This window comes from Xanthomonas cissicola (genome assembly GCF_008801575.1).
GTDB lineage: Bacteria > Pseudomonadota > Gammaproteobacteria > Xanthomonadales > Xanthomonadaceae > Xanthomonas > Xanthomonas cissicola.
On sequence record NZ_VZPL01000014.1, the window covers coordinates 1 to 56534 of the forward strand.

The window sequence follows — 56534 nt, forward strand, 5'->3', positions numbered from 1 at the left end:
CGGCCTGGCCAAAAACACCGCACACGTGCTGACCTTGTTTGCGCTCTCCAATCTGTGGATGAAGCGAAAGCAGTTGCTGCCGGCTATGGGGAGCGTGCGCCTGTAAACCAGGAAATTCCCACGGAAAGCGCCAGAAATGGCGAAATTCCAAAGATTCAAACGCCACTCTTCGGAACGACGCGACATCCCGCACTCTCAGGCCTCGTTATTCAGACCTTCCTGAGGTTGCTGGTGAGCTTGTGGGTAAAGCCGCCGGACAAATCCGAGGTGGTCGTGCTCTGCTGCGCGTAGCGGTTATTGGTGTAGAAGCGCACACCATCGTTGCCGGTGACGTTGCCGCGCCAGGAACTGGATGCCGGCGAGCCACTGACGAAGCGGCCGTCGGCATCGTAGGTAAACTGCGTCCCGGGCGCCGGGCCAATCGCGTTGGTGTCGTCGTTGAAGAACGCCGCACGCTCCTGCCAGTTCATGTCGTAACTGGAGCGCATGTATTGCACGTAGATCTCCGTGTCGTCGCTGGGCCGCCACTGGAACGCGCCGGCCACGCCGTTGCGCTTGCGCTCGAAATCGAGCTGCCGCCAATTGACGCCGCCGGGCACGTAGACCTTGTCGAAGTTGGTGCCTTCCAGCAGCGCCGCATCGGTGCGGCGCACGAACGGCTCGACCTGGATGCCATCGCTGCGCGTGGCCAGTTCCGAATGCGCCACATCCACCATCAAGCCCATCTCGCCGAGGCCGGTATTCCAGCGATCGCTGAAGAGAAACGAGCCCGATGGTTTGTAGGTCTTGCTGAAATCGCCGTAGTTCACGTCGGCGGTCGCACCGATGATCCGGCCCGGCTGGTCGAACGGCATGCGCGTGCGCAGGTTGACCGTGCCGCCCAGACCGCCTTCGATGATCTCGGCCGACGGGTTCTTGTAGACGTCCACGCCCGCCATCAGTTCGGCCGGCACATCTTCGAAGCTCAGGCCGCGTCCGCCGGCCGCGCTGAAGCTGTCGCGGCCATTGAGCTCGCCGCGCACCTGGGTCATGCCGCGAATCATCACGCCGCTGCCTTCGGCAGAGAAGTGATCCGGATCGTTACGCGCCATGAAGTGATCGATGGTCACGCCGCTCACCCGTTGCAGGGTTTCGGTAACGCTGCGATCCGGCAGGGCCCCGATATCCTCGGCGCTGACCGAATCGACGATCTGTTCGGCATCGTGCTTGATCGACTGCGACTTGATCAGGCTAGCGCGCACACCGCGCACTTCCACTGCATCCAGGTCGGTGGCCTTGCTCGCGGTGCTCGAGGAGGCATTCTGGGACGACTGCGCCTGCTGCGCATAGACCGGCGCAGCGAGCAAGAGCCCGATGCTGATGGCCATGGCGGAACGGCGCAACGAAGGCAAACGACGGGCGAGCACGCCCGTACCTGCCGAGGCATGGCTGGAACACTGGTACATCTGAATCCCTCCCAGGACGCAAGACGATTGAACAAGTTGTCGCAACGCAGACGCGCGGCGTGATCACGCAAAAAACGGGCGATGTCGCCCGTCAATTCCCTCCAGCAGGCGGTCTGGCCGCCGATCGCGTGCCCGACGTTACGTGCGCTTCAGCGTGCGATCTGGTTCACACGTATAGGCGCACCACGCAGCGCCAGCCAATGAAAATTTCACAGGCTGCTATTCCACTGCGGAATAGCGATGAGCGCACTGGTCAGGCAAGGGAGTCCGGCACGCGCAGCGCGGGATACAGACGTCGTGCAGTGGTGCGCAACGCCTGCAAAATGCGCTCGGCACCGGGCGGCAGGACGTAATCGCGTCGACGGATGATGCCGAACGATTCCATCCGCACGCCCAGTTCGATCGGCAGCACGGTAAGCAATTTCGCCTGGATCAACGGCGCCACCGATTCCACCGGCAGGGCGGTCAGCATGTCGGTGCCGCGCAGCAGGGTCGAGGTGACCGGCAGCGATGAGGTTTCGATGGCATTGGTCGGCGTCTGCACGCCGTGCTCCATGAACATCGAATCCAGGCGCGCGCGCAACACGCTGTCGGCCGGCGGCAGAATCCAGCCGTGCCGTACCAGATCGGCGTGCTGCAGGCCGGCGCGGCTGGCCAGCGGATGGCCGGCACGCGCGATCACCGAATGCGGCTCGTCGGCCAGCGGCTCGAACTCCAGCTCGCCCACCCCTTCCGGCCCGAGGATGCGCCCGATCACGATATCGAGCTGCCCGTCCAGCAACTTGGCCACCAGCGGACGGCTGTAGTCCATTTCCACACGCACCAGGATGTCCGGAAATTCGCGCTTGACCTCGGCGATGGCCTGCGGCACCAGGTTGGTGCCCGGATTGACCACCGTGCCGATCGAAGCCTGGCCCATGCGGCCGGCGCGCAGCGCGGCGATTTCTTCCTGCGCCCGCCCAATCTCCGACATCGCTGCGCGTGCGCGCCGGATCAGCACGTGGCCATACCAGGTGGGCTCCACGCCACGGGCATGCCGCTCGAATAATTTCACCCCCAGCATGTCTTCCATTTCCGCCAGCAACTTGGACGCGGCCGGTTGCGTCATGCTAGCGGCCTCAGCCGCGCGCAACACCGAGCGCTGTTCGTGCAAATGCAGCAGCAGCAGGAGCTGGCGCGTCTTGAGCCGGGCTGCGTTGAACCAGGGAGTACCGGAATTTGCCATAGCGTGCGGTTGCGACCGTGTATTCGTCGGAGGAATAGAATATGCCGAAAATTTCATTTGCAGCACATATCTCCCCGCGCGAGGCTATCGAACGCCGCAGCAGGAGCCCCTACCTCCCGGGCGCGGTCAGAACAGACGTGACCTGCCCGTCCTCGGGCGGCAACACGCACGCCCTATATGCGGAGGTGGACGACGATGACGGCATCATGCCCGCCGATTGCAGGCCGTAGGACGGCGCATGCGTGTCCAGGTGACGCTCCCTCAAGGTCGGAATCCATCGCCTTGTTCGCCACACGTCCTCCTCCCACGCTGCGCGTCGGCCGCCATGCCACGACACGCAGTCGCGCAGCCTCCCCCGACGTTGCCGGCCCTCCGGCCGCCAACCGCCGCTTTCCGCTCTACCACGAGTAACCGCATGACTTCAGATACCACCGCCAGCCCGTTCGTCCTGCCCCTGGTCGCCATCCTGCGCGGCATCACGCCGGAAGAGACGCTCGACCATGTCGGCGCACTGATCGACGCCGGTTTCGATGCGATCGAAATCCCGCTCAATTCGCCGCGCTGGGAGCAGAGCATCGCGCTGGCGCAGCAGACCTTCGGCGCGCGCGCCTGGATCGGTGCGGGCACGGTGTTGCGCAACGAAGATGTCGACACCCTGGCCGAGATCGGTGCGCGCTTCATCGTTACGCCGAACACGCGGCCATCGCTGATCCGTCATGCGGTGTCGCGCGGCCTGACCGTGGTGGCCGGTTTCGCCACCGCCAGCGAGGCGTTCGACGCCATCGACGCCGGCGCAACCATCCTCAAGCTATTTCCGGCAGCGACCTATGGCGCCGCGCATGTGCGCGCGCTGCGCTCGGTGCTGCCCACGCACATCCCGGTCTATGTGGTGGGCGGCGTCAGCCCGCAGACCCTGGCCGGCTTCGTTGCCCAGGGCGCCGCCGGCGCCGGCATCGGTGGCGAACTGTACAAACCCGGCCAATCGCTCGAAACAACCCAGACGCATGCACGCGCCTTTGTGCAGGCCTACCAGGAACTGCAAGGATGAAGATCACCCGCCTCACCACCTACCACGCTGCACCGCGCTGGCTGTTCCTCAAGGTCGAGACCGACGAGGGCATCACCGGCTGGGGAGAGCCGGTCATCGAAGGCCGCGCGCGTTCGGTGGAGGCCGCCGTGCACGAACTGGCCGGCTATGTCGTGGGCAAGGATCCGGCGCGCATCAACGACCTGTGGCAAACCCTGTACCGCGCCGGCTTTTATCGCGGCGGCGCCATCCTGATGAGCGCCATCGCCGGTATCGACCAGGCGCTGTGGGACATCAAAGGCAAGGCGCTGGGCGTGCCGGTGTACGAATTGCTGGGCGGGCTGGTGCGCGACCGCATGAAGACCTATCGCTGGGTCGGCGGCGACCGCCCGGGCGCGATCATCCAGCAGATCACCGACTACCGCGCGCTGGGTTTCGACACCTTCAAGTTCAACGGTACCGAAGAAATGAAGCTGATCGACAGCGCGCGCGCAGTCGATGCGGCGGTGGTCAAGGTGGCTGAAATTCGCGAAGCCTTCGGCAACACCATCGACTTCGGCATCGATTTCCATGGCCGCGTCGGCGCGCCGATGGCCAAGGCGTTGTTGCGCGAGCTCGAACCGTTCAAGCCCCTGTTCGTCGAGGAGCCGGTGCTGGCCGAACAGGCCGAGTATTACCCGCGTCTGGCCGCAAGCACTTCGATTCCGCTCGCCGCCGGCGAACGCATGTTCTCGCGCTTCGAATTCAAGAACGTGCTGTGCGCCGGTGGCATCGGCATGGTGCAACCGGACCTGTCGCATGCCGGCGGCATCACCGAATGCGTCAAGATCGCCGCGATGGCCGAAGCCTACGACGTCGGCTTCGCACCGCACTGCCCGCTCGGCCCGATCGCACTCGCCGCATGCCTGCACGTGGACTTCGTTTCGCACAATGCCGTGCTGCAGGAACAGAGCATCGGCATCCACTACAACGAAGGCGCGGATCTGCTCGATTACGTCGTCAACAAAGACGATTTTCACTGCGTGGATGGCAGCATTGCCGCACTGCCCAAACCCGGGCTCGGTGTGGAGATCGACGAAGAGATGCTCAAGCGCGCAAACGAAAACCCGCCCGACTGGCGCAACCCGGTATGGCGCCACAGCGATGGCAGCATCGCCGAATGGTAAGCACGCCCGAACACACCGCCGTGCTGGCGGTCGACAGCCGCTGCACACATGGCGAAGGCGTGCTGTGGTGCGAGCAGCGCCAGGCGCTGTACTGGGTCGACATCAGCGAAAAACGCCTGTGGCGGCACCATCCGGCCAGTGCGCACACGCGCCACTGGACATTGCCCGACCGTCCCGGCTGCATCGGCTTGATGGACGATGGCCGCGTGCTGATCGCGCTGGCCAAGGCGATCGGCATTGTCGATCCGGACACCATCGAAGAAGACGTGCTGCCCTTCGAAAAACTGGCGGACGTGGAAGCGGACAACCCGCTTACGCGCAGCAACGATGGCCGCGTCGACCGGCATGGCAATCTGGTGTTCGGCACCATGGACGAACACGACAGCAAGGCCGCGCGCGGTGCGTTCTACCAATTTTCGCTGAAGCACGGCTTGCGCGCCCTTCCGCTGCCGGGTGTGTCCATTCCCAATTCGATCTGCTTCAGCCTCGACGGCCGCACCATGTATTACTGCGATTCGGTGCGCCCGCAGATCCTGTGCTGCGATTACGACCCGGAGACTGCACAAACCAGCAACACGCGCGTGTTCACCAGCCTGGACCGCGATGACGCCGAGCCGGACGGCTCGATCATCGACAGCGAAGGTTACCTGTGGAATGCACAATGGCGTGCGTCGCGCGTGGTGCGTTATCGCCCCGATGGCAGCGCGGAGCGCGTCGTGCAGCTGCCGGTCAAGCACCCTACCTGCAGCGCCTTCGGCGGTGCAGCGCTGGATAGACTGCACGTGATCTCCTCGCGTCTGGACCACAGCGCCGATGAGCTGGCCCGCATGCCCGAGGCCGGCAGCCTGTTCGTCTGCGACCTCGCCATCGCCGGCCTGCCCGAAACTCGGGTGGCGAGCGCGTGATCGCCATCGATTGGGGCACCAGTAGCCTGCGCGGCTATCTGCTCGGTGCCGACGGCAAGGTCCGTGCGCAGCGCCGCGGTAGCGACGGCATCCTGGCCTGCCAGGGTCGCTTCGACGAAGTGCTGGCTGGCCTGATCGATGGCTGGGACGGCCCGCTGCTGCTCTCGGGCATGATCGGCAGCCGCAATGGCTGGGTCGAGCAACCCTACCTCCCCTGCCCGGCCGACACCGCCGCGCTCGCCCAGGCGATGCGCTGCTACGACGCGCTGTTGCCGGGCCGCGCGCTGTGGTTCGTGCCTGGCGTCAGTACCGGCGAACAGACCGGCGTGCCCGATGTGATGCGCGGCGAAGAAACCCAACTGGTCGGGCTGATCGCCGCGCTCGGCGACGGCGCGCATGTCGCCTGCCTGCCCGGCACGCACAGCAAGTGGGCGCGGATCGCCAACGGCCAGCTCACAGGTTTCGCCACGGTCATGACCGGCGAGTTGTACGCCGTGCTGCGTCGGCACAGCATCCTCGGCAAGCTGATGGATGACGACCACGCTGCGCTGGACGCTGACGCATTCCTCAAAGGTGTCGATCGCAGCAACGACCCTGGCGGCCTCAGCCACCACCTGTTCGGCACCCGCACGCTCGGCCTGTTCGAACGCCTGTCCTCGGCGGCGCTGCCGTCCTACCTCTCGGGCGTGCTGATCGGCCACGAACTTCGCGAGCACCGCGGCGGTCACGCCACTGTGCATCTGGTCGGCAGCCCCGCCCTGGCCCAGCGCTACGCACTGGCGCTGCAGCACCTGGGCGTCGAAAGCCGGCTGCATCCGGAAGATCTGGCTGCGGCAGGGTTGTTCGCGCTGGCCAGGCAGCGCGGGCTGGCCTGACAGGCCAGCAGCAAAAACGCCGACAACTCCACACCCATCACGCGACTGCTTTAGAATTGGAAGGCTAAACGCCGGATTCCGCCATGCCTTTTGTTGTCACCGAAAACTGCATCAAGTGCAAATACACCGACTGCGTCGAGGTTTGTCCGGTGGATTGCTTCCACGTCGGGCCGAACTTCCTGGTCATCGACCCGGACGAGTGCATCGACTGCACCCTGTGCGAGCCGGAATGCCCGGCCAACGCGATCTATCCCGAAGACGACGTGCCAGCGGGCCAGGAAGCCTTCGTGGCGCTCAACGCCGAGCTCGCCAAGGCCTGGCCGGTGCTGACCGTGCGTCAGGAGCCGGCACCGGATGCCGCCGAATGGGATGGCAAGCCCAACAAATTGCCGCTGCTGCAGCGCTGAGCTGCATGACCGGGCGCGGCCCGGAGCCGCACCGCTGCCGCACCTCACAATGCAGTTGCCATCAACTCCGCACTAACGCAAAACGGGCGCCCAAGGCGCCCGTTTTGCTATCCAGCAAACCGCACCGGCCTCAGCCGCCCAGCTTGCCCTTGAGCGCAGCGATCACCGCCACCGGCGCTGCCGCCGTCGCCGGCATGCCACGTGGGTCCACGGCCGACACGTAACTGCCGGCGTCGACCTTGACCACGCGCACCAGGAAGCTGGAACCCTCGTAGCTCACGTCATAGGAACCGAGCATCTGCGCCTTGCTGGCGATGGTCAGGCCGGGGATGTCGGCCAATGCCGCGCCCACCTTGCCGAACACCTCGTCGCGCTCGCCCGGCACGGTAAACCCGCTATTGGCGCTTGCCGACGGCGGCGTGTTGGTCTGCTGCTGGGTGGTCGAAGCCAGCGTCGGCACCTTCATCGCACCGGAGGTGTCGGGCAGGTTCAGATCCGGCGGCACTTCCAGTGGGCGGGCTTCCGGGGCCAGCGCATAGTCGCCGCGCGCGCCCTTGTGAAACCAGCTGCAACCGCTCGTGGCAGCGACGGTGGCGGTCGCCAGCAACGCGAGCGACAGCACGCGGACGGGGGAAACGGAATGACGCATCGATAGATCTCCTGGGTCAGGCCGCGAGCATTTCGCGGCTGGAAAGCGCTTCCAACGCAATGGCGTCGGCGGCAAGGCGGTCGGCGGCAGGCTGGTGCGCCGCAGAAAGAGGCAGCAGCGGCAAGCGCAGGCCGTGGCCGATCCCGGCGCGCTGCAGCAGCGCCTTGACCGGGATGGGATTGGATTCGATTCCGCAGAAGCTGTGGTATTCCCTCAGCCGCGCGTCCCAGGCAGCGGCAGCATCGCGCTGGCCATCGCGGGCCAGATCGCACAGGCGCCGGTACGCCGCCGGCAAGGCGTTGGAGGCGACCGAGATCAGCCCGGCAGCGCCGGACAGCATCGCGTGCGCCGCGCTGCCGTCGTCGCCGCTGAGCACCACAAAACTGTCGCTGCGCAAGGCCACCAACGCGGCGACGCGCTCGGGTTCGCTACGCGCTTCCTTGATACCGACGATGTTCGGATGGCCCACCAGCTCGGCCACCGTCTCCGGCAGCAGGTCGCAGCCGGTGCGGCCCGGCACGTTGTACAGCACCACCGGCAGGCCACCTTCATCGGCCACCGCTAGAAAGTGTGCCTTCAACCCGGCCTGGGTCGGACGCACGTAGGGCGGCGTCACCACCAGCGCGTACTGCGCGCCTAGCGCTGCAGCGCGACGGGTCTGCGCAATGGTCTTTGCCGTCCCGGACAAGCCGGTGCCGGCCAGCACCGGCACGCGACCGGCCACCTGCGCCGCGGCAGCGCGCAGTAGGGTGTCGTATTCGTCGTCGCTCAATGCCGCCGCTTCGCCGGTGGAGCCGGCAACCACGAGTCCCTGCACGCCACCGTGCAACTGCTGCTCCAGCAGCCGCCGCCAGGCATCCAGGTCGAGTGCGCCATCGGGACCGAAGGGGGTCGCCAGCGCGGTGATGATGCCGGAAAGGGACAAGATTCTGCTGCTCTTACGTGACAGGAAAAGGCCCGCGCACGCGCGGGTTGCGACCGCCTGCATGTTACTTGCGGCGCGAAACCACGGGCAAGTATGCTGGTCACCGCCAGGGCGCCTGCCCGGGCGGCCATTCAGCCTGATGCAATGCCGGAAGCCCCTTTGACCGACTCTACACCCCGGCCTTCGCCGACCGAAAATCACCTCCTGATCAACGCCTACACGACGCATCCGGAGTCCCCCCTGTTGCCCGTCACTCGCCGCATCGCCGACAGCGGTTGCAATCTCGTGGACGCCCGTCTGGCCACGGTGGGGCGCGACGTCTCGGTCACCGCACTGGCAACCGGCTCCTGGGATTCGGTCGCCAAGCTCGAAGCCATGCTGACCCGGCTCGAACGCGAGGAAGGTCTCAAGCTGGTGTGGTATCGCACCGGCCCCAAGCAGACCCAGTCCAACCTGCTGCCCTACATCGTCGAAGTGATCGCCGCCGACAAGCCGGGCATCCTGTTCCAGCTTGCCGATTTCTTCGACCGCCAGGGCATCACCATCGAAAACCTGCAAAGCACCCGCTACCGCGCCATGCAGACCGGCGCGGAGATGTTTTCGGCGCAGGTGACGATCGGCGTGCCGGCCAACATGCACATCGCCGCCTTGCGCGATGATTTCCTGGAATTCTGTGATCACCTCAATCTCGACGCGATCATGGACCCGATGAAGTTCTAAGGCACCAACCAATGGCCATCGCGATCTCTGCGCTAAAACAGATGTTCGACCACATCCGCTCGGAGACCGATTGGAATCTCGACGGTCCGCTGCGCTGGGAATACTTCTTCGCCGATCCCGCGCAGGAGCCGCTGCAGAAACTCGCCGAGCAACTGACCCAGGACGGCTATCGCGTCATCGACATCTTCCTCGGCGAACGCGACGAAGACGATGGCGACGACGAAGAGTCGTACTTCCTGCATGTGGACAAGAAAGAACACCACACCATCGAGTCGCTGAATCAGCGCAATGCGCAGTTCGACGCACTTGCCAAACGCTTCCATGTGGCTGCTTATGATGGGATGGACGTCGGCCCGGCATGACCGCGCCGTACGCCCCTCCACTTTGGGCTGAGCAACGATGACCGACGCTGTATTCGAACTCCCTGCTGCAACCTTCGACCTGCCGCTGGCGCTGTCCGGCGGCACCCAGACCACCCTGCGCGACTATGCCGGCAAATGGCTGGTGCTGTACTTTTATCCGAAAGACAGCACGCCCGGCTGCACCACCGAAGGCCTGGACTTCAACGCCTTGCTGCCGCAGTTCAAAAAAGCAGGTGCGATGGTGCTGGGCGTCTCGCGCGATTCGGTGAAGTCGCACGACAACTTCTGCGCCAAGCAAGGCTTCACCTTCCCGTTGATCAGCGACAGCGATGAAGCGCTGTGCCGCGCCTTCGACGTGATCAAGGAAAAGAACATGTACGGCAAACAGGTGCTCGGCATCGAGCGCAGCACCTTCTTGCTGTCGCCCGAAGGGCATGTCGTGCTGGAATGGCGCAAGGTCAAGGTCGCCGGCCATGCCGAGGCCGTGCTGGCCGCAGTAAAGGCGCACGCCAAACAGTGACATCCCTCGCTTCCCGCGTCCTCCATCACCCTGCAGCTGCAGGCGTGATGGCTCGCCCCTGCTCCATCACTTGGAAGACCCAATGACCCGAGGCAAGCGCATCTACGTGCTGGACACCAACGTGCTGATGCACGATCCCACCGCGCTGTTCAAGTTCGAGGAACACGATGTGTTCCTGCCGATGCAGGTGATCGAGGAGCTCGACAACGCCAAGAAGGGCACCTCCGAAGTCAGCCGCAATGCACGCCAGGTCAGCCGTTTCCTGGACGAATTGCTGGAAAACACCAACGCCGAGCAAATCCAGGCCGGCATCCTGCTCAGCCATCCGCAGGGCATCCAGCTTAAAGGTCAGGCCGCGATCGGCCGGCTGTTTTTCCAGATCAAGCCGATCGATCCGGGCCGGACCTTCGGCGAAATGCTGCCGGACAACAAGATCCTGGCCTCGGTGCTGGCGCTGCGCGAAGAAAATCCGGATGTGCCGGTCATCCTGGTGTCCAAGGACATCAACCTGCGCATCAAGGCCTACATCAGCGGCCTGGTCGCCGAGGACTACCAAAACGACCGTGCGCTGGACGATTTCAGCCTGCTGTTCACCGGCGCCATCGAGCTGCCGGAAGATTTCTGGCAGAAGCACAACGAAGATCTGCGCAGCTGGAACGAACGCGGCCGCACCCATTACGAAATCGTCCTGGCCGAGGACGAAGACTGGTATCCGAACCAGTACCTGTACCTGCCCGGCGAAGACGAGGTGGAGCTGCGCGTGGCCAAGGTTGGCGGCGGCAAGGCCACCCTGTGCCTGGTCGACGATTTCCGCAGCGGCCAGCATGCGGTCTGGGGCATCGTGGCGCGCAACCGCGAGCAGAATTTCGCGCTCAACGCGCTGATGGACCCGGAGATCGACTTCGTCACCCTGCTCGGTACCGCCGGCACCGGCAAGACCTTGCTCGCACTGGCTGCAGGCCTGGCGCAGACCATGGACCAGCAGCGTTACCGGGAAATCATCATGACCCGCGCCACCGTCAGCGTGGGCGAAGATATCGGCTTCCTGCCCGGTACCGAAGAAGAAAAGATGACGCCGTGGATGGGCGCACTGACCGACAATCTGGAAGTGCTCACGCACAACCAGGAGGGTGGCTCGTGGGGCCGAGCGGCCACCAACGACCTGCTCGCCAGTCGCATCAAGATCCGCTCGATGAACTTCATGCGCGGCCGCACCTTCCTGTCGCGGTATCTGATCCTGGACGAGGCGCAAAACCTCACGCCCAAGCAGATGAAGACGCTGATCACCCGTGCCGGCCCCGGCACCAAGATCGTGTGCCTCGGCAACGTCGAACAGATCGACACCCCCTACCTCACCGAAACCACTTCGGGGCTGACCTACGCGGTGGATCGCTTCAAGGCGTGGCCGCATAGCGCGCACATCACGCTGCGTCGCGGCGAGCGCTCGCGTCTGGCCGACTTCGCTTCGGAGGTGTTGTGATGCGCGCATATCGCGGCGCGGCGGCGCTCGCCGCGATCGCGCTGGCCGGTTGCGCCAGCACGCAGGGGCCATCCAGCGTGCCGACCAATCTCAAGAACGGACAGTCCTGGATCATCACCCGGCAGAGCGTGGCCGAACAGGTGGTGCAGACCTGCTCGCGCGACAGCCCGGCGCGGCATCCAGGCCGGATCAGCGGCTATTGGGCGCCAAGCCATCAGCAGATCGAACAGCTCGAAGCGCGGCAGGATGCGTTGACGCCCACCATTGCCGAGCCGCGCGAGTTCGACCGCCAATACGTGGGTGTGGTGATCCAGGGCCAGCAGTTGATCTACATCAACGCGTTCAAGCTCCCCAACGACCCGCCGGTGAAACCGGCGAGGGAAGCGATCCAGGTCTGCGACGGCGGCAGCATGTTCTGGGGCGCGCTGTACGACCCGCAGACCGGCGCGTTCTCGCAGATTGCAATCAACGGTAGCCCCTGAACCCGAGATGGGAATCCTGCTGCCGCGCTGGGTCTGGATTGGCGCGGTGGCATTGTCGGCCGTGGCCGGCATGGTCAATGTGGTGGGCTACCTGGGCTCCGAGCACCAGGTGGTCAGCCACCTCACCGGCACGACCAGTCTGCTTGGCGTTGCCCTGGCGCAAAACACCGCACCGGACATCGGCTTTCTCTGCGGCGTCCTCATCGCCTTCTGCGCAGGCGCCATGCTCAGCGGACTGATCATCGAACAGGCGCCATGCTCAGCGGACTGATCATCGAAGACGATGTCTTGCGGCTTGGACAGCGCTACGGCGCCGCGTTGCTGCTCGAGGCGCTGCTGTTGCTGGGCGCGATTGCACTGTTCAAGTTGCATCATGTCGGCGGCGTCCTGTGCGCCGCTGGCGCCTGCGGCCTGCAGAATGCGATGGCGACCACCCTCAGCGGTGCAGCGGTCCGCACCACGCATTTGAGCGGCATGTTCACCGACCTGGGCATCGGCCTGGGGCACCTGCTGCGCGGGCGTCCGCTGCAGGTGCGGCGCCTCACGCTGAGCGCGCTGATCATCAGCGGTTTTCTCGGCGGCAGCATCCTCGGAACCTTGCTGTTCCAGCGCTGGCAGTACGACGCGCTCTACCTACCCGCCAGCCTCACCGGATTGACCGGCGCCGGTTATGTCGCCTACCTGCAATGGCGCCGCTGGCGCACAGGATGATGCGCACATCCTCCGGCCAGCAGTGCAGAATCGCCACATGACTACGCCCAGTACGCTGTCCGCATTGAGCATCGCCGGCTCCGACTCCGGGGGCGGCGCCGGCATCCAGGCCGACCTCAAGACCTTCGCCGCGCACCGCGTGCACGGGTTGTCGGCGATTACCGCATTGACCGCGCAACACACCCGCGCCGTCACCGCCGTGCATCTTCCACCGTTGTCGTTTTTGCAGGCGCAGGTGGACGCCTGCTTTGCCGATTTCGAGATCCAGGCGGTCAAGCTCGGCATGCTGGCCAATGCCGACGTCATTCATTGCGTGGCCGACCTGCTTGAGCGATATCGCCCACCGTTCGTAGTGCTCGACCCGGTGATGGTATCCACCAGCGGCGCGCGCCTGCTCGAAGATGCGGCACTGGATGCGCTGCGCACGCGCTTGCTGCCGCTGGCCACCCTGGTCACCCCCAACACGCCCGAGGCCGAGTTGCTGACCAGCCGCCGCATCGACAGCGCCGACGCCGCCGAACATGCCACCGCCGCCTTGCTCGACCTGGGCGCCAACGCCGTGCTGCTCAAGGGCGGACATCTGCACGAAGGCGCACGCGTGCTCGACCGCTTCGATGACGGCGTGACCCAGGATGTGTTCATGCACCCGCGCCTGCAGGTCGATGCGCACGGCACCGGCTGCAGCCTGTCGGCAGCCATCGCCGCGCAGCTGTGCCAGGGCCTGTCGCTGCTCAATGCCTGCGAGGCAGCGATCGATTACGTTGCCCGCGCTATCCGCCTCGGCCAACGCCCCGGCCACAGCGATGTGCTGGTGCTCGACCACTTCGGCGCCGCGTCCGGCGCATGAGCGTGCAGACCGACACCCTGCTCGCCAGCGCTGCAGATGGGCATCGCTGGCAGGTCATCCGTTGCGCACCGCCGCACCCGACGACAACGCTGCTGTGGCTGCCGGCATTGGGCGTGGCAGCGCGGCATTACCAACCCTTCGCGCAGGCGCTCGCGTCCACCGGCGTTGCGGTGTATCTGCACGAATGGCGCGGCAATGGCAGCAGCACGCTGCGCCCGTCGCGTGAGCACGATTGGGGCTATCGCACGCTGCTTGCAGACGACCTTCCCGCCAGCCACGCCCTGCTCGATATCCACGACCCGCAGCTGCCGCGCATGGTCGGTGGACACAGCCTTGGCGGTCAGCTCGCGTGCTGCTACGCCGCGCTGCATCCGGTGCAATTCGCTCAGCTCTGGCTGGTGGCCAGCGGCTCGCCGTACTGGCGCAATTTTCCCGTCCCCATGCGTTACGGCCTGCCCTTGGCGTTTCGGTTGTTGCCATGGCTGGCGCGCAGGCAGGGCGTACTGCACGGGCGCAAGCTCGGTTTTGGCGGCACCGAAGCACGCAGTCTGATTGCCGATTGGGCACAGGTCGGCCGCAGCAATCGCTATCGCGCGGCAGGCGCGCCATGGGATCTGGAACAGGCGCTGGGCCAACTGCGCGTGCCGATCCGCGCAGTCACCCTTGCGCGCGACACGTGGGGCCCAGCAGATGCGCTGCGCGCATTACTCGACAAGATGCCGCAAACACACCCACACCATGTGCGATTGGACGATGTGCACCTCGGCGCACGCAGCGATCATTTCGCCTGGATGAAAACGCCTGCGGCCGTGGTCGCTGCGCTGCGTCGCGCGCCTGACCACGACCGCAACGACGCTGGAATTTCACAAAGGGATTGACGGACCCGTCGCTCATCCGCATAATTCCGCTCCTGACGAGGCGCCCGTAGCTCAGTTGGATAGAGTACCTGGCTACGAACCAGGCGGTCGGGAGTTCGAATCTCTCCGGGCGCACCATCCTCAGAACAAGAAGAAGACAGCACTCACGCGCTGTTTTTAAGTTAAAAAGATCCGATCGCCCCGCGTCAGATCTGCAAGTCAAAACAAGATATGCGCCCGTAGCTCAGTTGGATAGAGTACCTGGCTACGAACCAGGCGGTCGGGAGTTCGAATCTCTCCGGGCGCACCAATCTTGAAGAAAACGACCAGCTTGCTGGTCTTTTTTTTACCCGTCGTTTCTGCCGAAGCAGACGCTGGTGCGCAGTGCGTTGCATTGCAGTGCGCCGTTCCGTCGGGCGATGCCGATCTCTCAGCAGAACGCGCGCCGCCGTCACCGCACGCACCGCCTCCCGCGCAATCAGGCCGTGGCAGCAGCAGCGTTCGCGTCGGCAACCACCGTCACCGGCACCAGCGATGTCACCGGGTGCCCGGCATCGCGCCATGCGTCCAGACCACCCAGCAGTGGCCGCACATCGCGGTACCCGCGCTCGCGCATCCGCGCAGCCAGCCATGCTGCAGACACCTCGTCCGGACACGCACAGTAGATCACCACGCTGCGATCGCGCGGCACGCTGGCAAGGATCTGCGCCAGCTGACGCTCGTCGGCGAACACGGCGCCAGGAATGGTGTATGGCTGCAACTGGCGATAGCCCGGGGCACGGATATCCAGCACGGTCGGCCGCAGGCTTTCTTCGCCGGCCAGCAACGGCACCAACTCGTCTACCGCGATGCGCGCATGCTCCAGCGATCGCAACAGGCTCTGCCGTCGCCACCAGCGCCAACCGACATAGCCGGCCAGCAACGCGGCCAAGACCACGATCGCGCCCGCGCCGAGTTCGGACAGCAAGGCAAGCACGTCCTGCACCTGAGGCGCGAACGCAGCACCCACACTCAAGCCGACCAATGCCCACAACGATGCACCGACGGCGTCGTATCGCAGGAACGCCGCAGGACGTACCCGCATTGCCCCGGCCATCGGCACCGAGACCATCGACAGGCCCGGCACGAACTTGGCGACCGCCAGCACGCGCACGCCCCAGCGCGAAAAAAAGCGCTCGGTCTGTTTCATGCAGCTGTCGCGCGACAACGACAGCCGACACAGCGACTGCAAGGTGCGGTTACCGAAGCGGCGACCGGCCAGATACCAGACCAGATCGCCCAAGAGACTTGCCGCGACAGAGACCGCCAACGCTGCAAGCCCGGCCAGCCAGGCATCGCTGCCACCTTGCAACGCATAGCTGGCGCCGACCAGCACCAGGGTCGGCAACGCTGGCACCGGCAGCCCGAGCGACAACGCCAGCACGTTGGCGAACACCAGCGCCAATCCGTACTGTTCGATCAAGCCTTGCATGCGACGACCCTGCGCGATGGCGGGCGACCATTATCCGTCTTCCCTCACAGCGGCGACTGCCCGGCAGCGACGGAACGATACGTTGCGGCCAAGGCGTGCAACCAGCGCTCGAACAGGCCCTCGCTGCGCAAGGCACGTCGCCACCAGCTCAATGCCTCCCCCTCTTCGCCCGGCCGCCATGCCAGATAAAAGGTTTCGTCGGGCTTGCGGGTTTCCACCTGCACCTCGCGTAGCCGGCCTTCCTGCAGCGCCCCGCGCGCATACGGCTCGGGCAGAAAGCCGTAGCCGACGCCGGCCAATTGCAGCAGCAGCTTGGTGCGCATGTCGGGCACGGTGAGCACATCGCGTCCGGAGAGCAGCCCGACCGTGCGCGGCAGCAGGCGCCGCGCCGAATCCGCCACTGCGATCGCACGGTGTTCGGCCAACTCGGCCGCGCCCAGCAGGCCGGCATTCGCCAGCGGAGAGGTGGATGCCACGGCAAACACGAACCGCAACGTGCCGATCGGCTCGGCCACATAGCCGCCACCGCTGGGCCCCTCGCCCGCCGCCACGATCAGGTCCACGCGCCTGTCCAGCAGCGCCTCCCAACTGCCCGACAACGACTCGCTCAGCACACGCAGCCGCGTACTGTCGGCCACGGTGTAGAAGTCCAGGATCTGCGACTGCAGCAAGGCCGCAGGCAGCACCGCATCCAGCCCGATCGCAAACTCCGACTCCCAGCCGGAAGCCACGCGCCGCACCCGCACCTCCAGCTCTTGCGCGGCATGCAGCAAGTGGCGTCCCTCGCGCAACAGCTCGCGGCCAGCCTGGGTAGGCGTGGCCTTCGGCCCCACCCGCTCGAACAGCTGCACGCCCAGATCCTCTTCGAGTTTGGACACCGTGTAGGAAATCGTCGAAGGCACCTTGAACAGCACCTTGGCCGCGGCAGCGAACGAACCACGCCGGTCGATGGCATCCAGGATCTGCAACGCTTCCAGGCTGATTTTCATCGTTCGAAATTTTCGATGGTAAAGGCCAAATCTACTCGCTTTTTGTGGCGAAGATAGAGGCGGAGACTACGCATCAAGCCGCTGGACCCGATTCCTTCCAGCGCCAATTTCGAACCTTTCAAGGAGAAGCAGCATGTTGAATGTCCGCAAGAGCGAAACACGTGGCCGCGCCGAACATGGCTGGCTGTCCTCACGCCACACCTTCTCCTTTGCCAGCTATCACGACCCGCGCCACATGGGCGTTGGCCCGCTGCGGGTGATCAACGAGGACAAGGTGCAGCCAGGCGAAGGCTTCGGCACCCACGCGCACCGCGACATGGAGATCATTTCCTACGTGCTGGGCGGCGCGCTGGAGCACAAGGACAGCATGGGCACCGGCTCGGTCCTGCATTACGGCGACGTGCAGCGCATGAGCGCCGGCAGCGGCGTGACTCACAGCGAGTTCAATCACTCGGCCAGCGAGCCCGTGCACTTCCTGCAGATCTGGGTAATGCCCGAGCGTGCCGGCATCGAGCCGAGCTACGAAGAAAAGCACTTCGATGCCGACAGCAAGCGCAATCAACTGCGCCTGATCGCCTCGCCAGGCGGCGACAACGGCTCCCTGCGCCTGCACCAGGACGCACGCCTGTATGCCTCGATCCTGGATGGCCAGGCGCGTCTGCAGCAGCCGCTGGCCGAAGGCCGCATCGGCTACGTGCAGGTGGCGCGTGGCAGCCTGAGCGTCAATGGGCAGGCGCTGTCGGCTGGCGACGCGGTGCAGATCGTCGGCGAGCCGGAAATCGTGCTGGCCGATGCACGCGATGCCGAAGTACTGGTGTTCGACCTGCCCAAGTAAGCGTCCAGGGCGGGCTGGATGGCGTACCTGCCAGGATTGGCGTGCGATGCGCTGGCCAGTGCCGAAGCAAACAAAGCCCGCGTACGCGGGCTTTGTCTTGTGCGCAGTCTCGTGGAGCTGGCCAGCCGTGACGTGGCAGCTCATGGCAGGCGACTTATATCCTGCAGCTTGGCAGCCAATAGCCGCGAGACGCAAAATGCCACTCGCGCTGCGGGTTGCGCGCTCTGCGATGTGTGAGTTGCCAATTGCAGCTCGCCCCATCATCGCGACGGTCTGTATGTCATCGCAGCGGCGCTGATGGCAGCGAACGCCCCAGCATCGCAGGTTCGGCCACTTGCGCCGAGATCCACTACAAGGAAGTGCAGGATCTAAGGGAACATCACGATCTCGCGTGCGGGACGCAGTCAACCATCATCACGCCACCTTCGCTGTCGCGCGCCGCGCAGCCTGCGCATCGACCTGCACTGGCGCGCGATCCGCCCCGCCATCCGCATCGCCATTGACCAAGGCGAACAGCGCATCCGCATCGCCTTCCAGCACGCGCGCCGAACGCGCCAAGTCGCCCACCATCTGCGCCTGGTCGCGCGCCTGCACGCCGATCGACTGCAACGCGGTATTGGCGCTGGAAATGTCCAGCGCCTGATCATGGCTGGCGGCGGCGATCTGCTCCACGGTCGCAGTGACGCGCAGGACCGACGTCACCATGTCCTGCATCACCACACCGGCCTGTTCGGCCAGGCGCGAGCCATCGCCGACCTGATCGGTCGCGTTGTCGATCAGGGACCGGATCTCCCTAGCCGACACGCTGCAGCGCTGCGCAAGGCTACGCACTTCGGTCGCCACCACCGCAAAACCGCGCCCCTGTTCGCCCGCACGCGCCGCCTCGACCGCAGCGTTCAGGGCCAGGATGTTGGTCTGAAACGCGATGCCGTCGATCACCTCGATGATCTGACCGATGCGGTCGGTCGCCGAGCGGATGCCGGCGGTGGTCTTGACCACATCGGCAATGACGTCGGCACCGCGCCGCGCCACCGTGGCCGAGTCTTCGGCCATGCGCCGCGCCGAACCGGCATTCTCGGAATTGGCCCGCACCGTTGCGGCCAGCTGATCGATCGTGCTCGAGGTCTGCGCCACCGCAGCAGACTGCGTAGACACGCGACTGACCAGCTCCTGGTTGCTCACGGAAATATGGTGCGCCTCGCGCTGCACGTTCTGCGCAATGCTCATGGTCTGCAGCATCAAATCGCGCATCCGTTCGGCCGAACGCACCTGGTCGGTGACGTCGGTTGCGTATTTGACCACCTTGTAGGGTCGCCCGGAGACGTCCAGGATCGGGTTGTAAGAAGCCTGGATCCATACCGTGCTGCCATCCTTGCGCAGTCGGCGATAACGTCCCGCATCGAACTGGCCGCTCGCCAGTTTTGCCCAGAACTGCCGGTACTCCTCGGACGCGCAGTAGGCCGCATCGACGAACACGCTGTGGTGTTGGCCGATCGCCTCGGCCGCCGGATACCCCATGATGGTCAGGAAGTTTTCGTTTGCACCGAGCACGTTCCCTTGCAGGTCGAACTCGATCACCCCCATGACCTTGTCGATCGCCCGGATACGCCCGTCCGCATCGGCCGAATCGATCACCTGGCGGGTCACGTCGGTGGCGTACTTGACCACCTTGTACGGTCGCCCATGCTCATCGAGCACCGGGTTGTAGGACGCCTGGATCCACACCTCCCTGCCGTCCTTGCCGATGCGCCGATAGCGGCCCGCATCGAAGGCACCGCGCCCGAGCGAATCCCAGAACGCGCGATACGCAGCCGATTGGCGCGTGCCGGCATCGACGAACATGCCATGGTGCTTGCCGCGAATCTCCTCGAGCCGGTAGCCCATCACGTGCAGGAAATTCTGGTTGGCCGCGAGCACGGTGCCGTCCAGCGAAAACTCGATGACCGCCATCACCTTGTCGATGGCGTCGATGCGCCCCTCGAAGTCGGCTGTCTGGCGTACCTGCGCAGTGATGTCGGTGGCGTACTTCACCACGCGATATGCCTTGCCGGATCGATCCAGCAACGGGTTGTAGGAGGCATTGATCCACACCTCGTGCCCGCGCTTGTCCAGCCGGCAGAAGCGCCCGGCATTGAAGTCGCCGCGCCGCAGCCCTTCCCAGAAGTGCCGATAGCTTTCGCTGTCGCGATCTGCGGCCGTCACGAACATGCGGTGGTGCTGACCGACCACTTCGTCCAGCCGATACCCCATCAGGGCCAGGAAGTTCGAGTTTGCATCCAGAATGCGACCGTCCAGATCGAACTCGATCACCGCCATCACCCGGTCCACCGCTGCGACCTTGTGTTGCAGCCCGCGCCCCCAGAAGGAGAACACACGTCCAAGCAGGTGCGATAGGCGCATCACGTCAACATCCGAGATATGGTTCACGTCCTTAGCGACCCATGCGCCGGTTACTTGACCCCCACCACGTACCGCATCTACAAGGCGGTTCAGATGCGTAAGGCAGCGGTGACGCGCTCTGGCGCGAAGCGGTAATGGCACTGGCCCTGAGTTGCCTTTATGGCAGCCCGGGCAGGCGATCCAACGGGGTGCAAGACCTCAATGGCTGCGCTGCCAGCCTCGACTGCCGAATATCGATAGGCACTTCACGCCGGGTCTTCGACCCTGGTTCTGGCTTTGGTTGGTTTTGGTTTTGATCCTTATTCCTGGATGGTTCGCTGGAGTGCAGTGGCGCATCGCTCCAGTTGCAGCAGCGACAGATCCAAACGCTGCACTCTCGCGCGCAGGATCAGCGCCTTCGTACGCCACCCGCCTGCATGCACAAGACGGCAAAAACCCGGAGTGCCCAAGACGCCATCAATACGAGGCTCATTACTGACGTCGATGCGCCTGGCTCGATGCGCTGCACGGCGCGTTGGCGTACGCGACACTGGAGAGTGCTGCTTCGCCGGGTGTCGCGCCCTCTCCGCAAGCGCATGCCACCAACCATGCCGATGGAATGACATGTCAGAGATGCGCCGAAATCCGGCGGAGGGGCAGCGAGCAAGCAGGAAGCGACCTCTTCGCAACGCGACAAGGAAGCTCACACTCGCGCTGCAGGCGCCTAACGCGTCACTATCGACTGTCGAGCGATGCGAGCAAGACCAGGGCCTTCGCTAGCTGGCAACTCTCATGCTTGAGATGCAGCCGGTGAGAGACGCAAAGAATCGTCACTAGCCTCCGGCTAGCAACCGAGCTCGGAGGCGATACTCCCTGAAGCGCTGTGGCCGCTGGCGACGCGCGCACAGCGCGCCCCTTTCGCCGTACTCACTGATGGCCTGAGTACTGTTGGCAGGAGTGTGCTCCAGGGCGTCTGCAGCGTTGAACCAACGCCAGCGAGCACCCACGGATATCGCAGAATTCGACGACACGCCTTGCCGCAGGCGACGCTCTCAAGCAGTATCGCCTTCTCGACGAACCCGCAGCACAAATAAAAACGCCCGCAAATCAGTGATTTGCGGGCGTTTAGAACACTGGCGGAGCGAGAGGGATTCGAACCCTCGATAGAGCTTTTGACCCTATACTCCCTTAGCAGGGGAGCCCCTTCAGCCACTCGGGCATCGCTCCAGTTTTTGCTGCCTGCCGCGATGTCCGTGGCAGGCCGCGAAGAATACCGGGTAAGAGGGGCTAACGTAAACCCTTGACAACGATCAATTCGAAGAATCGTCACCGTGATGTGCGCCGGAAGCGACCGGCTCATCCCCACGCTGGATGCGCTGATAGATTTCTTCGCGATGCACAGCCACATCCTTGGGTGCGGTGATACCGATGCGCACCTGATTGCCCTTGACGCCGAGAACGGTCACGGTGACCGAGTCGCCGATCATCAAGGTTTCGCCTACCCGGCGAGTGAGGATCAACATTTTGCAAATCTCCTGGAACCGGTGGATTTCCCACCAGCATCGACGGCCTCCTGAGTGAGACGCGCCCTACGTAAAGGGAATAGACCAGAAATGGTAGCGGGACATCCTGCTAGCCAGCAAGGCATAGCAGGACAAGTGTTCAGCCCAAGTGTTGCTTGACCCAGAAGGGGACACCGTCGAGTGCGGTCGCAAGGGCGGGCCCGTCCTCGCCACCACCCTGGGCGAGATCCGGACGGCCACCGCCCTTGCCGCCGATCTGACTGGCGATGTGGCCGAGGAGTTCCCCTGCCTTCACCTTGCCAGTTGGGCTGCCGTTCACGCCAGCGACAAGCGCCACCTTGCCGCCCGAAGCACCAGCCAGCACGATCACTGAATCGCCGAGCTGTTGCTTCAGGCGATCCATCGCATCGCGCAGCGCCTTGGCATCGAATCCCTCCAGACGCACCGCGACAACCTTGACTCCGGCAACATCAATTGCACGAGCGCCCAGATCCGCAGTCGCACCCGACGCCAGCTTGGCCTTGAGCGATTCCAGCTCGCGCTCCAGCCGCTTCTGACGCTCGGTCAGCGCGCGCACCTTATCCACCACCTCGGTGGTGTTGCCGCCGAGCAGATTGGCTGCTTCGAGCAGGCGACGTTCCTCGTCAGCCACGTAGTCCAGCGCGCCCTGCCCGGTCACTGCTTCGATACGGCGCACACCCGACGACACGCCACCTTCGGAGGTGATCTTGAACAAACCGATGTCGCCGGTGCGGGTGACGTGGGTACCGCCACACAATTCGGTGGAATAGCCGCCCATCTTGAGCACGCGGACGTTTTCTCCGTACTTCTCGCCGAACAGCGCCATCGCGCCGAAATCCAGCGCCTCCTGCATGGCCATGTTGTGCACTTCCACGCCATGGTTGGTGCGGACCTCAGCATTGACCTTGCGCTCGATCACAGCGAGCTCGTCAGCAGTGATCGGCTGGAAGTGCGAGAAGTCAAAGCGCAGTCGATCAGGCGCGACCAGCGAGCCCTTCTGTTGCACATGCGTTCCCAGTACTTCGCGCAGGGCTGCGTGTAGCAGGTGGGTGGCCGAATGGTTGAGGATGGTTTTGCCGCGACGTTGCGTATCGATCCCGCCGGCAAGCACATCACCAAGCGCGAGCGCACCTTCGCTGATGCGACCCACATGCCCATGGAACTGGCCGGCGAACTTCTGCGTATCGGCAACTTCGACCGACACGCCGGGGCCGCTCAGCTGGCCGCTGTCGCCGACCTGGCCACCCGACTCGGCGTAGAACGGCGTGCGATCGGTGAACACGATCACCTCATCACCCGCTTCCGCACGTTCGACCGGGCGGCCCTGCCTGAGAATGGCCACGACCTTGAGGGCGTCGGCATCGTACGCTTCGTAACCCAGAAACACGGTCGGCGACATGCTGGCGACCAGGTCCGCCGGCAATGCGACGCCGCCGCCGAACTTGCCAGCCGCACGCGCGGTCTCGCGTTGACGCTCCATCGCGAACTCGAAGCCCTCCATGTCCACGCGCATGCCGCGCTCGCGCGCGATGTCGGCAGTCAGATCGACCGGAAAGCCGTAAGTGTCGTACAGCCGGAACGCGTCGGCGCCCGGGATGATGTCCTGCGAGCGCGATGCGACCTCGTCGAAGATCTTCATGCCGGCGTCCAGTGTCTCGGCAAAGCGCTCTTCTTCGGCCAACAGCGCGCGCGCCACCGTGTCTTTCGCCACCACCAGCTCGGGATAGGCCTCGCCCATCAGCTCGACCAGCGTGGGCACCATCTTGCTGAAAAACGGCTGGCGCACGCCCAACATCCAGCCATGGCGCAGCGCACGCCGGATGATCCGACGCAGCACATAGCCGCGCCCTTCATTGGAGGGCAGCACGCCATCGACGATGAGGAAGGAGCAGGCGCGGATGTGATCGGCGATCACTCGCAGCGACTTGTTCTCCAGATCGGCGACGCCGGTCAGCGCACTGGCCTTGCCGATCAACGTCTGGAACAGGTCGATTTCATAGTTGGTATGGACGTGCTGCAGGATCGCAGCCAGACGCTCCAGACCCATGCCCGTGTCCACGCACGGCGCCGGCAGCGGCACCAGGGTGCCGTCGGGCTGGCGATCGAACTGCATGAAGACCAGGTTCCAGATCTCGATGAAGCGGTCACCATCTTCATCCGGCGACCCCGGCGGGCCACCGGCGATGTGATCGCCGTGGTCGAAGAAGATTTCGGTACAGGGGCCGCAGGGGCCGGTATCGGCCATCTGCCAGAAATTGTCCGAGGCGTAAGGCGCACCCTTGTTGTCGCCGATGCGCACGATGCGGCTTTCCGGGATGCCGATCACGTCGCGCCACAACGCAAAGGCTTCTTCGTCGGTGTGGTAGACCGTGACCAGCAGACGGTCGGCCGGCAGCTTCCAGACCTGGGTCAACAGTTCCCATGCCCAGGCGATGGCGTCCCTCTTGAAGTAGTCGCCAAACGACCAGTTGCCGAGCATTTCGAAGAAGGTATGGTGGCGCGCGGTGTAGCCCACCGAGTCCAGATCATTGTGCTTGCCACCGGCACGCAGGCAGCGCTGCACGTCCGCGGCACGCACGTAGCTACGCTTCTCCGCGCCGAGGAAGACGTCCTTGAACTGGACCATGCCGGAATTGGTAAAGAGCAAGGTGGGGTCGTTGCCCGGCACCAGCGGCGCGGATGGCACGATGGTGTGGCCCTTCCCCTCGAAGAACGCGAGGAAGTCACTACGGATCTGGGAAGTGCTGAATTTGGCAGGTGCGTTCATGTGCTGGCATTGGGCGGGCGGCAGTCCCGGTCACCCAATGAAATGTGGGCGCAGATGAGCGGAACAACCTGAAACCACGAAGGGTAGCAGGCCTGACGCCCTCAGTCCTCAAGGTCGAAGCGCGTGGCGGCGCGAATGCTGTTGCCTTCGAAACCCCGCCGGGCCAGCAGATCGGCGGCCTTGCGCCGCTGCGGAAGGTCGGTTGGGCCTTGTTCGCCAAACCGACGGCGGATCAGGTCGCGCGCGTTTTCGGTCCAATCCCCTTCGAAGGCCGCCAAGGCAGCACTGATGGCCTCGCTATCCAGGCCATGGGTTCCGAGCTCGGCACGAATATGCAGCGGGCCATAGCCCGAACCGGCGCGATTGCGCACGACTGCAGCAGCGAAGCGGGTGTCGTCCTGCCATCCCTCGTCCGTGAGCCGATCGACAGCCGCTTGCACCGCATCTGGCTCGATCCCGCGGGCCAGCAGCTTGCGGTTCAATTCCTTGCGCGAATGTTCGCGCCGCACCAATAGGCCGAGTGCGCGCTGGACCGGCGTCTGTTCCTTGAACCGGCGCCCCCGCTTTGGTGCAGGCTCTTGCTCGTCCATCGTTGAGGTGTCCCGAATCGCCAAAATCAGTTACGACATCAATGCGCCGTCCATGGCGCCTGCCCTCCTGGCCTTCGATAGATCTACCGCGAGAAGCGACAGCACTGACTCCGCCGTCCTCGCGATAGAAAAACTTCAAACACGCTCGAACCTGTTGCACAGCGCCGGGCTGACGTGGGTGGCAATGGAGCGGCCACGAATCGCGCGAGGTCCGCCAACCGCTCACCGACGGCATCACCGTCACCAACTCACGGCAAACCAATTCCCGGCAAACTAACTCCGGTGAGTGGTGATGTTGTGCAGCTGCAACTTACTCCTTGTCTTCGTCGTCGCCGGCCTCACGCGGTGCTTCGGCAGGTTGGAACTTCTCACGCAGCTCCGCTTCCAGCCGGGTCGCAACCTGCGGGTTGTCGCGCAGGTAGGTTCGCGCGTTGTCCTTGCCCTGCCCGATACGCTCATCGCCATAGCTGTACCAGGCGCCGGCCTTGTCGACCAGCTTGGCTTCCACGCCCATGTCGATCAATTCGCCCTCGCGACTGATGCCTTCGCCATACAGGATTTCGGTCACGACCTGCTTGAACGGAGGCGCCAGCTTGTTCTTGACCACCTTGATCTTGGTCTGGTTGCCGATGATCTCGTCGCCCTTCTTGATCGCACCGATACGGCGGATATCCAGACGCACCGAGGCGTAGAACTTCAGCGCGTTGCCGCCGGTGGTCACTTCCGGGCTCTGGCCCGGCATCATGACGCCGATCTTCATGCGCAGCTGATTGATGAAGACCACCAGCGTGTTGGAGCGCTTGATATTGCCGGTGAGCTTGCGCAGCGCCTGGCTCATCAAGCGAGCCTGCAAACCTGGCAGCTGGTCGCCCATCTCGCCTTCGATTTCCGCCTTCGGCGTCAGTGCAGCGACCGAGTCGACCACCACGATATCAACCGAACCCGAGCGCACCAGCATGTCGGCAATTTCCAGTGCCTGCTCACCGGTATCCGGCTGCGACAGCAGCAGGTCGTCGACATTGACGCCCAGCTTGGCCGCATAAATCGGGTCCAGTGCGTGCTCGGCATCGATGAAGGCAGCGGTGCCGCCGTTCTTCTGGCACTCGGCGATGGCTTGCAGGGTCAAGGTGGTCTTGCCGGAGGATTCCGGGCCGTAGATTTCGACCACGCGGCCCTTCGGCAGGCCGCCGATCCCCAGGGCGATATCCAGCATCAGCGAGCCGGTCGGGATGACTTCGACCGCCTCAATGACGCGGTCGCCCATGCGCATGACCGAGCCCTTGCCGAATTGCTTTTCGATCTGGCTCAGTGCGGCGGAAAGGGCGCGCTTCTTGTTCTCGTCCATCTGGGTGATCCTCGTCAGTGATTTCGGTATGGGGCTAATGTAGCGGCGGTGTATCGCACAGGCTGAGACTGCAGGCGACACACTCAGATTAAGAAGGCGGCAAGTCCCGTGGCAGCGGGAAATCCTGCAGTGCGGGCTCGGAGAAACGCCAGCACGGCCATCGGCACAGAGCTCAGCGGTTAGGCCTCAACAGCCCGCAATACAGGCCTTCAATCGCGAAATCCTGATCCGGTAGCACCTCAATGGGCGCGTAGTCTGGATTGCGCGGCAACAGCCGGATGCGGTCCTTGCCGATCTTCAGCAGCTTTACCGTGATTTCCTCATCGATCCGCGCCACCACGATCTGCCCCGAGCGCGCGTCGCGGGTACGGTGCACGCCGATCAGATCGCCGTTGAAGATGCCTTCGTCGCGCATCGAATCGCCTTGCACCTTGAGCAGATAATCCGGCGACGGCGAGAAAAACACACGATCCAGCACGACGAAGTCGTCCGAGCCGATATCGGCGCCAATCGGCAGACCCGCGGCCACGCGGCCCAGCACCGGCAGACGCAGCACATCGTCACGGGCCACCTCGCTCACAGGAGCCGTGCGTGTCTGCGCACCCTGACCGGCCAGCCGTATCCCGCGCGCCTGGCCTGGGACACGCCGGATCGCACCCGCATGCTCCAGCGCTTCCAGGTGATACTGCGCCGCGCGTATGCCCTTGAAGCCGAAGGCGCGCGCGATTTCGGTCTGCGAAGGCGGAACACCATCGGCGTCGATGCGCTCGGCGATCAGGGCCAGGATTGCTTGCTGGGTATCGGTCAGGTCCATTTTTAGTAGTATTACTACTAACGAGCGCCCGCGCAAGTATTTCGCCGCGTCTTGCCCGCACGCCATCAGGACGACGCGTCGCGCGCTAGCGCCGGCTTCGCCAGATCGAAAACAAGATCCAGATGCCGCAGAGCGCCGCGCCGATGAAACCGCCCACGCCTAGCGCGAGCAACCAGCGGCTGGCGCTACCGCCGACGCTGTTCATGACGATCGAGGAGCCGATCACCAAGGCGGCTGTCACGATCCCCATCGTGAGGCGATTGGCGGCGCGGTCAACCTGCTCGCCGAACTCGCGCAATGCACGTGTTTCGACCTGCAGCTGCAGCTTGCCGCGGCGTGCGGCTTGCAACAGGCGCTTGAGGTCGCGCGGCAGATCGCCGATCAGATCGATCGCGCCAGTCACGGTCCGCCGGCCACGCCGCACGATGGCGCGCGGCGCATAGCGCTGCAGCACCACGCGCTCCAGGTACGGGCGCGCCTCGGTGGCCATGTCGAAATCCGGATCGAGCTGGCGCCCCATGCCTTCCAGGGTGAGAAAGGCCTTGATCATCAGTGCCAGATCCGAAGGCAGCGTCAGCCCGTGATCGCGCAGGATGGAGGTGACGTCGCCAAGCATTGCGCCAATACGCAATTCTTTCAGCGGCACGCCGCGATACTCGTGGATGAACGCACCGATGTCTTGCTGCAAACGCGCCTCGTCGATCTCCAGGCTGGTGCCCGCCCATTCCAGCAAGACGTCGATCACCGCTTCGGCGTCGTAGCTGACCATGCCGTGCAGCAGCTGTGCGACCTGAAACCGACGCTGCTCGGAGACGCGCCCGACCATGCCGAAATCGATGACCGCGATGCGCCCGTCGCGCAGGTAAAAAATGTTCCCCGGATGCGGGTCGGCGTGGAAGCAGCCGTCCTGCAGCACCATCTTGAGCACGATGCCGGCACCGGCACGTGCGAGCGCCCTGCGATCCAGGCCGGCCGCATCGACGGCGAGCAGATCGCGCCCCGGAATCCCATCGACGAATTCCTGCACGTTGAGCGACTCGCAGGTCCACTCCCAGTACACCGCCGGCACCACCACCTGCGCATCGTGCGCGAAGTTGGCGGCGATGCGTTCGGCGTTGCGCCCCTCGGCAGCGAAGTCCAGCTCGCGTCGCAGCGAGACGGTAAATTGCTGTACCACCTCGGAAGGACGGTAGCGCTTGAGATCCGGTGCGCGGGTTTCGACGATTTCAGCAAGCCGGGCGAGCAGGCGCAGATCCGCATCGATGGTGTCACCGATATCGGGACGACGGATCTTCAACACCACCGGGGTGCCATCGACCAGCCACGCGCGATGCGTCTGTGCCAGCGATGCGGCCGCCAGCGGTTGTTCGTCCAGGCGCGCGAAGACGCTTTCCGGCTCCATACCCAGCGCGGCGACCAGCTGCGGGCGGATCTGATCGAATGGCAGCGCCGGCACCGCGTTCTGCAGCTCGCTCAATTCTTCGATCCACTCCGGCGGCAGCAGGTCCACGCGCGTGGCCAACACCTGGCCCAGTTTGACGAAGGTTGGCCCGAGCTCTTCCAGTGCACGCCGCACGCGCATCGCTGCGGACATGCGCAACCGGCCCTCGGCATTCTGCCAATGCAACAGCCTGCCGGCGCGCTCAAGCACATCGGCCAGGCCGATACGACGTACCACATCGCCGAAGCCGTAGCGGATCAGGACCGAGGCGATTTCCTGCAGACGCCCAAGATCACGTACCGTGCCTAGCGCTTCCCACATCAGCACACCGCCTGCGAGCGCGTTGCGCTCAGGCGCTGCGTGACACTGCAGTACAGAGCAGTCTGCAACGCGGCGACCGATGGGACAGGAGCAAGAAACGAATGCATTGGCACGCTGGGCGGTGAGGAGACCTTGTTTGTAGCCGATCTGCCCTCCGCTGTCGCGCCCTCGCCCCGTCCAAGCTCAGCGCAGGTTGCAACGCGTGCGCAGCGCATGCACCTCGGTTGCGCCATTGCCACCTCGCAGCCTCGTTGCATGTGCCAGATAACGCGTCCGCTCAGCGTGCTGCAGCGGCGTGTCGACAACGAGCCACCGCCAGTTTCTTGGGAAGATGCATAACTACAGCGTTTGGGTTTCCATGCTGGGCGAGATTGCGTTGACAATAGGGCGTTGCGGATCTGCTACCGAACCCCATCCAGTGGACCCAACGAGCGCTAAAGCAGCGCGCTCAACCCGCGCAGTGCTGCAGCGACGGTCTGACGACGTACCGCATCGCGGTCGCCATTGAACTGGAACAGTTGCGCCGTGGCGTAACCACCGCGACGTTTCCAGCCGATCCAGACCGTGCCGACCGGCTTGTCCTCACTGCCGCCGCCGGGCCCGGCAATGCCGGTCACCGCCACTGCGATGCTTGCGCCGGAATTCACCAGGGCGCCAGAGACCATTTCGATCACCGTTTCGCGACTGACCGCCCCATGCACTTCCAGGGTCTGTGGGCGGACGCCGAGCAGCGCCTGCTTGGCCTCATAGCTGTAGGCGGCCATCCCGCAATCGAACCAATGCGAGGAGCCGGCGACATCGGTCACTGCCTTGGCGATCCAGCCACCGGTGCAACTCTCGGCAGTGACCAGGCGCTCGCGCGCGGCAAGCAATTGCTGCCCGAGGGCTTCGGCCAGCTGCTGCAGTTCGGAATCGGCGGAAAAAGACATGGGCACGGCAAGGAGGGGGCAGCGGACGTTTTAGCCCAATTCGTCGCGCCTGTCTGCCGCTGGCGCCGATTCCGCCTGGGCGCCAGGCGGCCAAGGTTCAGTGGCGATGTGTGGCCAATATGCGGTACGCCGGGTCTGGCCGGGCTTGCATGTGCGTCGAGGTGCCGGCCGCACGCGTGCAGCGCCGCCTTCAAGCCACCTAAGCACCGCAACGATGGCACTGCATTACTGAGGACAGATGTGATGCGCTGCATGAGCGCACGACTGCACTCTTCCGCAGCACCCACTGCTCTACGGGTTTTCTGTAAGTTCCGGCTGGCCAGGACGAGGCCTGGCAACTGCCGCACGGCGATGCGGTACACCCTGCCCCATTCGCCTTGAAGCAGCAGCACGCTCTCGTCATACCGAGCGTGCTGCGTTCTTCACGCTTCCCAGTCTTCGCGACGATCCGGCAGCATCGCGCGCAGCGGCGCACCGTCCTGCCCGGCGGCCAACCGCTCGGCCTCGACCATCGGCAGATCGACCTCGAGCAACCAACCCTCTTCGTCGGATTGCTCATTGCGTACCACTTCCAGCTGATGCAGCCTGGAACGCAGGCGACCGGCAGACGGCGGTAACCGTAGCTGGCCGGTCAGGTGGCGCAGATCCAGCCGCTGGCCGAGCGCGTGCTGCAATTCTTCCAGCCCGCGTCCGTCGCGCGCCGACACCCAGACACGCTCGCGGCGTGCCGGGTCAGGAATGCCGTCCTGCGCGTCGTGGCGCACTTCGGCGCCGTCGATCTTGTCGATCTTGTTGAATACCAGCAGCTGCGGCAGATCGCCGGCACCGACGGCCTGCAACACTTCATCGACCTGCAGGATGCGTTCTTCGCGCAACGGGTCTGCTGCATCGACGACGTGCAGCAACAGATCGGCATCGCGCGCCTCCGACAGCGTGGAGCGGAATGCGGCGACCAGCTCGTGCGGAAGATCGCGCACGAAGCCGACCGTGTCGGCAAGAATCGCGCTGCCACCCGGCAACGCAATGCGTCGCACGGTGGGGTCGAGCGTGGCGAACAATTGATCTGCCACGTAAGCCTCTGCACCGGTCAACACATTGAACAATGTCGACTTGCCGGCATTGGTGTAGCCGACCAGTGCAATCCGTGGCAATTCGCTGCGCATCCGCGCACGACGCATCTGGGTGCGCTGCACCTCGACCTTTTCCAGCCGCTGCTGCAACTGTTCGACGCGTTTTTGCAGCAGGCGGCGGTCGGTTTCCAGCTGGGTTTCGCCGGGGCCGCGCAGGCCGATGGAGCCACCGCGCTGACGCTCCAAGTGCGTCCAGCCACGTACCAGCCGCGTGGCCATGTGACGCAACTGCGCCAGCTCCACCTGCAGCTTGCCTTCGTGGCTGCGCGCACGTTGCGCGAAGATGTCCAGGATCAACCCGGTGCGGTCGATCACACGCCGCTCCAGATACCGCTCCAGGTTGCGCTCCTGGCCGGGCGACAAGGTGTGGTTGACCAGCACGAGATCGGCACCGGTGGCCTCGGCTGCGGCCTTGACCTCTTCCAACTTGCCGCTACCGATCAAGGTCGACGGGCTGGGCTTATCGATGCGCGCGGTGAGCATGGCGGCCACCGTGGCGCCCGCCGACTTTGCAAGGTCGGCGAACTCCTCCATCACATCGTCTTCGGCAGGCCCGCCGGAGTGGGTCTGTATCAATAACGCGTGTTCACCCTTGCGGGACCGATCAAACACGCACTGCTCCGTTACTGCTCGACGTCGTCATCTTCCGCCTGATTGCCTTCATTGGATTGCACATACCCACCACCGGGCCCCACGCGCACATTGCGCGCCGGCACCACCGTGGAAATGGCGTGCTTGTACACCATCTGACTCACGGTATTGCGCAGCAGGACCACGAATTGGTCGAACGACTCGATCGTGCCCTGCAGCTTGATGCCATTGACCAGATACACCGACACGGGCACCCGCTCGCGCCGCAGCGCATTGAGGAATGGGTCCTGTAAAGATTGCCCCTTAGCCATCGAAAAATCCTCTTCATTATTGTTCTTATTGTTCCGGTCGACACCTGCTATCCCCAGCCGGTCCCGGAAACGGGATGTTACACGCCTGAAGCCTGCCGTACAGCGGGACGATCAGCGAGGAAGCCGACAATTGCGTCCTCCAATTGATGGCGGTCACGCTCCGGGTCGAACCAGCGCGCGTCCAGCTCGCCGCGCAGCCAGGTGAGCTGTCGCTTGGCCAGTTGCCGGGTCGCCTGGATCGCCTTGTCGCGGAACTCGGCCAGGCCGCCAGCCCCGTCCAGATACTGCCAGGCCTGGCGGTAGCCCACCGCGCGCACGGCCGGCAAATCCAGCGGCGCTGCCACCGCCTGCATCTGCGGCAGCGCCCGCAGACGCTGCACTTCCCCCAGAAAATCCTGCGCCAACATCGCATCCAGCCGGTGTGCGATCCGTGCATGCAGCACCGCGCGCTCGCGTGGGGCCAAGACCACCTTCAACACGCGTACCGGCAGGCGCGGCCCTGCCGGTAGCGCCTGCCACGCGCTGATCGGCCGCCCGCTGATGCGGTAGACCTCCAGCGCCCGCTGGATCCGCTGCGGGTCGGTCGCATGAATGCGCGCTGCCGCAACCGGGTCCACACGTGCCAGTTGTGCGTGCAAGCCGGCCCAACCGATCTGCTGAGCTTCGGCCGCGATGGATGCACGCACCGTTTGGTCGGCCTCGGGCAGGTGCGACAAACCTTCCAGCAGTGCACGAAAATACAGCCCGGTGCCGCCGGCCAGAATTGGCAATTTGCCGCGCGCCACGATCTGCGCGATCGCCCGGCGTGCATCGGTGGCGAACTCCGCTGCCGAATACACCTGCCAGGGATCGCGCAGGTCGAGCAGATGATGCGGCACCGCCGCGCGCATTGGCGCATCCGGCTTGGCCGCACCGATCTCCAGGCCGCGATACACCAGCGCCGAATCGACGCTGACGATTTCCCCGTTCCAGCGCTCTGCAGCTTCCAGCGCCAGCGCAGTCTTGCCGCTGGCGGTGGGGCCCATCACGGCGATCGCCAGCGGGCGTTGGTCGACAGGCATCAGTCCTCGTCCGGCCAACGGATCGTGGGCGCGGCGGGCGCGCTGACAGGCGGTACGGGAATCGCCGCCATCGCCGTCCATACCTTCAACGCATCCACGGTTGCCGCCACATCGTGCACGCGCAGCAGCAGCGCGCCATGTTGTGCGGCGATCAGATGCGCGGCCACCGAGCCGTGCACACGTTCGGCGGCGATCTGGCGCCCGGTCAGTTCGCCGATGCTGCGTTTGCGCGACAGCCCGGCCAGCACCGGCAAACCGAATTCCTGCAGCCGCTGCAGCTGCGCAAGCAGGGTGAGGTTGTGCGGGGTGGCCTTATCGAAGCCAAAGCCCGGGTCCAGGACCAGCCGGCGCTTGTCGATGCCGGCCATCTCGGCAGCGAAGATGCGTTCGGCCAGAAACCGGTGCACTTCACCAACGATATCGTCGTAGTGCGGCGCATCCTGCATGGCGTGTGGCGCGCTGCGCGCATGCATCAAGACCACAGGCACGCACAGGTCCGACGCCGCTTCCAGCGCACCGGGCGAACGCAGGGCATAGACGTCGTTGACCATGCCGGCGCCGGCCGCGACCGCCGCGCGCATGACCTCCGGTTTGAACGTATCCACGCTGATCGGCACGCTGGTGCGCTGGGCCAGCGCCTCGATCACCGGAATGACCCGCTGCAATTCTTCTTCAACCGAGACCGCCGCAGCGCCCGGGCGGGTGGATTCACCACCGACATCCAGCACCGCAGCGCCCTGCTCTACCAACGCCAGCCCATGCGCGATCGCCGCTTCGCAGGTCGCATGCTGGCCGCCGTCGGAGAACGAATCGGGTGTGACATTGACGATACCCATCACCTGCGGTGCATCCAGTCGCAGGCTGCGGCCGGCGCAATCCAGTGTGAGGGTGGTATCGAACATCGGCAGTGTCTCCTGGGTTGGTGATGGTCGCCCATACGTGGGCATCGATGCGGCCCGATAACGCATCAAGGCCGGGAATTGCTCCCCGGCCTTGATGGATGCCTCGCAGATCAGTGCATGGCCGGCTTAGAGTTGCTCGGCGGGTCCGGCGATGGGCGGCAATGGACGCGGGCTACCCTTGTCGTTGTTGTTGCCACCGTCCTTGTCGGACTTGCCCCAACCCGCCGGCGGCGGCGGCTCGCGGCCTTCCATGATGGCGTCGATCTGAGGCACGTCGATGGTCTCGTACTGCAGCAACAACTGCGACATCGCGTGCAGCTTGTCCAGATTCTCGGTGAGGATGGTCTTGGTCTTGCTGTAGGCCTTGTCCAGGATCGAGCGCACGACTTCGTCGATCTTGCGCGCGGTTTCGTCGGAGACGTTCTTGTGCTGGGTCACCGAACGGCCCAGGAACACCTCATCCTCTTCCTCGCCATAGGCCACCGGGCCAAGCTCGTCGGACAGGCCCCACTTGGTGACCATGTTGCGCGCCATCTTGGTGGCCCGCTCGATGTCGTTGGACGCACCGGTGGTGACCTTGTCGCCACCGAAGATCAGCTCTTCAGCAACGCGACCACCGTACAGCGAGCACAGCTGCGATTCGATCGCCACGCGGTTCATCGAGTAGCGGTCGCCTTCCGGCAGATACATCGTCACGCCGAGCGCGCGGCCACGCGGAATGATAGTGACCTTGTAGACCGGGTCGTGCTCCGGCACCAGACGACCGACGATGGCGTGGCCCGCCTCGTGATACGCGGTGAGGGTCTTCTCGTCCTCGCTCATGGCCATCGAGCGGCGCTCGGCACCCATCAGAATCTTGTCGCGGGCACGGTCGAAGTGGTCCATGCGGACTTCCTTCTCGCTGCCACGCGCCGCGAACAATGCTGCCTCGTTGCACAGGTTGGCCAAGTCGGCGCCCGAGAAACCCGGGGTACCGCGGGCGATGACCATCGGCACGACATCGTCGGCCAGCGGCAGCTTGCGCATGTGCACGCGCAGGATCTGCTCGCGGCCCTTGACGTCCGGCAGGCCGACCACGACCTGACGGTCGAAACGGCCTGGACGCAGCAGCGCCGGATCCAGCACGTCGGGACGGTTGGTCGCCGCAATCACGATCACGCCTTCGCCACCCTCGAAACCGTCCATTTCGACCAGCAGCTGGTTCAAGGTCTGCTCGCGCTCGTCATGCCCGCCGCCGAGACCGGCACCGCGATGACGGCCCACCGCGTCGATTTCGTCGATGAAGATGATGCATGGCGCGTGCTTCTTGGCCTGCTCGAACATGTCGCGCACGCGGCTGGCACCCACGCCGACGAACATTTCGACGAAGTCGGAACCGGAGATGCTGAAGAACGGCACCTTGGCCTCGCCGGCGATCGCCTTGGCGAGCAGGGTCTTGCCGGTACCCGGCGGGCCGACCATCAACACGCCGCGCGGAATCTTGCCGCCCAGCTTGGTGAACTTGGTCGGGTCGCGCAGGAAGTCCACCAATTCGCCCACTTCCTCCTTGGCCTCGTCGCAACCGGCGACGTCGGCGAAGGTGATCTTGATCTGGTCCTCGCCCTGCAATTTGGCGCGCGACTTGCCGAAGCTCATCGCGCCCTTCGCGCCGCCACCACCGCCCTGCATCTGGCGCATGATGAACAGCCAGAAGCCGATGATCAGGATGACGGGAAGGAAATTGAGCACCAGCGACCAGAAGCCAGGGCCGGTCGAGGGCTTCTGGCGGGTCATTTCGATGTTCTTGCTGTACAGCACGTCGACCAGCTTGTCGTCGCGCGGACCGTAGACGGTGGCCTCGCTGCCGTCGGTGCGCTTGAAGCGGATCGCGTTGACGGCCAGGTTGGTCTCATCGGTGTAATCCACCGATTTGACGCGCCCGGAGTCCACTTCCTTCAGGAACTGGGTGTAGGTGATCGAGTCGGCACCGACGCCGCCCGCCATCCGCGGCGAGAAGCTCTGGAAGACAACCATCAGCACAACTGCGACGACCACCCACAGCAGCAGATTCTTGGTCAAGTCGTTCATCCTCATTGGCTCCGGTGCCCTCTACTCTTCAATGCTTGAAATACGGCGGTCATTGGCAGCTTACTTGATCTGGACACGCTTGCCCTGACCGAGCGCATAAACTTCCGGGGAGCGCTTGCGCGAGGCCGCCGGCTTGCGAATCGTCACCTTTTCATAGCGGCGGCGAAGCTCGCGAATGTAGTCGTCGGACCCGACACCCTGGAACAGCTTGATCAGGAACGCCCCGCCCGGTTTGAGGTGGGTGTCGGCAAATTCCATTGCCAGTTCCGCCAGGTGCATCATCCGCGGTTGGTCGACCGCATCCATGCCACTCTTATTGGGGGCCATATCCGACAGCACAAGGTCCACCGGCACATCGCCCAGCATCGCTTCGAATTGGGATAGGACGGCCTGCTCCCTGAAGTCGCCGTGAAGGAACTCCACGCCTGCCAGGGCCGGCATGTCCAGGATATCCAGCGCCACCACCCGGCCGCTGTCGCCCATTGACTTGCGTACTTGTTGCGACCAGCCACCCGGCGCCGCGCCCAGATCGACCACCACCATGCCCGGCTTGAGCAGGCGGTCGCGCTGCAGCAACTCTTCCAGCTTGTAGGCCGCGCGCGAGCGCATGCCCTCGGCCTGGGCCTTCTTCACGTAAGGGTCGGCGAAGTGTTCCTTGAGCCAGCGCTGGCTGCTTTTACTGCGGGAAGGCATTGGCAAAGGGGTCCGAACGGGTCGCCATGATACCCTGAACACCCTTTGCTTCCCTTCGATCCTGCATGTCCATTGTTCTCACCTCCGCCCAGAACCGTTTCCTGCGCGGCCAGGCCCACGACCTCAAAGCCTTGCTGCAGACCGGCGGCAAAGGGGTCACGCCGGCATTTCTGGCAGAACTCGAGGAAGTGCTCGAGCGCCACGAACTGGTCAAGGTGAAGGTGGCATCGGAAGATCGCGAGACCCGTGATGCGATGATTGCCGAGCTGATCGAGCAGACTGGTAGTGCGCTGGTGCAGCGCATCGGCCACGTCGCCATTCTGTACCGCCCCGGCAAGGAAAAGCGCCAGATCGTGCTGCCGCGCGGCTGAGCCAACGAGTTCGTCATGCCTTTAAGTCAGGAACACCCCGATTACACCTATGCGCTGCGCGCGGCCGACGGCCGCCACGCCAAGGTGAACGACCAGATCCTGCAGCAGAGCTTTATCCTGATGCCGGATGAGCTGGTGGACTACTGGCCGGTCCAGGCGCTGGAGCAACTCCAGGCCAGTCATATGGAGGCGGTGCTGGCACTCAACCCAGCCGTCATCCTGCTCGGCACCGGCGAGCGCCAGTTATTCCCCAAGACCGACGTGCTGGCGGCCTGCCTGACCCGCGGCATCGGCCTGGAAGCGATGACCAATTCCGCCGCCGCACGCACCTACAACGTACTGGCCAGCGAAGGCCGGCGGGTGGCGTTGGCGATGGTGTTGCCGGGCTGAATCGGGAATCGGGAGAGCAGGCGGAGCACGCTTTCGCTGTCAAGCAGAACTTGCGCGAACAGGTATCAGTAAGCACTTACCTCGTTGCCCGCGCCCCCAGATTGCCGCGGCGCGCGTTTCCCCATTCCCTATTCTCTACTCCCCATTCACTTTTTAGGCAGATACAGCAACGGATCGACCGGCTTGCCGTTGTAGCGGATCTCGAAGTGCAACATGTCGCGGGAGGCGCCGCTGCGGCCCATTTCGGCAATTTGCTGCCCCGCCTTGACGCTCTGGCCTTCGTTGAGCAGGCGCTTGCGGTTATGACCGTATGCGGATAACCACTGGTCGTTGTGCTTGATGATGATCAGTTCGCCGTAGCCGACCAGGCCGGCGCCCGAATACACCACCACCCCATCGGCGGCAGCACGTACGGCCTGGCCGCTGGTGCCCGCGATGTCTACGCCCTGCTTGGTGGTTTCGCCAGTGACGAAGGTGCCCACCACGACGCCATCGGCCGGCCAACGCCAGGAGAATCCGCTACTGACCGGTGCGGCGATCGGCACAGCAGGGCGCGGCGGCGCCACAGTGCCGCCAGCCACCGGCGCGCTGCCACCCGGCTTGCTGGCACCGGGCGGATACAACTTGAGCGTCTGACCGGGATAGATGGTGTTCGGCGACGACAGGCCATTCCAGGCGGCCAGATCCGCGGCGGTGATATTGGTACGGCGCGAAATCGCGTACAGAGTATCGCCGCGCTGCACGGTCACGGTGGCACCCGGACGCGGCACCGAAGGGCGCGGCGCGGCACTGGGACGCGACGACGCCCCGCTACCGCTCGCTCCGGGCGAACGCACCACCGTTGCGCTGCTACAGGCGGTCAGCCCGATGGCGATTGCGAGCATGACTGCTGTCTTGCGCGCCGAATTCATCTGCGTCTTGCTCATCCGTTCGTTGTCTTCCACACCAACCACCCCGCACCGACCGCCAGCACCGCCATTGCAACCCAGCCCAGTGGCTCGATCCAGCGATGCAGCGCCGCTTCGGCGCGCGCACCGCCCAGGCGGATCGCGCCGGCCACCAGATACACGCGCTTGCCGCGCCCGACCAGCATGCTGGCAATGAACGGCAGGATCGGCACGCCGACCACGCCCGAGGCCCAGGTAAAGATCTTCAGCGGGATCGGGGTGAAACCGACCAGGACCAGCGCCCAGAACGCCTTCCACGGCGAATCGGCGACCAGCGTGCGCAGGGTTTCGATCTGCTGCTGGATCTTCGCGCTCCAGCCCAGCCATTCGATCAGCGGCTGCAGCGCGGCGAAGGCGAAATGGCCGAGTAGATAACCGACCAGGGCGCCGCAGATCGAGCCGATCAGGCTCAACGTCGCAAACCAGAGCGAGCGCTTGGGCTCGGCCAGCGACATCGGTGCCAACATCACTTCCGGCGGCACCGGAAAGATGAAGCCCTCAACGAAACTGAGACCGGTCAGCAGCGCGGGGGCGCGGCGATGGCGCGACCAACGGATGGCCACGTCGTACAACGGCCCAAAAATCTTCATCGAAGGACTCTCATGGATTCAATCCAGCATGCCCGACAACAGCGGGACGAACGTGACCGGCGCCAGAACCTGTTGTTCGATCGCGCCATCGGCCCCGCGGGTGAGTTGCACCAACGATTGCGAGGAAGCACCGCCAACCGGCGCGACCAGGCGTCCGCCGACCGCCAGCTGATCGATCAGTGCATCGACCAACGCCGGTGCCGCGGCGGTCACCACGATGGCGTCGTACGGACCATGCTCGGGCCAGCCGATGCGGCCGTCGTCGTGCTTGCTGCGCACATTCATGCCCAGATGCCGGAAGCGCTTGCGCGCCTGCCGCAGCAGGTCGCCGATGCGCTCGACGGTGTAGACCTCCAACCCCAGCGCCGCCAGGATCGCGCCCTGGTAGCCGGAGCCGGTGCCCACTTCGAGCACCTTGGTCGGGGCAACCTGCAGCACCGCTTCGGTCATGCGCGCCACCACCCAGGGCTGGGAGATGGTCTGGCCATGGCCGATTGGCAGCGCGGTGTCTTCGTAGGCGCGCGAGGCCAGCGCTTCATCGATAAACAGATGCCGCGGCACGGTGCGCATTGCGTTGAGCGTGGACTCGTCCTGGATGCCGGCCTCGCGCAGGCGCTCGACCAGGCGGTCGCGCACGCGCTGCGAGGTCATGCCGATCCCGACCGATTCCGGTTGCAGGCGCAGCCTCGGCGTCATGCCGGGCCGTCCAGCGCTGCGGTCAGCCCACCCACCCAGCCGGCAACGGTGTCCAGTGCCTGGTAACGGGTGAGATCGACGTGGATCGGCGTGATCGAGATATGTCCGGTACGCACGGCGTGGAAATCGGTACCGGCGCCAGCATCCTGCTCGGGACCGGCCGGGCCGATCCAGTACACGGTGTGGCCGCGCGGATCGCGCTGCGGCACGCACGGCTCGGACCGGTGGCGATTGCCGAGCCGGGTGACTTCGAAACCGAGCACATCCGACCATGCCAGATCCGGCACGTTGACGTTGAGGATGGTGTCGGCAGGCAACGGGTCGGCCTTCAGCCGCGCCACGATTTCCACCGCAGCGCGCGCGGCGGTGTCGTAGTTGTGCGCTTGGTGGTTGTGCGTGACCAGCGACACCGCCACCGCCGGCAAGCCGAGGAAGCGGCCTTCCATTGCGGCCGACACGGTGCCCGAATAGATCACGTCGTCGCCCAGATTGGCCGAGTTGTTGATGCCGGAGACCACGATGTCCGGGTCGTAATCGAGCATGCCGGTGAGCGCCAGATGCACGCAGTCGGTGGGCGTGCCGGCCACTGCGCAGGTCTGCGCGTCGATGCGGCGGGTGCGGATCGGCACATCCAGCGTGAGCGAATTGCTGGCGCCGGAGCGGTCGCGGTCGGGCGCGACCACCATCACTTCATGACCGGCATGGCGCAGCGCCTCGGCCAAAACCTGGATGCCGGGGGCGTCGACACCGTCGTCGTTGCTAACCAGTACGCGCATGGGACTCCTCGGAAAACCGGGCCATGATACCGGATGCGTCCCGCGCCTTCGCGCTTGATCTTCGCGTGCGTCTGCGCTTGGACCGGGTACGCTGTGCCAATGTCGCATCCTGAAGACGAAGACGACGGCGCGTTGTTCCGCGCAGCGATCGGCGCGGTCAAGCCGATTCGTGAAGTCGCCCCACCGGCCAATGCCAAGCCGCGGCCCAAGCCCCGCGCGCGCATGGCCGAGCGCGATGATGCCGAAGCGCACACCGAATTTGCGCGCCTGCTGCGCGACAGCGCGCCGCTGGAAGCGGGCGATATCGCCAGCTATCGGCGCGAGAACCTTCCCAGCCGCGTGTTCCAACGGCTCAAGCGCGGGCAATTCTCGGTGCAGGACGAACTGGACCTGCACGGCGCCACCGCAGCCCAGGCCGAATCGTTGCTGCGCCAGTTCCTGCTGGAAGCACATGCGCACGAACATGGCTGCGTACGCATCATCCACGGCAAGGGACTGCAATCGGACAACGGCGCGCCTGTGCTGAAGAACCTCATGGACCGGCTGCTGCGTCAACGCAACGATGTGCTGGCGTTTCATTCCGCGCCGCCGACGCAGGGCGGCACCGGGGCGCTGCTGGTGTTGCTGGCGCGGCGATAGGCCGATAGTGACGCGCGATTGATTCGGAATGGCAGCGATTGCGCGCGGCGACGTGTTGTCTGGAAAGTCTTTCGCGCATGGCTCGCCTGATGCGAACCAAGTCTTGTTGCGCCCCTTAGGCAGCTGGCACTGCTTCGTCGCGCCACGATTGCTCCACTATCGCCTCAGCGACCGCCAAGGCCGCTCCTGCGCGCACAGCAAGATTGGGCCGTCACATGCTGTCCCGCGCAGATCGACCAGCACCCGCACGCGATCACGCATCGGCGCGTACGTCGCCGTTGAAGCGACCGGCGTCGGTGACATCTCCCAATTCCCACAGCACCGCGGTGGCATAGCAACCGGGCGGCAGCGCGAAGGCGAGCTGCAGGGTCTGCGGCTCCAGCCATTGATACTCCAGACCGTGCGGACGCAAGCGCAGGGCGCGGCGTTCCTGCTTCAATCCCGCAGCTTCCAGGCCTTGGCGCAATGCGATGGATGGCGGGTCGGACAATGCGCCCTGCTCCAACGCTGCCGCTTGGTCGGTCGAGCGCAACTGGCCAGCGCCCCACAACGGGCCACTGGGATGGATATCGAAACGCGCCAGTCGCTCGGCCAAGGCCTCGCTCCACGGCTCCGGGCCGAAGACGCTGCGCGAGCCGTCCAGCATCCACGCCTCGCCCTCCAGTGCGCCATCCCAACTCCCCTGCCCCACGCGTGCGCCGAGCACGCGATTGAACAAGGCCGAGCGCGCTGCCGACAGCAACATCGAGCGCTGATCGTGGCGTAGCCGCCGCCTGGATGTGGGCGCCGGCAGCAAGGTTCCGTCGTCAGCTTGCACATGACCGAACATCGCCAGCGCAGCCGCCACATTTCCGCCATCGCGACCGAAACGTTGTTCGCCGAACCAATTGGGGATGCCACGCGCAGCAATCGCCTGCAGCCGCTGCTCGATCGCATCGCGCTCGCCCTGCACCTGGCGCAGCGTCAGCACGAAGCGGTTCCCATGCAGCGCACCGCGCTGCAGCTTGCGGTTGTGCCAGGTGCTCTCGACCACCTGCATCTGCGTATCATCCAGTGCGGCGATATCCGGCGCGATGCGCTTGGGCAGATGCACGCTGAAGCGCTGGGTGGTCACTGCATGGCGATCTTTCAGACCCGCATAGCTGACGCCCATCTCGGCGATGCCGGCCCAGTGCGCGAGCTTTTTGGCGATATAGGCCGTGTTCTGGCCACGCTTGCGCACGGTGAGCAGCAGATGCTCGCCTTCGCCGGAGGGTTCGAATGCCGGCAGCTCGTCGACCTGAAAATCGCCCGGGGTGCTGCGCATCGCCGCGCTTAGAACGGCGGCGCCATGCGCACGCGGCAGCAAAGAGATCTCGCTCATGGTGTGGTTCGCCTTCGCGCCGGAGGTGGCGCGCTGTGCGCCGGGTGGTTCGGCGCGGTGATTGCATCCGGCAGCATCGGCGCCGCTCCGGCGCCAAGCGCTGCACGTGTCGCTATTGATAAGGCGCAGCGATCCTGCCCAGCAACACCGCGGCCTGTGCAGCGATGCCTTCGCCGCGGCCGGTGAAGCCCAATTGTTCGCTGGTGGTGGCCTTGACGCTGACCGCATCGAGTTCAATCGCCAACAAGTCGGCGATGCGCTCGCGCATGGCCACCGCATGCGGACCGACCTTGGGGCGCTCGCAGATCACGGTGATGTCGGCATTGCCGACGCGCCAGCCGCGCTCGCGCAGCAAGCCATCGCAATGCTGCAGAAACTGCGCGCTATCGGCATCTTTCCAGCGCGCATCGGAAGGCGGGAAATGCCGGCCGATATCGCCCAGCGCCAGCGCGCCCAGCATCGCATCGCACAGGGCGTGCAACACCACATCGCCATCGCTATGGGCGAGCACGCCATGGCTGTGCGCCACGCGCACGCCGCCAAGCATCACATGGTCGCCAGGGCCGAACGCATGCACGTCGTAGCCTTGGCCGATTCGGAAATTGAAGGACATGGATTAGATCTCTTCGGGACCGGGGGCCCGGGACCCGGGACCGGAGAAAGCAGAGGCCGAAACGAACGACTGGGGATGCGCGCTTTCCGGGTCCCGGGTCCCGGGTCCACAGTCCCGGTTGGCCAGTTCAAACTCGAAGCGCGCCAGATCCGCAGGGGTCGTCACCTTGAAGTTGTCTTCGGCGCCTTCCACCAGCAACGGGCGTAGCCCCATCCGCTCCATCGCCATCGCTTCATCGGTGACCTCGACACCGGCCGCCGAGGCCTCGGTGAGTCCACGGATCAGTTGATGGCGACGAAACAACTGCGGCGTGAGTGCGCGCCACAGGCGTTCGCGCGGTTCGGTGCCGTCGATACCGCCATCGTCGCCGGCACGCTTGAGCGTGTCGCGCACCGGTGCAGCCAGGATTGCGCCGACCGGATCGCCGCGACCGATTTCCAGCAGGCGATCCAGATCGGCTAGCGCCAGATTCGGCCGTGCGGCATCGTGCACCAGCACGAAATCGTCGGCACGCACGCTCTCGGGCAAGGCCAGCAAACCAGACAGCACCGAGGCTGCGCGGGTCGCCCCCCCCAGACAGGTCAGCACCGGCTTGGACTGCACCGCGGTCCAGCCGGGCCAATCGGCATCGCCGGGGGCGATTGCCACCATGATGCCGGCCAGCGCCGGATGCGCGGCCAGCGCCGCCAACGTGTACGCCATCAGTGACTGACCGCCGGCCTGTAAATATTGTTTGGGAAGCGGCCCGCCAAAACGGGTGCCGCGCCCGGCGGCCGGCACGATTGCCCAGATGGACCCGGTCATGGGTGATCCACCGGATCGACAGGCTCAGGCGCTTGCTGTGCGGGGGCCGGTGCCTCAGCCGATGCAGGTGCCGGCAGCGGCACATCCTCGACCACGCGGTAGAACGTCTCGCCCGGTTTGATCATGCCCAGCTCGCTGCGCGCACGTTCCTCGATTGCCGCCTCGCCGTCCTTCAAATCCTTCACCTCTGCTGCCAACGCCTGGTTGCGTTGGCGCAGACCTTCGTTGTCCTGTGTCTGATGCGCGACCTGGGCTTCCAGCATCATGACTTCGCCGGAATTCCCAGGCCCGAACCAGAAGCGGTACTGCAGCCAAGCCAGCAGTACCGCCAGCACCAGCAGTAGCCAGCGCCAGTTGCGCACGGCTTATCGCTTGATCGAAACGAACGCGTCGCGGCCGGCGTAACGCGCGCCGGAGCCCAGCGCCTGCTCGATGCGCAGCAGCTGGTTGTACTTGGCCACGCGGTCGCTGCGGCACAGCGAGCCGGTCTTGATCTGCGTGGCAGTGGTGGCCACGGCGATGTCGGCGATGGTGGTGTCCTCGGTTTCGCCGGAACGGTGCGACACGATCGAAGCGTAGTTGGCCGCGTGCGCCATCGCGATGGCTTCCAGCGTTTCGGTCAGCGTGCCGATCTGGTTGACCTTGATCAGGATCGCGTTGGCGGTGCCCGAATCGATGCCCTGCTTGAAGATCTTCGGGTTGGTGACGAACAGGTCGTCGCCCACCAGCTGCACCTTCTTGCCGACGCGATCGGTCAGCAGCTTCCAGCCGGCCCAGTCGTCTTCGGCCAGGCCATCCTCGATGCTGATGATCGGGTACTGCGCGACCCAGTCGGCCAGGAAATCGACGAACTGCTCGCTGGTCAGGCGCTTGTTCTCGCCGACCAGGTTGTACTTGCCGTTGTCGTAGAACTCGCTGGACGCCACGTCCAGACCCAGCAGGATGTCTTCGCCGGCGGTGTAACCGGCCTTGCCGATCGCTTCGAGAATGGTGTCCAGCGCTTCGACGTTGCTGCGGAAGTCCGGCGCAAAGCCGCCTTCGTCGCCCACTGCCGTGCTCAAGCCGTGGCCCTTGAGCACCGACTTGAGCGAATGGAAGATTTCGGTACCGGCGCGCAGCGCTTCGGAGAACGAGCTGCAGCCGACCGGCAGCACCATGAACTCCTGGAAGTCGACGTTGTTGTCGGCATGCGCGCCGCCGTTGATGATGTTCATCATCGGCACCGGCAGCGCCACATCGGCCTCGGTGATGGTGGACAGGTACTGCCACAACGGCTGCTTGCGCGAGGCTGCCACGGCATGCGCGGCAGCCAGCGAAACCCCCAGCAGCGCATTGGCGCCCAGGCGGCCTTTGTTCTCGGTGCCGTCCAGATCGATCAGGCGACGGTCCAGGCCCTGCTGGTCGGCCGCATCGAAATTCTTCAGCGTCTCGGCGATGGTGCCGTTGACGTTGTCCACCGCATGGCGCACGCCCTTGCCCAGGTAGCGGGTCTTGTCGCCATCGCGCAGCTCCACCGCCTCCTTGGTACCGGTCGAGGCACCCGACGGCACAGCCGCGCGGCCGAACGAACCGTCGTCCAGCGTGACTTCGGCCTCCAGCGTGGGATTGCCGCGGGAGTCGAGGATTTCGCGGGCGAGGATCTTGGCGATAGTGGTCATAGGTCGGTTCGGTTACCAGTAAGGGGGGAAGTACACCGGAAACAAGCTGCCGGATTATCGCTGCACACCGGTCCATTGCCAAATCGCATGCAGCCGCGACACGCAGCACGTCGCGGGCGGACCGCTACGCCATCAGGCCCAGCAGCGACAGACCAGATAGCAACAGCACGACCAGTAGCAAGGTCAGCGCGGCGATCGCCACACCAGGCTGGCGAGCCAACCGCAACGCAGCCGAGCCGGTGGCCAGGCTCCCGACGGCGGCCATCATGGCCACCGCCAGCGTGATGCGCATCGGCAGCCGCGTGGCTTGCATGGCATGGTCGCCATCGCCCGGCATGCCGATGCTGGCGGTAAGCAGAACGGCCATCACCGCCATGCACGCCCACGCCGCAATCGATGCGGCCAATGCCCACGCCCCCCCACGGCCAGTGGCGCACCGCCGATCCTGGCGGTGCGCCACAGCGGCCGCGCACTGATTCAGAACTCACGCAAAACGCGCAAACCCATGCTTCTTGGTGACGGTGTCCAGCTCCATCAGGGTTTCGAGCAGTTCTTCCATGCGATCCAGCGGCCACGCATTGGGACCATCGGACAGCGCCTTGGACGGATCCGGGTGGGTTTCAGCGAACAGGCCGGAAATGCCGACTGCCACCGCAGCGCGCGCCAGTACCGGCACAAACTCGCGCTGACCACCGGAACTGCTGCCCTGCCCGCCCGGCAACTGCACCGAATGGGTGGCGTCGAACACCACCGGACACCCGGTGTCGCGCATCACGCTCAGCGAGCGCATGTCACTGACCAGATTGTTGTAGCCGAAGGACGCGCCACGCTCGCAGACCATGATCTGCTCGTTGCCGGTGGACTTGGCCTTGTCCACCACCGGCTTCATGTCCCACGGCGCCAGGAACTGGCCCTTCTTGATATTGACCGGCTTGCCGGCGGCGCAGACGTTCTTGATGAAGTCGGTCTGGCGCACCAAAAATGCCGGGGTCTGCAGCACGTCGACAACGGCCGCGACCTCGTTCATCGGGGTGTATTCGTGCACGTCGGTGAGCAACGGCACGCCGATCTGCTTCTTTACCGCATCCAGCACCTTCAGGCCTTCTTCCAGGCCCGGGCCACGGAAGCTGGTGCCGGAGGTGCGATTGGCCTTGTCGAAACTCGACTTGAAGATGAAGTTGACCCCGAGCTTGCCGGTGATCTCCTTGAGCTTGCCGGCCACGTCGAGCTGCAGCTGCATCGATTCGATCACGCAGGGGCCGGCGATCAGGAACAACGGCTGATCCAGGCCAACTTCAAAGTCACACAGTTTCATCAGGTCACCTTATTTCGATTGACGCCCCTGTCCCGTTGGGAGAGGGGTTGGGGTGAGGGTACGGTTGGCACGTATAGTTGAATGATTTAGGCACATGAGGCTTCGCCCGTACCCGCATCCGCCCCTACGGGACACCTTCTCGAGTGGGAGAAGACAGTCGTCATCTGAGCCCCTTTCCCATCGGGAGAGGGGTCGGGTGAGGGTTCGGTTGGCGAAGCGCTTGTGAAGCCCGATGGTTTGCCCTGGCTGGCGCGTGGTGACGCGCTCGTCATGGCTGTCATCTTCCAGTGCGTTGCGGCGCCCCCTCATCCGGCGCTTCGCGCCACCTTCTCCCGACAGGAGAAGGGACTGCTCACGCGCGCGCTTCCTTCAACAACTTTCCGCCGGCCTTCTTCTCGCGCGCCGCACGCACGAAGCCGATGAACAGCGGATGGCCGTCGCGCGGGGTGGACAGGAATTCCGGATGCGCCTGGCAGGCCAAGAACCACGGGTGCGTGTCGCGCGGCAGCTCCACCACTTCCACCAGGGTGTCGTCCATCGACTTGCCGGAGATCACCAGCCCGGCGTCTTCCAGCTGGGTGCGATAGCGGTTGTTGAACTCGTAACGGTGACGATGCCGCTCGGCCACCACGTCCTTGCCGTACACCTCGCGCGCCAGCGTGCCGGGCTTCAGGCGTTGCTCCTGCAGGCCCAGGCGCATGGTGCCGCCCAGGTCGGATTTTTCGTCGCGCTTTTCCACTTCACCGGTGGCGGTGCGCCATTCGGTGATCAGGCCGATCACCGGGTGCGGCGACTGGCGATCGTTCTCGGTGCTGTTGGCCGCATCCAGGTCGGCAACATTGCGGGCATAGTCCACCACGGCCGCCTGCATGCCGTAGCAGATACCGAAATACGGTACCTTCTGCTCACGCGCGAACTTGGAGGTCTGCACCTTGCCTTCGAAACCGCGATCGCCGAAACCGCCCGGCACCAGGATGCCGTCGATGTCCTGCAAGGCAGACATGTCGCTGCCCTCAAGATCCTGCGCTTCCAGCCACTTCAGGTTGACCTTGGTGCGCTGACGCAGGCCGCCGTGACGCAGCGCTTCGGCCACGGACTTGTAGGCATCCTGGTGATCGACGTACTTGCCGACCACGGCGATGTTGACCTCGTCCAGCGGATGCTTGACCGCGTCCACCACGGCCGTCCACTCCGACAGATCCGCTGCAGCCACCTTGTCGCGCAGCTTGAATTGGTCGATGACCAATTCGTCCAGTCCCTGGCGCAGCAACTCCAGCGGCATGCCGTACAGCACGTCGATATCCGGGCAACTGATCACCGCACGCTCGGAGACATTGGTGAACAGCGCAATCTTGCGGCGTTCCGAATCCGGCACCGCCTGCTCGGACCGGCACAGCAGCACGTCCGGCTGGATGCCGATCGAGCGCAGTTCCTTGACCGAATGCTGGGTCGGCTTGGTCTTCAACTCACCGGCTGCCGCGATGTACGGCACCAGCGTCAGATGCATGAACATGGCCTTTTCGGCGCCGCGCTCGGTGCGCACCTGGCGGATCGCCTCCAGGAACGGCAGCGATTCGATGTCGCCGACGGTGCCGCCGATTTCGATCAACGCGACATCGAACCCGGCCGTGGCCTCGTCGATGCAGCGACGGATTTCGTCGGTGATATGCGGAATCACCTGCACGGTGGCGCCCAGATAATCGCCGCGACGCTCCTTGCGGATGACGTTCTCGTAGATGCGGCCGGTGGTCACCGAGTTCTTGCGCGACAGGCGCGTGCGCACATAGCGCTCGTAGTGGCCCAAATCCAGGTCGGTTTCGGCACCGTCGTCGGTGACGTAGACCTCGCCATGCTGGAACGGGCTCATCGTGCCCGGGTCTACGTTGATATACGGGTCCAGCTTCATCATCGTGACCTTCAGGCCACGCGCTTCAAGAATGGACGCAAGCGAAGCGGCGGCAATGCCCTTGCCTAGCGAGGACACTACGCCGCCGGTAACGAAAATCAGGGGGGTCATGGGGCTTGAAGCCTCCCGGAAAGCCATAGTTTAGCGGGTGACGGGCGAATGCCCAAGGGTTGCGTGACGACAAGGTCATCACACGTTGAAACAGTGCATGCCGCGCAGGCCTGAGCGACCGACAGAGATGAGGGGCAGTCGCCAGGCGATTGCGGGCTCTCTGCAGGAACCGGAAGGCACGCGCGTCACATGCCACTTCCGGCATCGGCTACAACCGGCAGGGCGACTGCTGAGTGGTCTGACATGTTCCAAAAGTAAACGCCCCGGCAATGCCGGGGCGTCGTTAAGATCCGGCGGCTAGGCCGCGCGATCAGCGTGCAGGCTTTTCTTCTTCCTCTTCCTCGCGCGGGGCGCTATCGGCCTTGGGCTTCTGCGCGGCAGCGGCGGCGCGGCGTTCGGCCTTGCGCTCGGCTTCGGTCTTGGCCTTCGCGTCGTCGGTCTTTTGAGCGGCGGCGCCCTGTCCGGCCTGCTGCGGAGCGGCCTGGGCCATGGCGGGAAGCGATGCCACTGCGGCCGCACCGAGGGTGAGCATCAGGATGTGCTTGAACTTCATGGCGTCCTCTTTGGCTTCGGTGACATCCTCAGGTGGGGACGTTTGATTTCGAAACCAACGCCAGGGTAGCCAATGCTGCCCGGCCACCCACTGAACGCCGGTCGCGTGCAAAAAATCGGCTCAGCCCCCACACTTGCGCGTCGTTTCACGTGCCAACGAGATGCATGAACACCCGTTATAACGCCGCCGATATTGAAGTGCTGTCGGGCCTGGACCCGGTCAAACGCCGCCCCGGCATGTATACCGACACTGCGCGCCCGAACCATCTGGCGCAGGAAGTGATCGACAACTCGGTCGACGAGGCGCTGGCCGGCCACGCCAAGCAGGTCGAAGTCACGCTGTACAAGGACGGTAGCTGCGAAGTGTCCGACGACGGCCGCGGCATGCCGGTGGACATCCATCCGGAAGAAAAGATTCCGGGTGTGGAACTGATCCTGACCCGGCTGCATGCCGGCGGCAAGTTCAGCAACCGCAACTACACCTTCTCCGGTGGCTTGCACGGCGTGGGCGTGAGCGTGGTCAATGCGCTGTCGACCAAGGTCGAGCTGTTCATCAAGCGCGAAGGCAGCGAGCACCGCATGGAGTTTCGCGATGGCAACGCTGCGTCCAAGCTGGAAGTGGTGGGCACCGTCGGCAAGAAAAATACCGGCACGCGGCTGCGCTTCTGGGCCGACCCCAAGTATTTCGATACGCCCAAATTCAATGTGCGTGCGTTGCGGCACCTGCTGCGCGCCAAGGCGGTGCTGTGCCCCGGCCTGACCGTCAAATTGCACGACGAGGCAACCGGCGAGCAGGACAGCTGGTATTTCGAGAACGGCCTGCGCGATTACCTGAAAGGTGAGATGGCCGAGCACGAACTGCTGCCGGCCGACCTGTTCGTCGGCAGCCTGAAAAAAGACACCGAAATCGTCGACTGGGCCGCGGCCTGGGTGCCGGAAGGCGAGCTGGTGCAGGAAAGCTACGTCAACCTGATCCCCACCGCGCAGCACGGCACCCACGTCAATGGCCTGCGTTCGGGCCTGACCGATGCGCTGCGTGAGTTCTGCGATTTCCGCAATCTGCTGCCGCGCGGCGTCAAGCTGGCGCCGGAAGACGTGTGGGACCGGGTCACCTTCGTGCTCAGCCTGAAGATGACCGATCCGCAATTTTCCGGGCAGACCAAGGAACGCCTGTCTTCGCGCCAGGCCGCCGGTTTCATCGAAGGCGCCGCACACGATGCCTTCAGCCTGTATCTCAACCAGAACGTGGAGATCGGCGAGAAGATCGCGCAGATCGCCATCGATCGCGCCAGCGCACGGTTGAAGACCGAGAAGCAGATCGTCCGCAAGAAGGTCACCCAGGGCCCGGCCCTGCCCGGCAAGTTGGCCGATTGCATCAGCCAGGATCTGTCGCGCACCGAACTGTTCCTGGTCGAAGGCGATTCGGCCGGCGGCTCGGCCAAGCAGGCGCGCGACAAGGACTTCCAGGCGATCCTGCCGCTGCGTGGCAAGATCCTCAATACCTGGGAAGTGGCTTCCGGCAGCGTGCTGGCCTCCGAAGAAGTGCATAACCTGGCGATCGCGATCGGCTGCGACCCGGGCAAGGACGACATCACCGGGCTGCGCTACGGCAAGGTGGTGATCCTGGCCGACGCCGACTCCGACGGCCTGCATATCGCCACGCTGCTGACGGCGCTGTTCCTGCAGCATTTCCCCGCGTTGGTGGCCGCCGGCCATGTGTTCGTGGCGATGCCGCCGCTGTTCCGCGTGGACGTGGGCAAGCAGGTGTTCTACGCGCTGGATGAAGAAGAAAAGACCACGCTGCTGGACAAGATCGCGCGCGAGAAGATGAAGGGCCAGATCAGCGTCACCCGCTTCAAGGGCCTGGGCGAAATGAATCCGCAGCAGCTGCGCGAATCCACCATCCACCCGGACACGCGTCGGCTGGTGCAGCTGACCATCGACGACGGCGAGCAGACGCGTTCGTTGATGGACATGCTGCTGGCCAAAAAACGCGCAAGCGACCGCAAGCAGTGGCTGGAAACCAAGGGCGATCTGGCGTCGCTGGAAGTTTAAAAACCCGGAAGCTTTGAAAGCCCCCCCTCCCGCCGGGGCGAGAAGGCACGGGTTGCGCGCCATTGGCGCGCGTGCCTTGGAGCGCTGCGAGCGCGGGCCGGGGCGCGGAGCGGGGGTTGGGGTGAGGGTACAGGCGAAGCCTCGTGCAATTGAACATTGCGAAAGCTTCGCCCGTACCCTCATCCGCCCCTGCGCCCCCCCATAAAGCAGGACAATGTCCCGATGGGAGAAGGGCGTGTTATCGATTTTCTTTCACGTCGATGCTTGTTTCAGCGGACTGCGCAAACCTTTCCCCTTGAGTCAGACGGCTGCCTGCTGCGGCAAATACTGCTCCAGGCCAGTCAAGCCACATCGGTCGACGCGACACATATGCCTTTGTGCACATCCACCGAGTGCTGCCGGGGCCTAGCATCGGCACTCCCCTGCTTCCACATCGATGCCCATGCCCTTCTTTCTCCGCGCCGGCCTGCTGGCCTGTGTGCTACTCAGCGGGACGGCGCTGGCCGAAGCGCCAGACAAAGCCGATAAAAGCGATGCGCAAAGCGACGCCAAATCCGATGCCGCCGCCAAACAGGCGCCATTGCCGGCCGACGCCAGCGTGCGTCAGAACACGCGCGTGGCTGGCCGTAGCCTGAGCTATACCGCCACGGTCGGCACGCTGCCGGTACGCGATGCGCAGGGCAAGACCACGGGCGAGGTGGTATTCACCGCCTACACCGTCGATGGCAAGAACCGCCCGGTGACCTTCGCATTGAACGGTGGGCCGGGCGCCGCATCGGTGTATCTCAACATGGGCGCGATCGGGCCGAAGATCGTCGGTTTCGGCGCCGACGGCGACAGTGCGTCGGCACCGGCCACACTGCGCGACAACCCGGGCACGTGCTGGACTTCACCGACCTGGTCTTCATCGACCCGGTGGGCACCGGCTTCAGCCGCGCGCTGATCGGCGACGACGATGCCAAGAAGCAGTTCTACAACCCGCAGGCGGATGTGGAATATCTCTCGCGGGTGATCTACGACTGGCTGCTCAAAAACCGCCGCCTGCAGGCGCGCAAATATCTGGTCGGCGAAAGCTATGGCGGATTCCGCGGCCCGCGCATCACCCACTACCTGCAGACGCAGCTGGGCGTGGCGATGAACGGCGTGGTGCTGGTGTCGCCGTATCTCAACCCGACCCTGGACGACAACGGCGATGTGTCGCCCCTGGCATGGATGCTGACGCTTCCCTCGATCGCTGCTGCGCACCTGGAGCGCCAGGGCCAGCTCAGCGACAGCGCGATGCGCCAGGTGATCGACTACACCCGCAGCGATTACGCGGTGGCGCTGATGAAAGGACGCACCGACCCGCAGGCTACCGAAGCGATGCTGCAGCAGGTCACCCGCATGACCGGGCTGGACCCGGCGTATGTGCGACGCTCCGGCGGGCGCCTGGAAACCCAGGCCTATCTGCGCGAGGTGTTTCGCGACAAGGGCGAATTGGGCAGCCGTTACGACTCCAACGTGACCGCCTTCGACCCGTTTCCCAACGATGCCGAACAACGCGCCAACGACCCGCTGCTGGACAGCATCATTGCGCCCACCACCACCGCAATGGTGGACTTCGTGACCCGCGTGGTCGGCTGGAAGATCGATGCGCAGTATCGCGCGCTCAACTACGACGTCAACAAGCTCTGGGACTGGAACGACGAGCTTCGCAAGGGCGCAGTGACCCAGCTGCGTCAATCGGTGGCGATCGATCCGAAGTTGCGCGTGTTGATCGCGCACGGCTGGAACGACCTCTCCTGCCCGTTCATGGGTTCGGTCCTGACGGTGGACCAGATGCCGGCCATGGGCAGCGACAGCAAACGCGTGCAGGTGCGCGAATATCCGGGCGGCCACATGTTCTACAACCGTGCCGACAGCCAGGCCGCGTTCCGTAACGACGTCGAGGCGATGTACGAAACGCGCTGATTGCTCGCATCGCCGGGCGTGTGGACGCTCGGCGATGGATCAGCCGCGTCGTGCCGCGCTCAGACCGCGCCAGGGGCGGTCGCCTGCACGTTCCACCCCAACCACTGGTAGACCTGATAGCGGGCAATGCCCAGGTATTCGTGCAGGGCCACATCGGCCAGGGTGAAGTTGTAGCTCTGCGGCAGGATCGACCACGTGGCAGTCAGCCAGTCGGCGCGCACGGGTGTGGCATCGATGCCGAAGTGGCGGAAATACAGTTCGGCCCGACGCAGATGCGTGGCCGAGGACACCAACGCAATGCGATCGGGCCGGTAGTCGCGCAGCAAGGGCTGGCTGAACTGCGCGTTCTGCCAGGTGTTCATGCTCGACGGCTCCATGATCAGATCTGCCCGCGGAATGCCCAGGCCCAGCAGCACACGCTGATAGACCACCGCTTCGGACAGGCCCAGGCCGCGTGCATCGCCGCCGCTGATCTCGATCTTGCAATCGCCACCGCTGTGCCGGCATTGCCAATACAGCCGCGCCGATTCGACGATGCGGCCATAGGCGAACAGGTTGGCTTCGGCCACCGCGTCGCGGCCTTCCGGGCGCACGGTGCCGGCACCCAGCAGCACAATGACGTTGCGCGCGCCCCACGCGTTGAAATCGTTGACCCCGGTGCGTTGCAGGTGTTGCAGCATCCAGGAGGGCAACGGACCGCACCCCACCGCGAACACCAGCAGCAAGCTGGCCAGGCCCAACACGCGGGAAAACCGCCGCAATCCGCGTCGGTCGATCAACCAGGCAAACCCGAACAACACGCACACCAGGGCAAGCATCATCGAGAAAGGGTCTCACTCATGGCATGCGGGCAACCTGCCGGAAACAGGTCCATACGGCAAGGGCATCGCAGTCTGCCAACGGTGCGTGACCGCACCGCGGCACCGCTCAGGTCCAGCCCAACAGCTCGAACAGCGTCAGGATCAGGTACGCCACGCCGCCAGCAGCCGGGATGGTCAGGATCCAGGCCCAGACGATGCGCTCGATCACGCCCAGCCGAAGCGAACGCGGATTCTTTGCGAAACCCACACCCATGATGGCGGTGGAAATGCTGTGCGTGGTGGACACCGGCATGCCGAAATGCGCCGCCACGGTGAGCACCGTCGCCGAGCTGGTTTCTGCGGCAAAGCCGTGGATGGGATGCAGCTTGACCATCTTGTGGCCGAGCGTCTTGATGATCTTCCAACCGCCCGACGCGGTACCTGCAGCCATCACCACCGCGCAGGTGAGCACGATCCACATCGGGATACCGGCGCCGGCCGCAAGGCCGGTGCCCGGATGCAGGAACGACAACCAGCTCGGCAGGTCGTCCAGCGCGCCGGCCGACTGCGCGCCGATCAGGGTCATGGCGATGATGCCCATGGTCTTCTGCGCGTCGTTGTGGCCGTGCGCGTAGCCCATGTACGCGGCCGAGGCGATCTGCGCCTTGCCGAAGAACGCATTGACCCAGCGCGGCCGCGCCAGCCGCCCGATCGGGCCGCCTATCTTGGACATGCCGGCAATGATCGCCCACAGCAGCACCATCACCACGATACCGAGCACGAAACCGGCGATCGGCGAGGTGATCATCGGGACGAACACCTTCCACAACAGGCCCTTGTTCTTGGCCCAGTTGCCGATGTTTTCCGACCAGATCAGCGCGTCCCAGTCGTTGTGCGCCGCGGCCAGACCGGCGCCGCACAGGCCGCCGATCAAGGCATGCGAGGACGACGACGGCAGGCCCTTCCACCAGGTGATCAGGTTCCAGATGATGCCGCCCAGCAGCGCGCACAAAATCACCTGCGGGGTGACCTCGACCACGTTGGTGTTGAGCAGACCAGAAGCAATCGTCAGCGCCACGGCGGTGCCGGTCAGCGCGCCGATCAGGTTCATGCCCGCTGCCAGCATCACCGCCCAGCCGGGCGAGAGCACCTTGGTGGCAACCACGGTGGCGATGGAGTTGGCGGTGTCGTGGAAGCCGTTGATGAACTCGAACACCAACGCGGCCAGGATCACCACCAGAACTAAGGTAAGCACGCGGCGACCTCAGCTGTTCTTCAGCACGATCTGGTAGACCACCACACCGGCCTCGCGGCAGCGGTCGATGGCCTTTTCCAGAATCTCGAAGAACTCCTTGAGCAGGAACATCTGCAACGTGTCCAGGCGGCCGGAATAGATGTCGCGGTACAGCTCCAGCATCAGCCGGTCGGCTTCGTTTTCGAGCATGCGCAGCTTGTCGTTGAGCGCGGTCATGCGGTCGATGTTCATGTCCGGCAGGTCGGCCACCATCTCGACGACCACACCGGCGGCCTGCTCCAGCATCGCGGCGCGCGGGGCGAAGTCGATGTGTTCGAGGTGCTTGGTGGCCAGCGAATAGCGGTCGGCGAATTTCTCGACCTGCTTGGGAATCTTGTACAGCGCCGAGCCCAGCGCTTCGATGTCTTCGCGCTCGATCGGGGTCATGAAGCTGTCCACCAGCGCCTGGCCGATCTTGTCGGAGGCGGCGCGTTCGCGCAGCCGGGCCAGCTTGAAGGCGTCCAGCGCGGGTTGGCGGTCGGACTCGCGCATCATGGCGTGCAACGCCTTGGTGCTGTCGTAGGCGGCCTGCGCCGCTTCGTTCAGAAGCGCATAGAACTGCTTGCCGGAACCGAAGATGGTCTGCAACGAGAACATGGGTGGACAACTTCCTGCCGTCGAGGGAGAGACGGCGCCAGACGCGAATTATGACCGTTCCATGACCTCTCTGGGTATCTCGCGCCGGGAGCGGCCTTCACATCGACATTTCCCGGCTCGAACCACCCTGTGGTTTGCTACCATGCCACCGCGCCCTCGGGCGCACCCTATGGAAGACGACCCTATCCCCCCGTGTTGCCGCCCGGCCCGTGCGCCCGCCGGTAGCCCCAGCGCTCCCCCGCCCTCCCCTTCACTGACCGGGGAAGACGCCCGTGGTTGAGTTTTTGATCGTCATCGCCCTGATCGTGCTGAACGGCTTCTTCG

53 protein-coding genes, 3 tRNA genes and 4 pseudogenes (1 of these 60 running past the window's edge) are annotated in these 56534 nt (G+C 64.7%); 23 read left to right on the forward strand and 37 right to left on the reverse strand.

Annotated elements, in window-relative coordinates; all coding sequences use genetic code 11:
- Positions 1-106 (forward strand): annotated as a pseudogene (locus F7R02_RS08120) (IS5/IS1182 family transposase); the annotation flags it as partial.
- Positions 107-221: 115 nt separating this feature from the next.
- Here F7R02_RS08120 and F7R02_RS08130 read toward each other — a convergent pair.
- A pseudogene (locus tag F7R02_RS08130) lies at positions 222-1445 on the reverse strand (TonB-dependent receptor plug domain-containing protein); the annotation flags it as partial.
- 253 nt (positions 1446-1698) lie between these two features.
- Entirely contained in the window at positions 1699-2670 is a 972-nt protein-coding gene (locus F7R02_RS08135) for a LysR family transcriptional regulator (protein WP_003481928.1), read from the reverse strand.
- Positions 2671-3085: 415 nt separating this feature from the next.
- Between F7R02_RS08135 and F7R02_RS08145 the strand changes: the two genes are divergently transcribed.
- From F7R02_RS08145 to fdxA, 5 genes are all read left to right on the forward strand, one after another.
- Positions 3086-3718 (forward strand): 2-dehydro-3-deoxy-6-phosphogalactonate aldolase, encoded by a 633-nt coding sequence (locus F7R02_RS08145; protein ID WP_003481924.1) that lies wholly within the window; start codon positions 3086-3088, stop codon positions 3716-3718.
- Positions 3715-4863: a galactonate dehydratase gene (gene dgoD / locus F7R02_RS08150; RefSeq protein WP_003481922.1), complete on the forward strand. Its 1149-nt coding sequence runs from the start codon at positions 3715-3717 to the stop codon at positions 4861-4863. The genes F7R02_RS08145 and dgoD overlap by 4 nt, the downstream gene beginning before the upstream one ends.
- On the forward strand, positions 4857-5768 hold the full coding sequence (locus F7R02_RS08155) for an SMP-30/gluconolactonase/LRE family protein (RefSeq protein ID WP_005916575.1): 912 nt from the start codon (positions 4857-4859) through the stop codon (positions 5766-5768). The genes dgoD and F7R02_RS08155 overlap by 7 nt, the downstream gene beginning before the upstream one ends.
- Positions 5765-6643: a 2-dehydro-3-deoxygalactonokinase gene (locus F7R02_RS08160; RefSeq protein ID WP_078588940.1), complete on the forward strand. Its 879-nt coding sequence runs from the start codon at positions 5765-5767 to the stop codon at positions 6641-6643. The genes F7R02_RS08155 and F7R02_RS08160 overlap by 4 nt, the downstream gene beginning before the upstream one ends.
- 83 nt (positions 6644-6726) lie before the next feature.
- On the forward strand, positions 6727-7050 hold the full coding sequence (gene fdxA, locus F7R02_RS08165; RefSeq protein ID WP_003481917.1) for a ferredoxin FdxA: 324 nt from the start codon (positions 6727-6729) through the stop codon (positions 7048-7050).
- A 130-nt stretch (positions 7051-7180) separates the two neighbouring features.
- Here the strand turns inward: fdxA and F7R02_RS08170 are convergent, their stop codons facing one another.
- A complete protein-coding gene (locus tag F7R02_RS08170) occupies positions 7181-7699 on the reverse strand; it encodes a hypothetical protein (RefSeq protein WP_005916570.1) in 519 nt (172 codons plus the stop codon).
- 16 nt (positions 7700-7715) lie between these two features.
- Positions 7716-8624, reverse strand: a complete 909-nt coding sequence (dapA, locus tag F7R02_RS08175; protein WP_005919532.1) for a 4-hydroxy-tetrahydrodipicolinate synthase — start codon at positions 8622-8624, stop codon at positions 7716-7718.
- A 93-nt stretch (positions 8625-8717) separates the two neighbouring features.
- Between dapA and F7R02_RS08180 the strand changes: the two genes are divergently transcribed.
- The 10 genes and pseudogenes from F7R02_RS08180 (at position 8718) to F7R02_RS08225 (ending at position 14913) form a co-directional block, all read left to right on the forward strand.
- On the forward strand, positions 8718-9344 hold the full coding sequence (locus F7R02_RS08180) for a glycine cleavage system transcriptional repressor (RefSeq protein WP_002813792.1): 627 nt from the start codon (positions 8718-8720) through the stop codon (positions 9342-9344).
- An 11-nt stretch (positions 9345-9355) separates the two neighbouring features.
- Positions 9356-9706, forward strand: coding sequence for a ribonuclease E inhibitor RraB (locus tag F7R02_RS08185; RefSeq protein WP_003481909.1), 351 nt, complete (start codon positions 9356-9358; stop codon positions 9704-9706).
- Positions 9707-9743: 37 nt separating this feature from the next.
- Entirely contained in the window at positions 9744-10226 is a 483-nt protein-coding gene (locus tag F7R02_RS08190) for a peroxiredoxin (RefSeq protein ID WP_005916564.1), read from the forward strand.
- Between the two features lie 82 nt (positions 10227-10308).
- Positions 10309-11706: a PhoH family protein gene (locus F7R02_RS08195; protein WP_003481904.1), complete on the forward strand. Its 1398-nt coding sequence runs from the start codon at positions 10309-10311 to the stop codon at positions 11704-11706.
- Positions 11706-12188 carry a hypothetical protein gene (locus F7R02_RS08200; protein WP_005916562.1) on the forward strand — a complete coding sequence of 161 codons (483 nt, stop codon included), beginning with the start codon at positions 11706-11708 and terminating at the stop codon, positions 12186-12188. The genes F7R02_RS08195 and F7R02_RS08200 overlap by 1 nt, the downstream gene beginning before the upstream one ends.
- Before the next feature lie 7 nt (positions 12189-12195).
- Positions 12196-12899 (forward strand): annotated as a pseudogene (locus F7R02_RS27495) (YoaK family protein).
- Between the two features lie 37 nt (positions 12900-12936).
- Positions 12937-13746 (forward strand): bifunctional hydroxymethylpyrimidine kinase/phosphomethylpyrimidine kinase, encoded by an 810-nt coding sequence (thiD, locus tag F7R02_RS08210; RefSeq protein ID WP_167520993.1) that lies wholly within the window; start codon positions 12937-12939, stop codon positions 13744-13746.
- Complete coding sequence (locus F7R02_RS08215) at positions 13743-14624, forward strand: alpha/beta hydrolase family protein (protein WP_078588942.1); 882 nt, start codon at positions 13743-13745, stop codon at positions 14622-14624. The genes thiD and F7R02_RS08215 overlap by 4 nt, the downstream gene beginning before the upstream one ends.
- 40 nt (positions 14625-14664) lie before the next feature.
- Positions 14665-14741: transfer RNA gene (locus tag F7R02_RS08220), tRNA-Arg, on the forward strand.
- A 95-nt stretch (positions 14742-14836) separates the two neighbouring features.
- Positions 14837-14913: transfer RNA gene (locus tag F7R02_RS08225), tRNA-Arg, on the forward strand.
- Between the two features lie 168 nt (positions 14914-15081).
- Here F7R02_RS08225 and F7R02_RS08230 read toward each other — a convergent pair.
- Together F7R02_RS08230 and F7R02_RS08235 are read right to left on the reverse strand one after the other, a co-directional pair.
- Complete coding sequence (locus F7R02_RS08230; RefSeq protein ID WP_003481892.1) at positions 15082-16074, reverse strand: DedA family protein/thiosulfate sulfurtransferase GlpE; 993 nt, start codon at positions 16072-16074, stop codon at positions 15082-15084.
- Positions 16075-16118: 44 nt separating this feature from the next.
- Positions 16119-17063: a LysR family transcriptional regulator gene (locus F7R02_RS08235; RefSeq protein WP_078588944.1), complete on the reverse strand. Its 945-nt coding sequence runs from the start codon at positions 17061-17063 to the stop codon at positions 16119-16121.
- A 133-nt stretch (positions 17064-17196) separates the two neighbouring features.
- On the opposite strand from F7R02_RS08235, the gene F7R02_RS08240 reads away from it, so the two are divergent.
- A complete protein-coding gene (locus tag F7R02_RS08240) occupies positions 17197-17898 on the forward strand; it encodes a pirin family protein (protein ID WP_007966758.1) in 702 nt (233 codons plus the stop codon).
- A gap of 414 nt (positions 17899-18312) precedes the next feature.
- Here F7R02_RS08240 and F7R02_RS08245 read toward each other — a convergent pair whose 3' ends face one another.
- From F7R02_RS08245 to rlmE, 15 genes are all read right to left on the reverse strand, one after another.
- On the reverse strand, positions 18313-20271 hold the full coding sequence (locus F7R02_RS08245; RefSeq protein ID WP_057681477.1) for a methyl-accepting chemotaxis protein: 1959 nt from the start codon (positions 20269-20271) through the stop codon (positions 18313-18315).
- Positions 20272-21411: 1140 nt separating this feature from the next.
- Positions 21412-21504 (reverse strand) — tRNA-Ser (locus F7R02_RS08255).
- Between the two features lie 83 nt (positions 21505-21587).
- Positions 21588-21800: a carbon storage regulator CsrA gene (gene csrA / locus F7R02_RS08260; protein WP_003481884.1), complete on the reverse strand. Its 213-nt coding sequence runs from the start codon at positions 21798-21800 to the stop codon at positions 21588-21590.
- Positions 21801-21939: 139 nt separating this feature from the next.
- Positions 21940-24588: an alanine--tRNA ligase gene (gene alaS / locus F7R02_RS08265; RefSeq protein WP_078588946.1), complete on the reverse strand. Its 2649-nt coding sequence runs from the start codon at positions 24586-24588 to the stop codon at positions 21940-21942.
- A gap of 101 nt (positions 24589-24689) precedes the next feature.
- A complete protein-coding gene (gene recX, locus F7R02_RS08270; protein WP_033485316.1) occupies positions 24690-25178 on the reverse strand; it encodes a recombination regulator RecX in 489 nt (162 codons plus the stop codon).
- A gap of 310 nt (positions 25179-25488) precedes the next feature.
- A complete protein-coding gene (gene recA, locus F7R02_RS08280; RefSeq protein WP_003481871.1) occupies positions 25489-26523 on the reverse strand; it encodes a recombinase RecA in 1035 nt (344 codons plus the stop codon).
- A 172-nt stretch (positions 26524-26695) separates the two neighbouring features.
- Complete coding sequence (gene lexA, locus F7R02_RS08285) at positions 26696-27337, reverse strand: transcriptional repressor LexA (protein ID WP_005915033.1); 642 nt, start codon at positions 27335-27337, stop codon at positions 26696-26698.
- Between the two features lie 85 nt (positions 27338-27422).
- Entirely contained in the window at positions 27423-29099 is a 1677-nt protein-coding gene (ubiB, locus tag F7R02_RS08290; RefSeq protein WP_078588948.1) for a 2-polyprenylphenol 6-hydroxylase, read from the reverse strand.
- Between the two features lie 434 nt (positions 29100-29533).
- The gene (locus F7R02_RS08295) at positions 29534-30028 is read right to left on the reverse strand and encodes a CinA family protein (RefSeq protein ID WP_003481865.1); all 495 of its coding nucleotides are present in this window, start codon (positions 30026-30028) and stop codon (positions 29534-29536) included.
- A gap of 422 nt (positions 30029-30450) precedes the next feature.
- The gene (gene hflX / locus F7R02_RS08300) at positions 30451-31770 is read right to left on the reverse strand and encodes a ribosome rescue GTPase HflX (RefSeq protein ID WP_078588951.1); all 1320 of its coding nucleotides are present in this window, start codon (positions 31768-31770) and stop codon (positions 30451-30453) included.
- 11 nt (positions 31771-31781) lie between these two features.
- Positions 31782-32060: an RNA chaperone Hfq gene (gene hfq, locus F7R02_RS08305; RefSeq protein ID WP_005915027.1), complete on the reverse strand. Its 279-nt coding sequence runs from the start codon at positions 32058-32060 to the stop codon at positions 31782-31784.
- A gap of 77 nt (positions 32061-32137) precedes the next feature.
- Positions 32138-33121, reverse strand: coding sequence for a tRNA (adenosine(37)-N6)-dimethylallyltransferase MiaA (gene miaA, locus F7R02_RS08310; RefSeq protein WP_078588970.1), 984 nt, complete (start codon positions 33119-33121; stop codon positions 32138-32140).
- Positions 33121-34023, reverse strand: a complete 903-nt coding sequence (folP, locus tag F7R02_RS08315) for a dihydropteroate synthase (RefSeq protein ID WP_078588953.1) — start codon at positions 34021-34023, stop codon at positions 33121-33123. Before folP ends, miaA begins: the two co-directional genes overlap by 1 nt.
- A gap of 126 nt (positions 34024-34149) precedes the next feature.
- Positions 34150-36090, reverse strand: coding sequence for an ATP-dependent zinc metalloprotease FtsH (gene ftsH / locus F7R02_RS08320; RefSeq protein ID WP_003481854.1), 1941 nt, complete (start codon positions 36088-36090; stop codon positions 34150-34152).
- 60 nt (positions 36091-36150) lie between these two features.
- Complete coding sequence (gene rlmE, locus F7R02_RS08325) at positions 36151-36783, reverse strand: 23S rRNA (uridine(2552)-2'-O)-methyltransferase RlmE (RefSeq protein ID WP_005915021.1); 633 nt, start codon at positions 36781-36783, stop codon at positions 36151-36153.
- Positions 36784-36848: 65 nt separating this feature from the next.
- Here rlmE and yhbY point away from each other — a divergent pair, with 65 nt between their 5' ends.
- Both yhbY and F7R02_RS08335 read left to right on the forward strand, forming a co-directional pair.
- Complete coding sequence (yhbY, locus tag F7R02_RS08330) at positions 36849-37154, forward strand: ribosome assembly RNA-binding protein YhbY (protein WP_078588955.1); 306 nt, start codon at positions 36849-36851, stop codon at positions 37152-37154.
- 15 nt (positions 37155-37169) lie between these two features.
- Positions 37170-37544, forward strand: a complete 375-nt coding sequence (locus F7R02_RS08335; protein WP_003481850.1) for an Mth938-like domain-containing protein — start codon at positions 37170-37172, stop codon at positions 37542-37544.
- Positions 37545-37690: 146 nt separating this feature from the next.
- Here the strand turns inward: F7R02_RS08335 and F7R02_RS08340 are convergent, their stop codons facing one another.
- Genes F7R02_RS08340 through surE form a run of 4 tightly spaced genes read right to left on the reverse strand, consistent with a single transcriptional unit; the run spans position 37691 to position 40553 of the window.
- Positions 37691-38470 (reverse strand): peptidoglycan DD-metalloendopeptidase family protein, encoded by a 780-nt coding sequence (locus F7R02_RS08340; protein WP_011051109.1) that lies wholly within the window; start codon positions 38468-38470, stop codon positions 37691-37693.
- Entirely contained in the window at positions 38467-39081 is a 615-nt protein-coding gene (locus F7R02_RS08345) for a YqaA family protein (RefSeq protein WP_003481846.1), read from the reverse strand. The genes F7R02_RS08340 and F7R02_RS08345 overlap by 4 nt, the downstream gene beginning before the upstream one ends.
- Before the next feature lie 18 nt (positions 39082-39099).
- Positions 39100-39777: a protein-L-isoaspartate(D-aspartate) O-methyltransferase gene (locus tag F7R02_RS08350; RefSeq protein WP_003481841.1), complete on the reverse strand. Its 678-nt coding sequence runs from the start codon at positions 39775-39777 to the stop codon at positions 39100-39102.
- On the reverse strand, positions 39774-40553 hold the full coding sequence (gene surE, locus F7R02_RS08355; protein ID WP_005915011.1) for a 5'/3'-nucleotidase SurE: 780 nt from the start codon (positions 40551-40553) through the stop codon (positions 39774-39776). Before surE ends, F7R02_RS08350 begins: the two co-directional genes overlap by 4 nt.
- A gap of 99 nt (positions 40554-40652) precedes the next feature.
- Between surE and F7R02_RS08360 the strand changes: the two genes are divergently transcribed.
- Positions 40653-41192: a Smr/MutS family protein gene (locus F7R02_RS08360; protein ID WP_033485321.1), complete on the forward strand. Its 540-nt coding sequence runs from the start codon at positions 40653-40655 to the stop codon at positions 41190-41192.
- A 253-nt stretch (positions 41193-41445) separates the two neighbouring features.
- Here F7R02_RS08360 and truD read toward each other — a convergent pair whose 3' ends face one another.
- The 9 genes from truD to F7R02_RS08405 form a co-directional block, all read right to left on the reverse strand.
- Positions 41446-42555 (reverse strand): tRNA pseudouridine(13) synthase TruD, encoded by a 1110-nt coding sequence (gene truD, locus F7R02_RS08365; protein ID WP_078588957.1) that lies wholly within the window; start codon positions 42553-42555, stop codon positions 41446-41448.
- Positions 42556-42667: 112 nt separating this feature from the next.
- Entirely contained in the window at positions 42668-43168 is a 501-nt protein-coding gene (ispF, locus tag F7R02_RS08370; protein ID WP_033485324.1) for a 2-C-methyl-D-erythritol 2,4-cyclodiphosphate synthase, read from the reverse strand.
- A gap of 3 nt (positions 43169-43171) precedes the next feature.
- Positions 43172-43972: a 2-C-methyl-D-erythritol 4-phosphate cytidylyltransferase gene (ispD, locus tag F7R02_RS08375; protein WP_078588959.1), complete on the reverse strand. Its 801-nt coding sequence runs from the start codon at positions 43970-43972 to the stop codon at positions 43172-43174.
- A complete protein-coding gene (ftsB, locus tag F7R02_RS08380) occupies positions 43969-44334 on the reverse strand; it encodes a cell division protein FtsB (RefSeq protein ID WP_078588961.1) in 366 nt (121 codons plus the stop codon). Before ftsB ends, ispD begins: the two co-directional genes overlap by 4 nt.
- A 3-nt stretch (positions 44335-44337) precedes the next feature.
- Positions 44338-45630 carry a phosphopyruvate hydratase gene (gene eno / locus F7R02_RS08385; protein WP_003481827.1) on the reverse strand — a complete coding sequence of 431 codons (1293 nt, stop codon included), beginning with the start codon at positions 45628-45630 and terminating at the stop codon, positions 44338-44340.
- A gap of 124 nt (positions 45631-45754) precedes the next feature.
- Positions 45755-45997 (reverse strand): hypothetical protein, encoded by a 243-nt coding sequence (locus F7R02_RS08390; protein ID WP_033482206.1) that lies wholly within the window; start codon positions 45995-45997, stop codon positions 45755-45757.
- A 117-nt stretch (positions 45998-46114) separates the two neighbouring features.
- The gene (gene kdsA, locus F7R02_RS08395) at positions 46115-46945 is read right to left on the reverse strand and encodes a 3-deoxy-8-phosphooctulonate synthase (RefSeq protein ID WP_078588963.1); all 831 of its coding nucleotides are present in this window, start codon (positions 46943-46945) and stop codon (positions 46115-46117) included.
- Between the two features lie 352 nt (positions 46946-47297).
- Complete coding sequence (pyrG, locus tag F7R02_RS08400; protein ID WP_078586915.1) at positions 47298-48962, reverse strand: CTP synthase; 1665 nt, start codon at positions 48960-48962, stop codon at positions 47298-47300.
- Positions 48963-49272: 310 nt separating this feature from the next.
- Positions 49273-49515 (reverse strand): hypothetical protein, encoded by a 243-nt coding sequence (locus tag F7R02_RS08405; protein ID WP_078588964.1) that lies wholly within the window; start codon positions 49513-49515, stop codon positions 49273-49275.
- A 164-nt stretch (positions 49516-49679) separates the two neighbouring features.
- On the opposite strand from F7R02_RS08405, the gene parE reads away from it, so the two are divergent.
- Positions 49680-51569 (forward strand): DNA topoisomerase IV subunit B, encoded by a 1890-nt coding sequence (parE, locus tag F7R02_RS08410; RefSeq protein ID WP_003481816.1) that lies wholly within the window; start codon positions 49680-49682, stop codon positions 51567-51569.
- Positions 51570-52011: 442 nt separating this feature from the next.
- Positions 52012-53519 (forward strand): annotated as a pseudogene (locus tag F7R02_RS08415) (S10 family peptidase).
- A gap of 59 nt (positions 53520-53578) precedes the next feature.
- Here the strand turns inward: F7R02_RS08415 and F7R02_RS08420 are convergent.
- The 3 genes from F7R02_RS08420 to F7R02_RS08430 form a co-directional block, all read right to left on the reverse strand.
- Positions 53579-54340, reverse strand: coding sequence for a YdcF family protein (locus F7R02_RS08420; RefSeq protein WP_003481813.1), 762 nt, complete (start codon positions 54338-54340; stop codon positions 53579-53581).
- 106 nt (positions 54341-54446) lie between these two features.
- Positions 54447-55574 (reverse strand): inorganic phosphate transporter, encoded by a 1128-nt coding sequence (locus F7R02_RS08425; protein WP_005919584.1) that lies wholly within the window; start codon positions 55572-55574, stop codon positions 54447-54449.
- A gap of 9 nt (positions 55575-55583) precedes the next feature.
- Positions 55584-56210: a DUF47 domain-containing protein gene (locus tag F7R02_RS08430; RefSeq protein ID WP_003481809.1), complete on the reverse strand. Its 627-nt coding sequence runs from the start codon at positions 56208-56210 to the stop codon at positions 55584-55586.
- Between the two features lie 272 nt (positions 56211-56482).
- Between F7R02_RS08430 and F7R02_RS08440 the strand changes: the two genes are divergently transcribed.
- Positions 56483-56534 carry the beginning of a hemolysin family protein gene (locus F7R02_RS08440; RefSeq protein WP_078589163.1) on the forward strand. It continues 1289 nt past the right edge of the window, so only the first 52 of its 1341 coding nucleotides appear in the window; it begins with the start codon at positions 56483-56485; its stop codon lies off the right edge, out of view.

Coding starts and splice junctions, on each gene's coding strand:
- recX (WP_033485316.1), bottom strand. CDS start 25,178: ATGGACGAGCAAGAGCCTGCACCAAAGCGGGGGCGCCGGTTCAAGGAA.
- ubiB (WP_078588948.1), bottom strand. CDS start 29,099: ATGTGGGAAGCGCTAGGCACGGTACGTGATCTTGGGCGTCTGCAGGAA.
- ispF (WP_033485324.1), bottom strand. CDS start 43,168: ATGTCCTTCAATTTCCGAATCGGCCAAGGCTACGACGTGCATGCGTTC.
- F7R02_RS08230 (WP_003481892.1), bottom strand. CDS start 16,074: ATGCAAGGCTTGATCGAACAGTACGGATTGGCGCTGGTGTTCGCCAAC.
- truD (WP_078588957.1), bottom strand. CDS start 42,555: ATGAGCGAGATCTCTTTGCTGCCGCGTGCGCATGGCGCCGCCGTTCTA.
- F7R02_RS08335 (WP_003481850.1), top strand. CDS start 37,170: ATGCCTTTAAGTCAGGAACACCCCGATTACACCTATGCGCTGCGCGCG.
- ispD (WP_078588959.1), bottom strand. CDS start 43,972: ATGACCGGGTCCATCTGGGCAATCGTGCCGGCCGCCGGGCGCGGCACC.
- F7R02_RS08295 (WP_003481865.1), bottom strand. CDS start 30,028: ATGTCTTTTTCCGCCGATTCCGAACTGCAGCAGCTGGCCGAAGCCCTC.
- pyrG (WP_078586915.1), bottom strand. CDS start 48,962: ATGACCCCCCTGATTTTCGTTACCGGCGGCGTAGTGTCCTCGCTAGGC.
- rlmE (WP_005915021.1), bottom strand. CDS start 36,783: ATGCCTTCCCGCAGTAAAAGCAGCCAGCGCTGGCTCAAGGAACACTTC.
- F7R02_RS08350 (WP_003481841.1), bottom strand. CDS start 39,777: ATGACGCCGAGGCTGCGCCTGCAACCGGAATCGGTCGGGATCGGCATG.
- F7R02_RS08190 (WP_005916564.1), top strand. CDS start 9,744: ATGACCGACGCTGTATTCGAACTCCCTGCTGCAACCTTCGACCTGCCG.
- ftsH (WP_003481854.1), bottom strand. CDS start 36,090: ATGAACGACTTGACCAAGAATCTGCTGCTGTGGGTGGTCGTCGCAGTT.
- F7R02_RS08405 (WP_078588964.1), bottom strand. CDS start 49,515: ATGAAGTTCAAGCACATCCTGATGCTCACCCTCGGTGCGGCCGCAGTG.
- F7R02_RS08135 (WP_003481928.1), bottom strand. CDS start 2,670: ATGGCAAATTCCGGTACTCCCTGGTTCAACGCAGCCCGGCTCAAGACG.
- F7R02_RS08430 (WP_003481809.1), bottom strand. CDS start 56,210: ATGTTCTCGTTGCAGACCATCTTCGGTTCCGGCAAGCAGTTCTATGCG.
- parE (WP_003481816.1), top strand. CDS start 49,680: ATGAACACCCGTTATAACGCCGCCGATATTGAAGTGCTGTCGGGCCTG.
- yhbY (WP_078588955.1), top strand. CDS start 36,849: ATGTCCATTGTTCTCACCTCCGCCCAGAACCGTTTCCTGCGCGGCCAG.
- F7R02_RS08390 (WP_033482206.1), bottom strand. CDS start 45,997: ATGGCCGTTCTGCTTACCGCCAGCATCGGCATGCCGGGCGATGGCGAC.
- eno (WP_003481827.1), bottom strand. CDS start 45,630: ATGACCACTATCGCCAAGATCCTCGCCCGCGAAATCCTCGACTCCCGC.
- miaA (WP_078588970.1), bottom strand. CDS start 33,121: ATGCCTGTCGACCAACGCCCGCTGGCGATCGCCGTGATGGGCCCCACC.
- dgoD (WP_003481922.1), top strand. CDS start 3,715: ATGAAGATCACCCGCCTCACCACCTACCACGCTGCACCGCGCTGGCTG.
- folP (WP_078588953.1), bottom strand. CDS start 34,023: ATGTTCGATACCACCCTCACACTGGATTGCGCCGGCCGCAGCCTGCGA.
- csrA (WP_003481884.1), bottom strand. CDS start 21,800: ATGTTGATCCTCACTCGCCGGGTAGGCGAAACCTTGATGATCGGCGAC.
- F7R02_RS08215 (WP_078588942.1), top strand. CDS start 13,743: ATGAGCGTGCAGACCGACACCCTGCTCGCCAGCGCTGCAGATGGGCAT.
- F7R02_RS08145 (WP_003481924.1), top strand. CDS start 3,086: ATGACTTCAGATACCACCGCCAGCCCGTTCGTCCTGCCCCTGGTCGCC.
- lexA (WP_005915033.1), bottom strand. CDS start 27,337: ATGGACCTGACCGATACCCAGCAAGCAATCCTGGCCCTGATCGCCGAG.
- F7R02_RS08345 (WP_003481846.1), bottom strand. CDS start 39,081: ATGAAGATTTTTGGGCCGTTGTACGACGTGGCCATCCGTTGGTCGCGC.
- hfq (WP_005915027.1), bottom strand. CDS start 32,060: ATGGCTAAGGGGCAATCTTTACAGGACCCATTCCTCAATGCGCTGCGG.
- fdxA (WP_003481917.1), top strand. CDS start 6,727: ATGCCTTTTGTTGTCACCGAAAACTGCATCAAGTGCAAATACACCGAC.
- F7R02_RS08240 (WP_007966758.1), top strand. CDS start 17,197: ATGTTGAATGTCCGCAAGAGCGAAACACGTGGCCGCGCCGAACATGGC.
- F7R02_RS08360 (WP_033485321.1), top strand. CDS start 40,653: ATGTCGCATCCTGAAGACGAAGACGACGGCGCGTTGTTCCGCGCAGCG.
- F7R02_RS08340 (WP_011051109.1), bottom strand. CDS start 38,470: ATGAGCAAGACGCAGATGAATTCGGCGCGCAAGACAGCAGTCATGCTC.
- alaS (WP_078588946.1), bottom strand. CDS start 24,588: ATGAACGCACCTGCCAAATTCAGCACTTCCCAGATCCGTAGTGACTTC.
- F7R02_RS08170 (WP_005916570.1), bottom strand. CDS start 7,699: ATGCGTCATTCCGTTTCCCCCGTCCGCGTGCTGTCGCTCGCGTTGCTG.
- F7R02_RS08200 (WP_005916562.1), top strand. CDS start 11,706: ATGCGCGCATATCGCGGCGCGGCGGCGCTCGCCGCGATCGCGCTGGCC.
- F7R02_RS08235 (WP_078588944.1), bottom strand. CDS start 17,063: ATGAAAATCAGCCTGGAAGCGTTGCAGATCCTGGATGCCATCGACCGG.
- thiD (WP_167520993.1), top strand. CDS start 12,937: ATGACTACGCCCAGTACGCTGTCCGCATTGAGCATCGCCGGCTCCGAC.
- kdsA (WP_078588963.1), bottom strand. CDS start 46,945: ATGAAACTGTGTGACTTTGAAGTTGGCCTGGATCAGCCGTTGTTCCTG.
- F7R02_RS08155 (WP_005916575.1), top strand. CDS start 4,857: ATGGTAAGCACGCCCGAACACACCGCCGTGCTGGCGGTCGACAGCCGC.
- F7R02_RS08185 (WP_003481909.1), top strand. CDS start 9,356: ATGGCCATCGCGATCTCTGCGCTAAAACAGATGTTCGACCACATCCGC.
- F7R02_RS08420 (WP_003481813.1), bottom strand. CDS start 54,340: ATGATGCTTGCCCTGGTGTGCGTGTTGTTCGGGTTTGCCTGGTTGATC.
- F7R02_RS08180 (WP_002813792.1), top strand. CDS start 8,718: ATGCTGGTCACCGCCAGGGCGCCTGCCCGGGCGGCCATTCAGCCTGAT.
- recA (WP_003481871.1), bottom strand. CDS start 26,523: ATGGACGAGAACAAGAAGCGCGCCCTTTCCGCCGCACTGAGCCAGATC.
- F7R02_RS08195 (WP_003481904.1), top strand. CDS start 10,309: ATGACCCGAGGCAAGCGCATCTACGTGCTGGACACCAACGTGCTGATG.
- surE (WP_005915011.1), bottom strand. CDS start 40,553: ATGCGCGTACTGGTTAGCAACGACGACGGTGTCGACGCCCCCGGCATC.